This is a genomic window from uncultured Paraglaciecola sp. (assembly GCF_963977085.1).
GTDB lineage: Bacteria > Pseudomonadota > Gammaproteobacteria > Enterobacterales > Alteromonadaceae > Paraglaciecola.
The window spans coordinates 1-57,671 of sequence record NZ_CAXBNC010000026.1 but is presented as its reverse complement, the minus strand read 5'-3'; the positions used below and the strand labels follow the sequence as shown (position 1 = coordinate 57,671).

The 57,671-nt window shown below is 40.2% G+C and carries 45 protein-coding genes (1 of these 45 running past the window's edge); 29 read left to right on the top strand and 16 right to left on the bottom strand.

The genetic code is table 11. From position 1 onward, the window contains the following. A protein-coding gene (locus AAC000_RS20945) for a TetR/AcrR family transcriptional regulator (RefSeq protein WP_339725596.1) crosses the window boundary here: on the bottom strand, positions 1-423 show its 5' portion. It extends 165 nt beyond the left edge of the window; 423 of the gene's 588 nt are visible here — the first part of the coding sequence; its start codon is at positions 421-423; its stop codon lies beyond the left edge, outside the window. Positions 424-502: 79 nt separating this feature from the next. Between AAC000_RS20945 and AAC000_RS20940 the strand changes: the two genes are divergently transcribed. Together AAC000_RS20940 and AAC000_RS20935 are read left to right on the top strand one after the other, a co-directional pair. Further along, on the top strand, positions 503-943 hold the full coding sequence (locus AAC000_RS20940; RefSeq protein ID WP_339725595.1) for a cupin domain-containing protein: 441 nt from the start codon (positions 503-505) through the stop codon (positions 941-943). Between the two features lie 194 nt (positions 944-1,137). Further along, positions 1,138-2,442 (top strand): hypothetical protein, encoded by a 1,305-nt coding sequence (locus tag AAC000_RS20935; RefSeq protein WP_339725594.1) that lies wholly within the window; start codon positions 1,138-1,140, stop codon positions 2,440-2,442. 181 nt (positions 2,443-2,623) lie between these two features. On the opposite strand, the gene AAC000_RS20930 is transcribed toward AAC000_RS20935, so the two are convergent. Further along, positions 2,624-3,082 (bottom strand): CopD family protein, encoded by a 459-nt coding sequence (locus tag AAC000_RS20930; RefSeq protein ID WP_339725593.1) that lies wholly within the window; start codon positions 3,080-3,082, stop codon positions 2,624-2,626. Positions 3,083-3,356: 274 nt separating this feature from the next. Between AAC000_RS20930 and AAC000_RS20925 the strand changes: the two genes are divergently transcribed. After that, positions 3,357-3,755: a LytTR family DNA-binding domain-containing protein gene (locus tag AAC000_RS20925; protein WP_339725592.1), complete on the top strand. Its 399-nt coding sequence runs from the start codon at positions 3,357-3,359 to the stop codon at positions 3,753-3,755. A 125-nt stretch (positions 3,756-3,880) separates the two neighbouring features. On the opposite strand, the gene AAC000_RS20920 is transcribed toward AAC000_RS20925, so the two are convergent. Both AAC000_RS20920 and AAC000_RS20915 read right to left on the bottom strand, forming a co-directional pair. Then, a complete protein-coding gene (locus AAC000_RS20920) occupies positions 3,881-4,981 on the bottom strand; it encodes a hypothetical protein (protein ID WP_339725590.1) in 1,101 nt (366 codons plus the stop codon). Between the two features lie 364 nt (positions 4,982-5,345). Beyond that, entirely contained in the window at positions 5,346-6,908 is a 1,563-nt protein-coding gene (locus AAC000_RS20915; protein WP_339725589.1) for an esterase-like activity of phytase family protein, read from the bottom strand. A 217-nt stretch (positions 6,909-7,125) separates the two neighbouring features. On the opposite strand from AAC000_RS20915, the gene AAC000_RS20910 reads away from it, so the two are divergent. The 3 genes from AAC000_RS20910 to AAC000_RS20900 all read left to right on the top strand — a co-directional run bounded on the left by AAC000_RS20910 (position 7,126) and on the right by AAC000_RS20900 (position 9,492). Beyond that, a complete protein-coding gene (locus tag AAC000_RS20910; protein WP_339725587.1) occupies positions 7,126-7,602 on the top strand; it encodes a hypothetical protein in 477 nt (158 codons plus the stop codon). 135 nt (positions 7,603-7,737) lie between these two features. After that, positions 7,738-8,730 carry a D-cysteine desulfhydrase gene (locus AAC000_RS20905; protein ID WP_339725586.1) on the top strand — a complete coding sequence of 331 codons (993 nt, stop codon included), beginning with the start codon at positions 7,738-7,740 and terminating at the stop codon, positions 8,728-8,730. A 159-nt stretch (positions 8,731-8,889) separates the two neighbouring features. Continuing rightward, the gene (locus AAC000_RS20900; RefSeq protein WP_339725584.1) at positions 8,890-9,492 is read left to right on the top strand and encodes an HD domain-containing phosphohydrolase; all 603 of its coding nucleotides are present in this window, start codon (positions 8,890-8,892) and stop codon (positions 9,490-9,492) included. A 47-nt stretch (positions 9,493-9,539) separates the two neighbouring features. Here the strand turns inward: AAC000_RS20900 and AAC000_RS20895 are convergent, their stop codons facing one another. Continuing rightward, the gene (locus tag AAC000_RS20895; RefSeq protein WP_339725582.1) at positions 9,540-10,313 is read right to left on the bottom strand and encodes a transporter substrate-binding domain-containing protein; all 774 of its coding nucleotides are present in this window, start codon (positions 10,311-10,313) and stop codon (positions 9,540-9,542) included. Positions 10,314-10,681: 368 nt separating this feature from the next. Further along, positions 10,682-11,914, bottom strand: coding sequence for a DEAD/DEAH box helicase (locus AAC000_RS20890; protein ID WP_339725580.1), 1,233 nt, complete (start codon positions 11,912-11,914; stop codon positions 10,682-10,684). Between the two features lie 436 nt (positions 11,915-12,350). Between AAC000_RS20890 and katG the strand changes: the two genes are divergently transcribed. The 5 genes from katG to AAC000_RS20865 all read left to right on the top strand — a co-directional run bounded on the left by katG (position 12,351) and on the right by AAC000_RS20865 (position 20,892). After that, complete coding sequence (katG, locus tag AAC000_RS20885; protein ID WP_339725579.1) at positions 12,351-14,534, top strand: catalase/peroxidase HPI; 2,184 nt, start codon at positions 12,351-12,353, stop codon at positions 14,532-14,534. Between the two features lie 403 nt (positions 14,535-14,937). Next, complete coding sequence (locus AAC000_RS20880) at positions 14,938-15,426, top strand: DUF6491 family protein (protein ID WP_339725577.1); 489 nt, start codon at positions 14,938-14,940, stop codon at positions 15,424-15,426. 56 nt (positions 15,427-15,482) lie between these two features. Then, positions 15,483-17,252 (top strand): DUF6174 domain-containing protein, encoded by a 1,770-nt coding sequence (locus AAC000_RS20875; protein ID WP_339725575.1) that lies wholly within the window; start codon positions 15,483-15,485, stop codon positions 17,250-17,252. Positions 17,253-17,662: 410 nt separating this feature from the next. Continuing rightward, positions 17,663-19,303, top strand: a complete 1,641-nt coding sequence (locus AAC000_RS20870; RefSeq protein WP_339725573.1) for a sensor domain-containing diguanylate cyclase — start codon at positions 17,663-17,665, stop codon at positions 19,301-19,303. 488 nt (positions 19,304-19,791) lie between these two features. Beyond that, positions 19,792-20,892 carry a Gfo/Idh/MocA family oxidoreductase gene (locus AAC000_RS20865; protein WP_339725571.1) on the top strand — a complete coding sequence of 367 codons (1,101 nt, stop codon included), beginning with the start codon at positions 19,792-19,794 and terminating at the stop codon, positions 20,890-20,892. Between the two features lie 292 nt (positions 20,893-21,184). Here AAC000_RS20865 and AAC000_RS20860 read toward each other — a convergent pair whose 3' ends face one another. Beyond that, on the bottom strand, positions 21,185-23,485 hold the full coding sequence (locus AAC000_RS20860) for a TonB-dependent receptor (RefSeq protein WP_339725569.1): 2,301 nt from the start codon (positions 23,483-23,485) through the stop codon (positions 21,185-21,187). A gap of 382 nt (positions 23,486-23,867) precedes the next feature. Here AAC000_RS20860 and AAC000_RS20855 point away from each other — a divergent pair, with 382 nt between their 5' ends. Continuing rightward, positions 23,868-24,287, top strand: coding sequence for a DUF1801 domain-containing protein (locus AAC000_RS20855; protein ID WP_339725567.1), 420 nt, complete (start codon positions 23,868-23,870; stop codon positions 24,285-24,287). Positions 24,288-24,326: 39 nt separating this feature from the next. Here the strand turns inward: AAC000_RS20855 and AAC000_RS20850 are convergent, their stop codons facing one another. Next, positions 24,327-25,241 carry a LysR family transcriptional regulator gene (locus tag AAC000_RS20850; RefSeq protein WP_339725565.1) on the bottom strand — a complete coding sequence of 305 codons (915 nt, stop codon included), beginning with the start codon at positions 25,239-25,241 and terminating at the stop codon, positions 24,327-24,329. Between the two features lie 103 nt (positions 25,242-25,344). On the opposite strand from AAC000_RS20850, the gene AAC000_RS20845 reads away from it, so the two are divergent. Then, positions 25,345-26,082 carry a CPBP family intramembrane glutamic endopeptidase gene (locus tag AAC000_RS20845; RefSeq protein WP_339725563.1) on the top strand — a complete coding sequence of 246 codons (738 nt, stop codon included), beginning with the start codon at positions 25,345-25,347 and terminating at the stop codon, positions 26,080-26,082. Between the two features lie 87 nt (positions 26,083-26,169). Here AAC000_RS20845 and AAC000_RS20840 read toward each other — a convergent pair whose 3' ends face one another. Then, positions 26,170-26,688, bottom strand: a complete 519-nt coding sequence (locus AAC000_RS20840) for a DUF2062 domain-containing protein (protein WP_339725601.1) — start codon at positions 26,686-26,688, stop codon at positions 26,170-26,172. A 52-nt stretch (positions 26,689-26,740) separates the two neighbouring features. Between AAC000_RS20840 and AAC000_RS20835 the strand changes: the two genes are divergently transcribed. The 8 genes from AAC000_RS20835 to AAC000_RS20800 all read left to right on the top strand — a co-directional run bounded on the left by AAC000_RS20835 (position 26,741) and on the right by AAC000_RS20800 (position 37,966). Next, entirely contained in the window at positions 26,741-29,002 is a 2,262-nt protein-coding gene (locus tag AAC000_RS20835) for a DNA internalization-related competence protein ComEC/Rec2 (RefSeq protein WP_339725561.1), read from the top strand. Between the two features lie 101 nt (positions 29,003-29,103). Continuing rightward, entirely contained in the window at positions 29,104-30,876 is a 1,773-nt protein-coding gene (msbA, locus tag AAC000_RS20830; protein ID WP_339725559.1) for a lipid A export permease/ATP-binding protein MsbA, read from the top strand. Continuing rightward, the gene (lpxK, locus tag AAC000_RS20825; RefSeq protein ID WP_339725557.1) at positions 30,873-31,883 is read left to right on the top strand and encodes a tetraacyldisaccharide 4'-kinase; all 1,011 of its coding nucleotides are present in this window, start codon (positions 30,873-30,875) and stop codon (positions 31,881-31,883) included. The genes msbA and lpxK overlap by 4 nt, the downstream gene beginning before the upstream one ends. Next, the gene (locus tag AAC000_RS20820) at positions 31,883-32,086 is read left to right on the top strand and encodes a Trm112 family protein (protein WP_339725556.1); all 204 of its coding nucleotides are present in this window, start codon (positions 31,883-31,885) and stop codon (positions 32,084-32,086) included. The genes lpxK and AAC000_RS20820 overlap by 1 nt, the downstream gene beginning before the upstream one ends. A gap of 85 nt (positions 32,087-32,171) precedes the next feature. Next, on the top strand, positions 32,172-32,927 hold the full coding sequence (gene kdsB, locus AAC000_RS20815; RefSeq protein WP_339725555.1) for a 3-deoxy-manno-octulosonate cytidylyltransferase: 756 nt from the start codon (positions 32,172-32,174) through the stop codon (positions 32,925-32,927). Between the two features lie 9 nt (positions 32,928-32,936). Beyond that, on the top strand, positions 32,937-33,599 hold the full coding sequence (locus AAC000_RS20810) for an SDR family oxidoreductase (RefSeq protein ID WP_339725553.1): 663 nt from the start codon (positions 32,937-32,939) through the stop codon (positions 33,597-33,599). After that, entirely contained in the window at positions 33,577-34,815 is a 1,239-nt protein-coding gene (locus AAC000_RS20805) for a crosslink repair DNA glycosylase YcaQ family protein (RefSeq protein ID WP_339725551.1), read from the top strand. The genes AAC000_RS20810 and AAC000_RS20805 overlap by 23 nt, the downstream gene beginning before the upstream one ends. A gap of 259 nt (positions 34,816-35,074) precedes the next feature. Then, positions 35,075-37,966, top strand: a complete 2,892-nt coding sequence (locus AAC000_RS20800) for an insulinase family protein (RefSeq protein ID WP_339725549.1) — start codon at positions 35,075-35,077, stop codon at positions 37,964-37,966. A gap of 42 nt (positions 37,967-38,008) precedes the next feature. Here AAC000_RS20800 and AAC000_RS20795 read toward each other — a convergent pair whose 3' ends face one another. Then, entirely contained in the window at positions 38,009-38,380 is a 372-nt protein-coding gene (locus AAC000_RS20795) for a glutathione S-transferase N-terminal domain-containing protein (protein ID WP_339725547.1), read from the bottom strand. Positions 38,381-38,563: 183 nt separating this feature from the next. Between AAC000_RS20795 and AAC000_RS20790 the strand changes: the two genes are divergently transcribed. Next, on the top strand, positions 38,564-38,794 hold the full coding sequence (locus AAC000_RS20790; protein WP_339725545.1) for an RNA-binding S4 domain-containing protein: 231 nt from the start codon (positions 38,564-38,566) through the stop codon (positions 38,792-38,794). Positions 38,795-38,906: 112 nt separating this feature from the next. Beyond that, positions 38,907-39,065 carry a YqaE/Pmp3 family membrane protein gene (locus AAC000_RS20785; protein WP_339725543.1) on the top strand — a complete coding sequence of 53 codons (159 nt, stop codon included), beginning with the start codon at positions 38,907-38,909 and terminating at the stop codon, positions 39,063-39,065. Between the two features lie 50 nt (positions 39,066-39,115). On the opposite strand, the gene AAC000_RS20780 is transcribed toward AAC000_RS20785, so the two are convergent. From AAC000_RS20780 to ppk2, 4 genes are all read right to left on the bottom strand, one after another. Continuing rightward, complete coding sequence (locus AAC000_RS20780) at positions 39,116-39,922, bottom strand: sulfite exporter TauE/SafE family protein (RefSeq protein WP_339725541.1); 807 nt, start codon at positions 39,920-39,922, stop codon at positions 39,116-39,118. Positions 39,923-39,947: 25 nt separating this feature from the next. After that, positions 39,948-40,610 (bottom strand): energy-coupling factor ABC transporter permease, encoded by a 663-nt coding sequence (locus AAC000_RS20775; RefSeq protein WP_339725539.1) that lies wholly within the window; start codon positions 40,608-40,610, stop codon positions 39,948-39,950. A 17-nt stretch (positions 40,611-40,627) separates the two neighbouring features. After that, positions 40,628-41,434 (bottom strand): exodeoxyribonuclease III, encoded by an 807-nt coding sequence (gene xthA, locus AAC000_RS20770; protein WP_339725537.1) that lies wholly within the window; start codon positions 41,432-41,434, stop codon positions 40,628-40,630. Positions 41,435-41,530: 96 nt separating this feature from the next. Beyond that, entirely contained in the window at positions 41,531-42,301 is a 771-nt protein-coding gene (gene ppk2, locus AAC000_RS20765) for a polyphosphate kinase 2 (protein WP_339725536.1), read from the bottom strand. Between the two features lie 86 nt (positions 42,302-42,387). Between ppk2 and recC the strand changes: the two genes are divergently transcribed. From recC to AAC000_RS20745, 4 genes are read left to right on the top strand one after another with little or no spacing between them, the layout of a single operon-like run. Continuing rightward, positions 42,388-45,798 carry an exodeoxyribonuclease V subunit gamma gene (gene recC / locus AAC000_RS20760; protein WP_339725535.1) on the top strand — a complete coding sequence of 1,137 codons (3,411 nt, stop codon included), beginning with the start codon at positions 42,388-42,390 and terminating at the stop codon, positions 45,796-45,798. Continuing rightward, positions 45,795-49,562 (top strand): exodeoxyribonuclease V subunit beta, encoded by a 3,768-nt coding sequence (gene recB / locus AAC000_RS20755; protein ID WP_339725533.1) that lies wholly within the window; start codon positions 45,795-45,797, stop codon positions 49,560-49,562. The genes recC and recB overlap by 4 nt, the downstream gene beginning before the upstream one ends. Positions 49,563-49,569: 7 nt before the next feature. Next, positions 49,570-51,543 carry an exodeoxyribonuclease V subunit alpha gene (gene recD / locus AAC000_RS20750; RefSeq protein WP_339725531.1) on the top strand — a complete coding sequence of 658 codons (1,974 nt, stop codon included), beginning with the start codon at positions 49,570-49,572 and terminating at the stop codon, positions 51,541-51,543. 46 nt (positions 51,544-51,589) lie between these two features. Beyond that, positions 51,590-51,829 (top strand): hypothetical protein, encoded by a 240-nt coding sequence (locus AAC000_RS20745; RefSeq protein ID WP_339725529.1) that lies wholly within the window; start codon positions 51,590-51,592, stop codon positions 51,827-51,829. 138 nt (positions 51,830-51,967) lie between these two features. On the opposite strand, the gene AAC000_RS20740 is transcribed toward AAC000_RS20745, so the two are convergent. Both AAC000_RS20740 and AAC000_RS20735 read right to left on the bottom strand, forming a co-directional pair. Next, positions 51,968-52,381 carry a CBS domain-containing protein gene (locus tag AAC000_RS20740; protein WP_339725527.1) on the bottom strand — a complete coding sequence of 138 codons (414 nt, stop codon included), beginning with the start codon at positions 52,379-52,381 and terminating at the stop codon, positions 51,968-51,970. Positions 52,382-52,662: 281 nt separating this feature from the next. Then, entirely contained in the window at positions 52,663-53,445 is a 783-nt protein-coding gene (locus tag AAC000_RS20735) for an SDR family oxidoreductase (protein WP_339725525.1), read from the bottom strand. A 360-nt stretch (positions 53,446-53,805) separates the two neighbouring features. On the opposite strand from AAC000_RS20735, the gene AAC000_RS20730 reads away from it, so the two are divergent. After that, positions 53,806-55,410: a methyl-accepting chemotaxis protein gene (locus AAC000_RS20730; RefSeq protein WP_339725523.1), complete on the top strand. Its 1,605-nt coding sequence runs from the start codon at positions 53,806-53,808 to the stop codon at positions 55,408-55,410. A 284-nt stretch (positions 55,411-55,694) separates the two neighbouring features. Next, positions 55,695-57,635, top strand: coding sequence for a methyl-accepting chemotaxis protein (locus AAC000_RS20725; RefSeq protein WP_339725521.1), 1,941 nt, complete (start codon positions 55,695-55,697; stop codon positions 57,633-57,635). Positions 57,636-57,671: the final 36 nt, after the last annotated feature.

The window sequence follows — 57,671 nt, the reverse complement described above, 5'->3', positions numbered from 1 at the left end:
TGGAGCACAAGATGGAAAAGCCTCTGTGAATAGACGTTCCATGGTTTCAAAACGCGCTTTCGCTGCGGTGCTTATTACTCGAGGTAACAAATCAGCGCTCAGTAATACAGCTACTCGACGTGGTTGTTCTTCAAATTTTTGATACACCTGCGCGACATAGCTTGAGAGCTTATCTATGCAGTCTGGAATTTCAGGCAAATCGAGTTCGTTGTATTCCCGAGTAGTAAACGTATCTAGAAATTCCTCACGGGTATTAAAATGGCGGAACATAGTGCGCTGGGAAATGCCTGCATGATCTGAAACCAGTTTAAAACTGATATCACACACTTCTGTTGTTTCTGATAGTTCGCGAGCAGCCTCTAGTAGCAGGTTTTTGGTAAAGGAGGCTTTTTTGTCGTTCAGTGTTTCCATTCTAAATGTCATATGTTATGTCACCTTGACTTATTGTATGTCACTGCTAGTATTCTATCCAGTACTAGATGAAAAAAACAGGATAAACACCATGACTAGTAACGCTATTGTAAAACTTAAGCATCAAGGTGAATGGTTAAATGTATTAGGCATGCAGATCAAATACCTCTGCACCAGCGAAGATACCCAAGGTAAATATTCGAGCATGCTGAATACTGTACCAAAGGGATGTGGCGCACCGCCTCATAGTCATCCTTGGGATGAAGCGTTTTATGTGCTTAAGGGGCATATCGAATTACGCCTTGACGATGAAACTCATCAGCTGGGAGTGGGTGACTATGTATTAGTGCCAGCTAATCATGTGCACGCATTTAACGGCTTAAGTGATGAAGAAGGTTTGATGTTTGCCTTTGAATCACCAGCAAATGCCCATGGATTTTTCAAAGAGATCAACGACAGGGTGTGCAACATACCTGAGGATTTGGCAAAAATGCCTGATATTGGAAAGCGACATAAAGTGAGTTTTGTGTAGTTAAGTATCAATACAATACTGCAGCGAGTAAGGAAAATCACTGTTAACCATTCGGTTAGTCGTCGGTGAATTCAACTTAGTTAATTATCCAAGCCTTAGCAAATTATATTGCCATGGCTAATCAACATCTGTCAGTGGCATTAAATAGTCAAAATGGCTCCTGACTTTTAACGAAAAGATAAGGAATAAGGATTATGAATATCGAGACTAATCAACAGCTTATTACCACAGCCGATTTTACTAAAAAACTGATTTTGACATTATTAACGGCCATGTTAATACCCTGTTCAATCAAGGCAGGTCCGATAATTGTATCAGAGCATACTTCACTAGTGACTGTCACCCTAGAAAACCTAAACATGGATATTGACGATTTAAATCTTGCTATAGGCGCAGTGTCGAACGAGGGCGCAGTGCTTGGTTACAACAGTCAATCAGTAAATGACCATCAAATAGTACAAGACTCATATATACGCTATGAAGACCAATTTGGCGCTAATGTTGGCTCTTACGCAGCTATTATAGATCAAAGTGGTAATAGTGATGGGTTTAGTTATGCTTCGAATATTACGTCTGTGAATGCCGCAGGCCAGCGCAGTCCTCTAGTAGGAATGGTTTCAGAAGTAAATACTACTTTTCACGTCACCGAAGACACCAAAGCAAGGGTCAATGTTGCATTGCAAGGTAATACTTTTGCTGGACGTAATTTTGTAGGCTTGCAGATAGACGGGGACGGCGAAAACGGCGAGTTTGAACGTTTGTATTATGCCCCATCACGGTTTGGCTTAGCAGATGGTGTGTCAGGAACAGATAGCTTAGAGGTCACACTTAAACAAGGCTTTACCTATCAGCTTGCGGGGCAGTCTATGGCTACAACTTTATTTAGCTCCCCGCACGATGGTCAAGCGCCACCCTCTAGTTTGGCTTATAGTTTGTTGACCACTCAATCGCTGCAAGGTAACTCACAAGAAAATAGCCTTAAGCCGGCTGCGAGTAATTATAGTGGGGTATTTGGAACAAGCTTTGGTCATCAGTTTTTATTGGATAGTGATGAAGTATTAGAATGGGGAGATAGTGCTATCTGGTTAGATCCTGAAGTGGCCGTTGGTTACGATTATTTGGTGGACGGCGCAGGTTTAATAGGTATAGATCTACCGGAGTTTAGTTTGTTTAATAATCTCACTTATCAGTTATTTGATTTATCAGGTAACTTTTTAGCCGATCTGCTGGCAGGCGACTCTTTTGACTTTTCTAGCATTGTAAGCGGATTTCGTTTGCTGGGTATTGACCCAAATCTTGGCTTAGATCCGTTTTCCCCTGGGTTTACCTTAGGTCTTCGTTTTGGCACGCCAGACAAAAGTACTGTATTAATTTCTCAGCTACCCATAACAACTAACGTCACCGTTAACTCTGTACCAGTTGCAAAGGTGTTTTGGATATTTTTATCAACTGTGGCAATGATGTTATGGATGCGAAGTTGCAGGAGTAGGTGTAGTTAACGGGGCAGAGAAGCTAAATATAAATGGAATTAAAGAGTAATTAGCTAGTAAGTGATTGAATAAAACGAAAGAACCTGCCCCGCAGGTTCTACCACTTATTAAGGCTAATCCAAGCCAGTGAACTAAGAAAACCATCGTCAATAGTGTCAAATCTCATTAATAACTTTATCTTAAATGTTGCTTATAGCGCGATGTAACGCCCAGCTGATGCTATGAATACTGTTAGCAAACCAAGCACTAAATTCAGCAATACCATCTTTCTAATTAGGTTCAGATTGTTTGCTGCATTTGGCCAATCTTCTAGGGCGACTGCGGCTTTTAAACGTTTAAACGGGGCGAAATAAATATGCATAAATATTGCGCTCATGATGTAACCCAAGAGCATCATAAAATGAATGTGTTTACCCACGTTAGTTAATCCATCGAATTGAGCAATCATAAAATGCCCAGTGCCAATTAATAGAATAATGGCTAACCAGACCCAATTAAAAAACTTTTCGAATACCTTAACCCAAAGGGTTAACCTTTGTGGCGGCTCTAATACATCAGCTGCGACTGGCCTTAAAAAGGAATAGGCAAAAAACATTCCTCCCACCCAAACAGTGGCCGCTAAAATATGCAGGCTAATGGCAATAAACATAAAAAACCTTAAATATAATAAAAATGCTCAGCGAATCTAACATCCCTAACTGGTTACGCCAATCTATCTTCACTTGCTTTCATGTTGAAGCGCGTTAATTGAAATAAGAAAATATAAGGGCAGCTCCGTTTGTTTTCTCAAAGTTAATGATATTTATGTTATGAATACCTTCGCACTTGCAACTCAAAGTGCTCAACTAACCCCACAAGTGATCATCATCAGCGCCTATTAATAATATGCCATTGAAGGTTTAGAACTGGACGTAACCGACTACTTGTTAAAAACCGTAAGTGCCTCTCGATTAACCCAAGCCCTAGACAAAGTGCGACGACGTTTAAATACAACAGCGCCCAGTAATACAGACTGCCCAAACTATATCGTACTCAAAGTCGACCGAGAAAAACGCAAGTTTGTTTTGGTCGATATTAGCTGTCTCGAAACCTATGGTAATTACGTTAGGGTATGGCAGGGTGATCAGGTTATTTTGGTGAGTAATACCCTAAAACAGTGTTTGCAACAGTTACCCCAGCATCAATTTGTGCAAGTGCATAAGTCCTTTGTGGTGAATAAACAGCAGGTAATGGCAGTCGATAATAAAGTTATTCGTTTAAATGGGGATAGGTTCATCAAGGTGGGTAAATCCTTTAAGGACCACTTGTTGGATTTATTGTAAAGCTAGGTTCGGCTAGTGCGTTGTTGTGAGAAGGTGTGGCTGTGATCTTCAATAAGGGGATTACTGCAAAATCAATCGATGTTATTTTAACTTCCTTGCCAAATGCAGCAAGGAAGTGTCATCTTTTAACAACTTGGTTTAGCTGGCGCGGTCAACGACCTTGTTGGCCTAAATGCAGCACCGCGAGTAATGGCAACTCGTTTTGCGGCTGTGGCTGATTGACCTTGAGTTAGGCGAACTTGACCGCCTAATTTGTGTGGTCCATCTGTCTCTGTCACAATAAAATTTTCCCAATAAAACAACAGGCACCAATTGGTACAACAATAATCCCAATCAACATAACATTGGGGTTGAAATGAACGTGTTGATCCGGTTATTGGTTCTGCCGAAATATTGGTGACTGTGGCACCGACTAAGTTATCACCCTTAGTGCATTCATCATTACAAGGTGGCCCACCTGCATTGGTTGCTAAATAGGGTTGCGAAGCGAGCCATAATAAAAATATAGCTAAGGCGAGAATGAGGTCTTTTAGTGTTTCAAGATCAATTTCTAATTCAGATATATAATCACCAAGGTTTTCCCCTGCTGCGCCGAGCCGAGTATGAATGCCTTTTTCAGTACATAGATTTTGAAGTGCCAACTTAGGTTTTTGGTTATCTGCTGCTATACAGCATGGGCAATGTGATGACGAGCTGTGCTGTTGTGCAGCAACTTCTGGTTCAAGTCCTGTAAAATAACGCATACCAAATGTTGTCGCTGCAATATTATTGGATAAATTTGTAAACTGTTGCTGAATTACATGAGTTTTATCCATAAGTTCTTGTGTTTCTTTAGGATCTTTAGACAAAGCACAGCCACTACTTAAACTCAATGCGCCTAGTGACAGGTTGTGTCCTAAATTTTCCATTGACTGAATAAGTGTATCCACCATATCCAATCGTAAAATGCTTAAATCCAAATTTTGCTTGGTAAATGCATCCAACATATTTGAAGCAATACAGGCATTAATCGATATTTCGTCTAACCAGCTTGCCGTTGCTGTCTGGTCAAGTTCCGTCAATTTATCTTGGTTGTTTTCAAAATGTAGGCTCAATTGTGATAATTGGTTACTGAGGGATTTTTCTTTGGCCATTGCCGCGGCAGTGCGTTTTAACAATGTCCCCATATTATGGAATACATATTCCCTTGGTGATGTAGTTGCAGGTTTATTGCTTGCTTTGCCCATGATAGTTTCCTCTTTGTTGTATGGACGTATGCAAACTAAACGTCAGCCATTAAAGACTACACAGGCCATTAGCTTGACATGCTAAGTGCTTCACAATTATAGCTGTTATGGGGTGTTACGCCTGTTTGAATAGGCAAGGAATTAAAAGGGAAGCGTTTTGACAATCGCCACATAATAGGCTCAGATGTGTGCCTTTCATTTATGGCGGGGTAAAATATTGAGTACTACTGAAGTAGTATGTTGGTTGTTTTCTGACACTTGATTTGCAGAGAACTCACACCATGTTTTGCACTAATAAACATTAAAACGAAGCCTAGCTGGCCAGCCAGCTAGGCTTCGCGATAGTTTGCTTTTACGCTTCTAATTAAAGATCTAGGTTTTCAAGGATGTACAAGGTATTCCCATCGATCACAGTTTGGCCTGCATCTAAATATTTCTGTTCTAACACACCACCTGAAGCCCAAGTTGCAAAGTCGTCGTCGTTTATGACGCCAATAGTAGATTCGTTAATCAGCCACATACCTTCTAGTTTGTCATGAGGGTATTGCACTTCTGCTACTAAATCAGCCACAAAGGTTTTGGTTACTGGTGTAATGTTGGTTAAACCGCTCCAACCTTCGTTAAGTACCACTTCTTCTAAGGTTTGACCGTCTTTCGTCAAGCCAAGGGTCGCGTCTTGAGTCCAAGGGCCAGAATCAGCGATGCTCTCAAGATCGGTGGCAGCGCTAATATCAATTTTATACAAGTGTTTCATCGCATCGGGATTAGAGGCTAAAAATGCTCCATCTCGTTCAATCACTACAAACTCAGTGGCACTGAGTGCAAAAATACCAGACTGGGAGTTTTGTGCTATTTCTTGCTGGTATAGGTATTGAGAAACACTGCCTGTTTCTGTGTTGACTGTGACGATGCGCACTACATCTAGTGCTTTTACAGCACTGCTTGGGTTGTACATAGTGGATTGCATAATACCTACTAGGGTTTTTTCATCAGGCGTGACTGTTAACCCTTCCATACCGCGATTAGCACGGCGATTGGCAAATTCTGCGGGAAGAGTAAAAGTTACCCTGGCATCATTAGCAAAGGCGTTAATACGTCCAATTTCAGTTCCGTCTATGTCAAAATGCACCATGTGTGGACCATATTCATCACTGACCCAGAAGGTACCATCAGAAAGAGCCACAAGGCCTTCGCCATCTAACCCGTAGTCGTCTAGTAAAATAGGGTTGTTAGTTGCATCGTATGCTTGGCTCATGTCTTCGCGAAGTACTTCAACTGTGCCATCCTCTAAAACTGAATAAGGTGTTTCGCCAGTGCCACCTAAAGCAGAGCTATTAGGTAAACCTGTAATAAAGCTACCATCTGGACGTTTTAGCAAAATTTCTTCGATTATCTTCACATCGCCGTTGTCTTGAATTTCGAATAGGCCGATGCGAGGTATGTAGTCTGCAACTGGAAATACCTTACCCGTGCCGAGTTCGCCAGTATACGCAGCATTCGGTCCACGGTCGGTTAACGCATAAAATTGATTGGCATGAGTGGGGTGTTTGACCATGTCTGAGCCGTAACCACCGTTGCGCACTTCAAATAAAGAGCCAGGTTTTGCGCCATCTTCAATATCATTACGTAAAACTGAGTAGGGCAATCGTGAACCTGCTGTCCCTACGGTGTTTACCTCACAATCAAAAGTGGTGTTTGTTACTTCGCTGTCTGCTAACACATCATCTGCGTCAGCATCTAAACCAGATGTGATTTTAATGCCACCAAAAGAACAATTCGTGTCGCCGAACGCTAGCGTTTCATGACTAACTAGGCTGTTTAAGCCGTTGCTGCCGTCTGCGCCATTTGTGCCATCTTTACCATCATCGCCTGAGCAAGCCGTCAAAAAGGCCAATACGCTTAACGAAATTATTCTTTTGTTATACATGTTTTTTTCCTGTGTGTGTTTAAACCACAAGATCTTAGTGAGGCTTTGTAACAATTTTATTAAGCATTTATGACGGTTGTGATATGCCAAAGGTTGGGGGGCACTGCATTAGTTTAGCTTTAGGGGAGGCGTTCAGGTTTTTGATTAGTTTTTTTGAAAGGATTGTTGCTTTAAAGCTATCTAATCAATATAGAAAATAATTTAAGTTAAACATTTAATGAAAAATACCCTTATTACAGCTTGTATCGTTGGCCTTGTTGCTAGCATTGCATTTATTTTAGTGCAGCCGCTTTTTGGCTTGGCGACCCTAACCTCAAGACACGCCGCCGCCTATATCAACCTTGGAGGTTACAGTGACATAGCAGCACTTTTGCTATCATGGTTTGTACATATTAGCGTTTCAATTTTTTATGCCCTGCTTGCGACAGGCATTTTCACTATTAATCATTCGATGATCGTGAGTGTTGCTCAGGTTATTATTTTAGGTTGGTTTACAACACTTATCGCCACACCCGCGAATGAATGGGTGGTAAAACTCGTCACTACTCAACAATTTCCTGATCTCTCATCCTTGGCGGCATTAAATACGCAAATTGGCCCGAAACTGTGGCTGCACATTTTGTTTTTTGCCTTTGTGCTGGGTGGGTTATTTATTATCAAAAGGCTAAGGGCTGCACAAGAGTCCAAAAGTTAATGTCGACGGTGACATGTCTACCCTTAGGATAGTTTGTAATCTAAGTTGGCTTCTTAAGCATTGCACAAACACAACTAACAATATTTGTTAGGGTGTTGTAAGTTGTCAATTTACCCGCAGAATTCTGGACCAGCTATGCACTATTTAAATCACTTTCCTCGAGTTTCTTTAAGTCACTCTCCAACGCCCTTGGAGAAGTTGCCTCGCTTATCCGATTATCTAAATGTCAACATTTGGGTAAAACGAGATGATTGTACTGGGCTGGCGGGAGGTGGCAACAAAACCCGAAAATTGGAATTTTTAATGGCTGACGCCATTAGAAAAGGCGCAGATACAGTAATTACAGTGGGTGGTTTACAGTCAAATCATGCCAGACAGACTGCAGCTGCAGCGGCTAAATTAGGGTTAGCTTGTGAATTGGTGTTAGAAGATGTCGCAGGTGTTCCACGTCAGGATTATTATCGAAATGGCAATCTGTTGTTAGATCAACTCTGTGGCGCCAAAATTCATCGTCTCGAAACACATCAAAGTAGCGAGCTGGTGGTAGCACAAGTTATGTCAGATATAGAGGCGCAAGGTAAAAAGCCTTATTTAATCCCTTTAGGTGGCTCGAATGCCTTAGGGAGTTTGGGTTATGTAGCGTGTGCCGCAGAAATAGTGAGTCAGAGTCATGCCTTGCACCTTTCATTTGATCAAATAGTTGTTGCCAGTGGCAGTGCCGGGACTCAAGCGGGCGTTTTAGCTGGATTAATTGCTTTACAACAAGATATCCCTGTTTTGGGGATGTGTGTCAGTCGTAGTGGTGTCGCGCAACAAACATTAGTAGAGGATTTACTCAAACAAACCCTTACTTTGATGGAAATCGATGACACTCAAGTAGCTGGTAAAGTTAAGGCTAACGGAGATTACTACGGTGAGGGTTATGGTATCAGCACCGATGAGATGACTCGGGCAGTGCAACTAGTGGCAACATTAGAAGGCTTGTTATTGGACCCTGTGTATACCGGTAAAGCCATGGCAGGATTGATTGACCTTTGCCAGCAAGGTTTCTTTACACCTGAGCAAAATATATTGTTTATACATACGGGCGGGAGTCAGGGGTTATTTGCGTACTCTGACGTGTTCTAACTATCGCTTTTTAGATGTGAAAACAAACAACCATCATAAATTATTGAACAGATTTTACTAGGGTGATTAAACATAGATTGTGTTGTGAGCCATTGTATTTTAAGCTCTTTTGAATCATTTTATGGGCGGCACAAAAAAAAACAAATTATGGAAAATAGTATGAAAAGTCATGTTTTTTTGTACCAATTAATTAATAGTATTTCGTCAATCTTGGCAGTCAATGATGACTATACCGCTCACCATCAAAATAATGTGGCTGTTATTTCACGTATGATCGCCCAAGAATTAGGTTTGAGTGCTTTTGAGGTTGAGGGGATCCGAATTGCTGCGCAAATTCATGACATTGGCAAGTCAGCCATACCTAATGAATTATTGACTAAGAGTGGCAAGCTTAATACCGAAGAATTTGCATTAATAAAAACCCATGCGAGTCGGGCGGAGGAGGTATTAGTTGGCATCGATTTTCCTTGGCCAGTGCTTGATATGGTGCTTCAGCATCATGAAAGAATGGATGGAAGTGGTTACCCCAAAGGGCTAGTAGGAGAACAAATTTGTTTAGGTGCGCGAATTTTGGCTGTTGCTGATTTAGCGGATTCGATGATTAATCCACGTCCTTATAGAGGGGCGCTTGGGTTACAGGCTGTGCTTGAAGAACTTAACACTTATTCGCAACTTTACGACACAGAAGTTTGTAACACATTTAGAAAAATAGTGTCAGATGGAGGCAGTCGCTTATTTGCTGCTATTGAAATTGTGTCTTAGTCTGACTCAATGATGAAAGTCCAGATACGCTTGGTTTATTGGTAAAGTTACTGCAGCGGCTCTTTTTTGGGGCTGTCATTGAAAAATTGCGAGGGTATTTCTAAGCCATGTTTCTTAAAGTATTTGTCTATATTGTTATTTTTTCGGTATTTCAGCATTAAACTGGCTACGTCATCATATTGCTTCATTGCTGCAGAGCTTTTTGGGATGCTAATGTACAGAGGGTTATAAAAGGTATCAGAAAAAGAACTTTCCTCGAATCGGTTTTCAAACAATTCCCTGTTATGCGATGCTGACGAAACCGCTATATCAATTCGATTTAATTCAAGCATAGAGACGAGTTGCTCGGTTTTTTCCACGAAGATCATTCTTCTCGTGTCTAGCTTTGCAAATTTTGGTGAATAAAAAACACCTCGAATCGCCCCCACAACCACTTTTTCTAAATCTTCATATGAATTGATTTCTGATGTTAGAGCGGGTGATTTGAAAAATGAGAGTTTTCTCATTCGATCGGCATATTTAATTGGACGAAGAATCAATTCTCGTTCTGGTGTCATCGAGTGACGAATAAGTAGATCAACCCGACCTTCTTTAGCATCTTTTAATGAACGTAACCAAGAAGCATTTACCCAAATAATGTTGTGGCCAAGCTCGGTAAAAATGTCATTAACCAACTCAGGAACTGCACCTACACATTTGTTATCTTTAAAATATAATTCAGGTGGGTAATCTCGACAGTGAGCGATAAAGTCTTTAGCCAAGAGGTAGTTGGGAAACATCGCGGTGATACAAATCATTAATATCAATGATATTATTTTCATTTAAGCCGCCATTGTTTAATATTGAGTTGAACATTAAATTTTATTTGCTAACCAACAATTAATAAATTAAATAGCATGATCTATATGAACAATTATTGACTTGAAGCAATAAATAGATGAAGTTTTTCACCTAATCTCAACGAGAATTAAAAGACACTAGCAAGTTGCCATTGCGTTGTAAACATTGCACCGTAGATTACTAATCACACACTAATTCATGTTTTTTGGATCTTTTTAGGCTAGGAACTTTTTTCAATTTTACAGTTGTAGCAGCACAATTGAAGACTATTATCCTGTGCTGCCAAACCTATTCTATTAACCTTATGGCGATCAATATCTGAGCTTTGTTTGACCTCAGATTGCAACAATTACTTAGATTTTTTTGTTGTTTTGATGCCTAGGGCTTTCTTTCTGGCATGTTGTTTTTGTTTGCCTTTACTGGGCCTTTTGGCTGCTTGATAGTGTTTAGTTAAGTCGGGTTCATAACCGGGGAACCATTGTTGCAATAATACACTATCGAGCACTTTTTCAACTGCTTCGAGTAACCATTCTTCCTTTGGACTCATCAGGGAGATCGCCAGCCCAGTATTTCCGGCTCGACCTGTTCTGCCAATACGGTGTATGTAGTCTTCTGCCACGTAGGGTAATTCGTAATTGATCACATACTTTAGATCTATGATGTCAATTCCTCTTGCTGCAACGTCAGTAGCCACTAAGGCTCTGGTTTTGCCTTGTTTAAATTCCGCGAGTATTCTTTCTCTGGCGCCTTGTGATTTATCGCTGTGAATAGATTGAGATTGAATGCCGTCTTTACACATCTCTTTTGCTAATTCATCTGCAGTTTGTTTAGTGCGGGTAAAAATTAAAACTTGATGCCAATTTTTAGACCCTATCAGAAATGAAGTGAGTTCTCGTTTACGATCGCTATCGACTATATATACCACTTGTTCGACTTGTGACGCTGCAGTATTACGTTCACTCACTTCGATTAATACAGGATCATCAAGTAGGTGTTTACTCAACTTAAAAATAGCAGCGTCAAATGTTGCCGAAAACAATAAGGTTTGCCTTTTTTTGGGGGCTTGAAGCAAAATTCGGTCAATTTCATCTTTAAATCCCATGTCTAACATACGATCCGCTTCATCAAAAACAAGAGTTTGTAACTGACTTATATCGACACTTCCTTTAGCGATAAGATCTAATAATCGTCCAGGTGTAGCGATTAAAATAGTTATGCCTGCCGCAATTGTAGTTATTTGCTGGTTAATGCTGACACCACCGTAGGCAACTGCCACCTTCAACGGTGTATTTTCGGCATAACGCAGAAAACTTTTATACACTTGTTGTGCTAGCTCTCGAGTAGGGGTTAACACTAATGCACGGATTGGCCCTAGCATAAGCCTATGGCTAAGCAGTTGTTGCAAGATTGGTAAGGCAAAAGCGGCAGTTTTACCCGTACCTGTTTGTGCACCTGCCATCACATCTTTCCCGGCAAGAATCGCTGGGATGGCCTGTAGTTGAATTGGTGTTGGGGTCTCGTAACCTAATTTCTTTACGGCATCAGTTAGGCATTGATTTAGTGCTAACGAAGAAAAACTCATATATGACTATCGCTTTTTTATTACTGGTTATTTTTAGGTCATTCTCCCTCGAAGCATTAATGTCGAAGGGGGTAAGCATTTAGAATAATGCTATTGCCATTGTACTGCTATTTTCAGTGGGCGTAGAGCAACTAATTTTTTTTCATTGTAAAATTTAAACTAAATTTAGCTGTGTTTGCAGTAAAGCAAAATTCAACATAGTGATTTTTGTTGGGTTTTTAGTCTAGAACAAGTGTTCCTCATAAATTGAATCAAAGTGCCAATATTCGCACTATTATTGACTGAACTGAGAAGCTAAGTTCTTTAATAGGACTTTACTATTAGTGCAATCAATATCCTTCATTGGAGCAAAGATAAGTATTAGTGCTACCTTTGTTAGGACTTAAGTTGGTATGCCAACTTAACTAGGCGCATACAACACTAGGAAATAAATAATATGAGTGATATCGAAAAATGCCCTGTAATGGGCAGTGGCGGTAAAAAGAAGTCAGTCACTTCTAAAAATGAGTATTGGTGGCCCAATCAGGTTAACCTAAAAGTGCTTCATCAGAATACCAGTGAATCAGACCCTATGGGCAACGATTTTAACTATGCTGAAGAATTTAAAACACTAGATTTAGACGCGGTAATACATGACTTAAATGGGTTAATGACGGACTCACAAGATTGGTGGCCTGCGGATTATGGCCATTACGGACCATTTTTTATTCGTATGGCATGGCACAGTGCAGGTACCTACCGCACAGGTGATGGTCGTGGTGGTGCTGGTACTGGCAATCAACGTTTTGCTCCTATCAATAGCTGGCCAGATAACGTTAACTTAGATAAAGCCCGTCGATTACTTTGGCCTATCAAACAAAAATATGGGCGCAAAATCTCTTGGGCTGATTTGATTATTTTGACTGGAAATGTTGCTTTAGAATCTATGGGATTTAAAACCTTTGGGTTTGCAGGGGGCCGTGCCGATATATGGGAGCCTGAAGAAGATATTTATTGGGGCCCAGAAGGAGAGTGGTTAAATGATGAACGATACAAAGGCGACCGTGAACTAGAAGGTAACCTTGCTGCGGTTCAGATGGGATTAATTTATGTTAACCCTGAAGGGCCAAATGGAGAACCAAGTGTTTTAGCATCGGCTCGAGATATTCGTGAAACATTTGCACGTATGGCAATGAACGACGAGGAAACGGTTGCGTTAATAGCAGGAGGGCATACTTTTGGAAAAGCCCATGGAGCTGGTGATGCCGCCAATGTAGGCGCAGAGCCAGAAGGGGCCAGTCTTGAAGAGCAGGGATTAGGTTGGAGTAGTGCTTACAAAAGTGGCAAAGGTGGCGACACTATATCGAGTGGCTTAGAAGGGGCTTGGACTAACACTCCGACGCAATGGGACAACAGTTATTTTGATATTTTATTTGGTTATGATTGGGACATGGTAAGAAGCCCAGCTGGCGCAATACAGTGGGTACCAACAGATCCATCCGCAGCCAATGTGCCAGATGCACACGATAGCAGTAAAAAGCATTTACCTATTATGTTTACCAGTGATCTGGCATTACGTATGGATCCTGAATATGCCAAAATTTCTCGTCGCTTTCATAAAAATCCACAAGAATTTGCCGATGCATTTGCTCTCGCTTGGTACAAATTAACCCATAGAGATATGGGGCCGTTCTCTCGCAGTCTTGGTAAATTAGTACCTGCAGAAGCGCTTATTTGGCAAGACCCTGTGCCCGCGGTTGATCACGACTTAATTGACGAAGCAGATGTAGCACGCCTTAAAACTGATATTTTAGCGACTGGCTTGTCTGTCCATCAGTTAGTGAATACTGCATGGTCATCCGCTGCAACGTTTCGTGGCAGTGATATGCGTGGTGGTGCCAATGGTGCGCGTATTGCCCTAGCTCCTCAAAAAGACTGGGCTGTCAACAATCCACCGCAGCTTGCTACAGTACTGGCAGCACTAAAAAGTGTTCAAAGTAACTTTAATGCCACTTCTGGTAGTAAAAAAGTGTCACTGGCCGACTTGATTGTACTGGCGGGTGCAGCTGCAATTGAAAAAGCCGCTAAAGAGGCAGGAAGTGATATTAGTGTGCCATTTTCACCAGGACGTACTGATGCGCTACAAGAGCAAACTGATATTGAGTCTATAGCCGTACTCGAACCTATTGCCGATGGATTTCGTAATTATATTTCAAGTAACACACAATTTGAACCAGGGGATTTGTTAGTTGATCGCGCTCAGTTGCTTAACCTAACCGCGCCTGAAATGACGGTACTAATTGGTGGGCTGCGTGTATTAAACGCTAATACTAACGGAATAAGCAACGGTGTGTTTACAGATAAGCCTGAAACCTTGACGAATGACTTTTTCGTTAATCTTTTAGACATTAATACTAAGTGGAACAAAACCGGTAAAAATGCCTATCAGGGCAATGATCGTAATACAGGGGCAGCGAAGTGGAATGCGACTGATGTTGACTTACTCTTCGGCTCTAATTCAATTCTACGGGCTATTTCTGAAGTGTATGCTTGTGCTGATTCATCAGAAAAATTTGTTGCGGATTTTGTGAATGCTTGGAATAAAGTCATGAACGCAGACCGTTTTGATTTAGTTGAATAAGTGTTTAATCTCTAGAATATAAAATAGAAAGTAATAAACAACAGGCGCTTCAATAGAAGCGCCTTTTTCGTTATTTAAGATTATGACGGTGATTTTCATAATCGTTTTTGCGCCGTGATTGCTGAGAAATTTCGCATGGCGTCTGTGGCATAGCTATGATTCACCATTAGTATCAGTGGTGAATAGGTAGAAAGAGATTAGGCCCGCAAAAAAACTAATTCAAATAGTGTAGGTGGGCAAGGTTGTAAATTCTTTGATTATTGCATCCGTAATAATCTTAGCTACTTTGGGCTGTTCAACTCAACCTTCTGATTAAGTCTTGAGAAAACTAAAAAAAGTCATGTTTAAGAGGTATAGTTAATTTTTGATTGGCCATTGAGATAAAGCGTTCAAGGAGAAAGGAATGACTTTTTTTAAATATTGTTTCACCCTAGTTATCTTTTTTAGTTTGAATTCTTGTACAAATTTGGATGTTAATCTTCCCAGTTATGACGAGTTGTTGAGAGCTGAAACCGGGCAAAACGGCAGAGCCTGTGTTCGTCAAAATACTATTCGCGGTTATGGCATGCTTGAAGACGACGTTGTTAGTATTAATGCAACTGGTAAAAATCGTTATTATTTAGTCACTACCTTGTTTCAGTGCCAGTCATTGCAAACAACTTTTGCTGCGGGATTTAAAGGCGACTTCTTTGAATTATGTGGTGGTAGTCGCGACAAAATCCTGACCTCAGAAGAGTCTTGCCCCATTAAAAGTATTTTTGAATTTGAGTCCCGAGAAGCAGCGTTTTCTGCCTTTGACAACGTAAAAAAAGTTCGACAAGACTTAAGAACAGAAGCGAAAGAAAAAGCCAAACAGCTTAAAGATAATAACAATGATAATCCGGCTAAATAAAAGGTATGTATCCTAGGTCATTAGGTTTATTTTCTGTTTTAACCTAAGGATTACAAATGATTACAGAAATCCAAGTTTTCCTAAGCTATATTATTTACCAACTTAGAATCAATCTTGTTATTCCTATGACTTATTTAGTTAATATGGCAAAAAAAATCAATGTGAAATTTTCACAGAACACTATCTGTTCAATAAGAAAAGTCATTGTATTTCCTGTGATATTAAGCATTTTTGTTAGCGTATCAGGGTGTAATGGCACAAATGACAAAGTGGAAGTTGCTGGGGTAGCAGTGAATAATTCTGCTACTGAGCTTGCTTTGTTGCAAAGCGCTAAAACCAAATGGGAAAGCCAGTCAGGGCAATTCTATACCATTCAAAGTCAGCGTTTTTGTGAATGTGTTGACGAGTTGTCTGCACAAATGGAAATTAGTGTCTCAGACAATTTAATCTTATCCGCATTTGATATTGATTCTCAGCAAGCCATTTCAAAAGAAGTACAGCAAGAAATTAAGACCGTTGATAGTTTGTTTGAATTGATCGAAATAGCGATTGCAGACGAAGTCTCTATAGAAGTCACCTACAATGAAGAATACGGTTACCCTGAAACCGCAAAAATTGATCTTGAACAACTTGCTTCTGATGGTGGCCTGTCTATCACCTTGTCAAATCTTGAGATAAAGGACTCGCTATTGGCACTGGATAACGTCACTTGGATGTTAGAAGCTTTTGATAGTATTGCTGGCCCACAACCCGTTATAGATGGGTCAACTGTATCCTTATCCATTGATATGGATTCTATGCAAATTAGTGGTAAAGGTGGGTGTAATAGCTACAGTGCCGACTTAGTGCTAGATGAAAAGAATAACAACATTTCAATTTCTAGTGTTGTAAGTACTGAAATGGCTTGTTCTGAACCAGAAAATATCATGCAGCAAGAGATGAGTTATTTCGCTACTTTAGCTCAAGTGCAGTTTTATTCTTTTGAACTAGCCACGTTGAATATGGTTGTTGGTGGTGATTCGGGTTTGCATTTTGTTGCCAAACAACACGCAGTAGCAGCGCCAATAGTTGAAAACCCATCAAATGAGGCGAGTGCATTGCAGGCCGCTAAAAAAAAGTGGGCCAGCAATTCGGGGCAATATTATACGATTCAAAGTCACCGATTTTGTGAGTGTGAAGACGAAGTATCGGCGCAAATGGAATTGAGTGTATTAGGTGATTTAGTTATATCTGCAGTTGATATTGCTTCAGGCGACGAAATATCCAAAGAAATACAGCAAGAAATTAATACTGTTGATGGCCTGTTTGCTTTAATTGAAAAAGCGCTAGCAGACAATATTTCTATCGAAGTGATTTATAATGACGATTATGGTTATCCTGAAACCTTAAAAATTGATCTAGAGCAAATTCCAGTTGATGGTGGGCTGTACATTATTTTGTCGAATTTGGTCATTAATGACACCTTATCTGCATTGGATGACGTAACGTGGGAACTAGAGGCCTTCGATAGTATTGCAGGTCCCCAACCTATAATAGACAACACTAGTGTTTCCTTGTTCTTTGATATGTTGAATATGCAATTAAGTGGCTCGGGAGGTTGTAACAGCTATAGCGCAGATTTTGTTATCGATGAAAAGAATAACGACCTCACCATTTCCAACGTTATCAGTACTGACATGGCCTGTACTGAACCTGAAAACGTCATGCAACAAGAGCAAGATTTTTTCGCAACATTAGCGAATATACGCTTCTTTACGCTTAATCAGGCATCGCTGAGCTTATCTGTAGGCGGTGATTCAGGTTTACATTTTGTCGCGGTAGACTAGTCCCTAGGGATTTTATTCCTAGATTTGTTAGAGCCTTGATCCAATCCCTATTATTAAACAGCCCAACAAATTGGGCTATATCATTCTAATTAAAGCCATAATTTGGGCTTTTTCTGCGTTTTCGATTAAATTTTTTACATTCAGATAATTTATCCTCTACTTGTTCGACCTTAATTAGCACAGTCAAATAAAGCCGTCTAACCCGCGATAAATAACGTTTACACCAGTTTCCTGAGCGCAATTCTTTAAGCGCTTGGATATAAATAGTGTTTTTTAACAGTTACAAATTTTATTCAACGTTATATATTAAATTTTCATAATCCTAATACATTGAGTATTTTATGATTTTTTATAGCGTATTTTAAAAAACGCGTTAACTGTAGTGTCTAAAAGTAAAGGTTAAAGGGTAAATGAAAGGCGAGCATCATCATTTAGAAATTGAACATAAATATTTGAAAATTGTGAGTCAATTTACGATGGATATCCTATCTGCAAATACTGACCAGGATATAATCGCGCTTTTATCAGACACGCTACTTAAAGAACTCCATGTTGATGATCTTGAACTCTATTCTTTCGATCCACAAAGTAAGATGCTATCTCTCAAAGAGGCATTTGTTGATAAACAGTCGATTCTGAATGATGTGTTGGTAAATCCGAAAATTCCTTTAGGGGAGGGGATTATTGGCAGTGTTGCCGAATCAATTGGGATGGAGTACATCAAAGATTTGCGCCAGCATAGCCATTTTGTGCCCAACACCTCAGGGCATTTATCGGCTCTAATTGTGCCTATTTATGCTGATGAAAAATTGCTTGGTGTGATCTATTGCGCAAGCAAAAATGTTGCCGATTTTGGTACTCAAATACAAGCATCGTTACATGTGATTGCATCTATTACCGCTATCAAATTGGAAAAAAATCGAGCAATAAAGCAACTGCAACATTCTATTGAAAAACTCGAATACAGTGGGAAAATTCAGGATACTTTGTTTGAGATTGCTGAGTTGATCTTTGAAACATCCAATATGCAGGAATTTTATCAACGATTGCATCATTGCATAGGTAACTTGATGTTTGCTGCAAATTTCTTTGTGGCTTTGGTAATAGACGATGGTAAGGCTATTACTTTGCCCTATGCAGTAGACGAAGTAGATGAAGTGCCACCTGATGAAATTATTCCAATTGATAAGGATAAGCCAAGTATCACAGGTTATGTACTCAATACTAATACGCCATTATTGGCAAGCAAACAAAAAATGCAATCCATGATAGATTCCAATAAAGTGTATATCAAAGGATCTTTACCTAATGCGTGGTTAGGTGTGCCATTTGGTGAAGCACCTTTACATGGCGTAGTAGTGGTACAAAGTTATGATGACAAAATTACCTTCACAGAAAAAGACGTACAATTATTAAGTTTTGTGGCGCGGCATATCCGCAATGCAATAGAGCGGATGCAAGCGCGGGCAGATTTGCAGTTTTTAGCACAGCACGACACACTCACTAAGTTGTCGAATCGTTCCTTGTTTAACGATAAGGCCGATCATGCGCTAAACAAATGTAGACGGCAAAGTAATAAAAATATGGCGTTGTTATTTTTAGATTTAGATAAATTTAAACACATCAACGACACTTACGGTCACCATATTGGCGATCTTCTGTTAGTTGAAGTCGCAAACCTAATTAAAACTTGTATTCGAGAAACGGATACCTTAAGTCGGTTGGGGGGGGATGAATTTGCGGTTTTGCTTGAAGATATTATTTCTGTTGAATGTGCCAAAAAAATAGCGAACAAGATAATCAAAGCCATTCAAGTACCGTTTATCTTGGATGATATTCAAATTAATACCTCAATCAGTATTGGTATCGCATTTCAGAATCACCCTGAAAACACTGTTGAATCTCTGATGATTAGTGCAGATAAAGCCATGTATCAAGCAAAACAACAAGGCCGTAACAGAGCGGTTATACACCAAAGTGAACTTCACTCAAAGAAGGCTGCAACCCACCTTATTAAGCGGGATGTGCTTAAAGCAGCATTGAAACCTTAGTTTGAATTTACAACTCTTAACTTGCATGTAGTGAGATTGTTTCTACAACAACGTTGATAGTCTCATGCCATGTGGAGTGGGAGACTACCCACAAGCTTTACTGACACGGCAGCAAGTTTAAGTATCCTTGCGAAACTTATTTAACAACTCAGACTAGTCATAGTTTATTTTTATAAGCGGCTTATTTTTTGATGACTAAAGTTTGTTTATTGATTAATTAATCAATGTCTTTGCGCACGAAAATGCGCCAATTGACTGGTTTGCGGCCAGCTATTAAGTGCAAATTAACCCCCTTTTTGCCCTAAAAGTTAAGGCAAATTTCAGTCAATGATGAGCCGAGTTCATTAGCTGCAATAGATCCTCATGACACTGCATACGTTTGCATATTACCTAATTAGTTAAAACCTATTACTCTACTCACAAGCGTTTCAAACTATCGTCTTCAACGAATTTATTCTGGTTAATTAATTTAAATACGGGTGTCTAATATGAAAAAAGCTGCACTTCTACTTCTAATTATTGGGGTTATCTTACCAGTTCAAAGCGCTGAAAAAGCGCTACCCATAGCGGTAGTTGGGCTGACACATGTACACCTAGCTTGGGTGTTTGAGAGTGAAAAAAGGGGGGAAATAGAGATTGTGGGTCTAGTGGAGTCTAATTCAGCACTTGCTTTGCGATTATCTAAACAATTTGGTTTTGCAATGAGCAAAGTTTACTCTGATATCCCAACCATGATGAAACATGTTACGCCTACTGCCGCGGTAGCCTTTGGTAGTATTTATGAGCATTTGGAAGTGGTTGAAAATATGGCGCCTTTAGGTGTGCATGTCATGGTTGAAAAACCTCTGGCAGTTAATAGCGAGCATGCCCAAAAAATGTATAAACTGGCAAAAAAGCACCAAATTCAGTTGCTGACCAATTATGAGACGTCTTGGTATCCAAGTAATTATAAAGCCTATGACATTATCAAAAGTGGCGAGCTTGGTGATATTAGAAAAGTGATTGTGCGTGATGGGCACAAAGGGCCGGGTAAATTAGGTTTACATGACGAATTTTTAGAATGGCTATTTGACCCAGTACAAAATGGAGGTGGGGTGGTAATTGATTTTGGCTGTTACGGAGCCAATCTTTCTACTTGGTTAATGGAGGGGCAAAAACCGTTGTCAGTGACAGCTGTCACTCAGCAATTTCAGCCTGAGTTTAATCCCAAGGTTGAAGATGAGGCAACTATCGTACTGACGTATGCACAGTCTCAAACTATTATTCAAGCGTCTTGGAATTGGCCTATGGGTCGCAAAGATATGGAAATTTATGGATTAACAGGTGCTGTGTACGCTGACAATAGCCAAGAGTTAAGAGTACGTTTAGCCAAAGATTATGATGGTTATGATGAAACAATTGAAAAACTACCAAAGTTAACAACTCCCTATAATAGCCCTTTCAGCTACTTGAAAGCGGTAATTGAAGGCAAAGTAACAGTAAAGCCCACCGACTTATCTTCCCTTGAAAACAATATGACTGTTGTTGAGATTCTAGACGCCGCCAGAGAAAGCGCTGATAAAGGTCAAACTGTCTACTTGCGTCAATAAAAACTTGTTATGAAATATTGTTGGCTACCGGAAAACGAGAGGCTAGTGGCGGTGAACATCTTTAATTGTACGCAAGGTTAAGTGGCTAAACATTGAATAGCTAGGTGCTTAAACTACGACGCTTTGTCTTGTCCTAGCAACTGACGCTGAAGCAGATTTTATCGAACTATAGTTTTGAAGCCATTCCCAATTTAGTCGATCCAAATACGCACGTGGTAACGTTTTAACGGTATTCATAAAAAAGGCGTCCAAGAACGCCTTTGTTTAAATACCTGTGATTACCAAGTAGGCATTAATAAAAACGTACTTTTGCTTCAATTCCAAAAATTCGTGGTTGATTTACAATACCAGTTAAGTTATTGAAATCTATTGCACCTTTTAGGTTTTCTTCGTCTGTAATATTACGTCCGAATAGGGCTATGCTGTAATCATCGGCAAAATTTTCGTAGGCAATTCTTAAACCGCCTTCGAAGTTGTCATTGGTTTTGAATTCAAGTGAGCTATACAAAAACAAATTGGTTTTACCTTGAAATGCCCAATCTGTGTAGATAGAGAGCTCTGCATCATCGCCAATAGGAAATGCGTAGCGTGCAGTAAAGTTGAAGATAGTCTCTGGAGCTTGAGGAAACGGATTGCCATCAATTGATACCCTATAACCATCAACACTTGGATCAATCACAGTGCAATTGCCTGTGAAGTTAAAACTAGGATTTGCACCACAAGGTAAAACAGTTAATGAATCATCCTTAATTTCAGTATGATTAAAACTGTATCCAGCCGTTAAGGTGAGATTGTCGGTAACAAGATACTGTGCATCTATTTCAAAACCATATCCTGTGCCTTTATCTGCATTGATCAGTGCCGTGTTATTGGCGCCACCGCCTATGGCCGAAAATTGGATATCATCAATTTCGTAATAAAAAGCAGCCATATTTAGACGCAAGGTATCATCCAATAAGTCTGTTTTAGTGCCAATTTCATAGGAATGGATGGTTTCAGAATCTGCCACTGAAGGCGCACCTTCAAATGCTACATCACGCCCCTGAATAGTTTGTGCTCGGAAACCGTTGGCAACTCGGCTAAATAACGAAGTGTTTTGGTCAATTTTGTAGTTGGCACTTAGCTCCCAACTGACTTGGCCGTCATCTACATTAATATCTTCATAATCTTGAACAGATGCAGCACCAATAACTAAAGCAAAACCGTCGACATTTTGTTCACCTACAACCAGTGATTTTTTATCTTTGGTGTAACGTACGCCACCAGTCACGTTTAATTTTTCATTCACATCATAAGAGGTTTGCCCAAATACAGCCCAAGTGGTGTTGTCATGAAATACAGTGGTGGCGCCAAAGAAGCCATCTATACTGGTCACATTAAAAGAGGACTCATAATAAAATGCACCTACTTGCCAATTGAGTGCTTCGGTAGTGTCACTCGCGAGGCGAAATTCTTGTGTAAATTGTTCAAGGTCGTCCAAGTTATCTTGCGTCACGGCACTAAAAGCAATGTTGCCAGGATAAGTTAACTCAGTTGTGCCGTCGCCATTAATATCAGCCGCTTCGGATAGGGTAACACCACCATCTATGTCTCCTAAACTCGAACCTTCTGCATTTTCAAGGGCAGTGATACTAGTGAAATTCATTTCTTCTAGGCCAAATTCTAGCTTTAAAGAAGCGCCGTAGTTTTCATATGTTTGTGGATTATTGTCAGCTCCGTTACCGTCAATGTCTCCGTCGTAATAGACTACATCACGGTCGAAATTCTGGTTTAGATCATTGCTTCCTTTAGTCAGTATGTTGGCGCGAAACACCGATGCAGTGCCATCAAGCTCGCGGCCATGGACACTTAACAATGCAGAAAAATCATCAGATGGTTCAAAGGCTATTTGTCCGCGCCAAGCCTTTTCATCAAAGCCACCAATCACATCTTTTTGACCTGTAAAAGCATTGTCAATCCAATCATCTCTGTCTTGTGATAAGACTGAGAAACGTCCGGCTAGATCCTCGCCAAGGCTACCGCCAACAGCTCCTTCAAGATTAATAGTACCTAGATTGCCTACACCGAGTTTTACGTAGGCATCAAAGTCATCACTTGGTTTGACTGAATCGAATTTGATAATGCCCGCAGTAGTATTACGTCCAAATAAGGTGCCTTGGGGCCCACGTATAACTTCTACTTGTTCAATATCAAACAAAGGAAAACTTTTTAATATCACGTTTTCTTTAACTATATCGTCCATCACGATAGAAACGGGTTGCGATGCGGCTAAGTCAAAATCGGTATTGCCCAATCCACGTATATAAAAGCGCGGAGCCACGCGACCGTTTGATGTTTCAGCATATAATCCTGGTACTCGGACGGCTAAGGCTATAATGTCTTCGCCCCCTGAAAATATGCTCTCAAATTGTTCACCGTTTAAGGTAGCGATTGAAATAGGTACTTCTTGTATGCTTTGGGTACGTTTTGTTGCGGTTACAGTAATGGATTCCAAAGCACGTTCACTTGTTTCAGTTGCTTGTGCAAAAGTGAATTGGCTAACAAGTGCAGCATGGATACCTAGTACTAAGGCGCTTTTTCTTAATGTTTTCATGAGTGTCCAGTAGTCGTAGTTTAAATTGAAGAATGTGTTTTATTTTTGTTGGTAATATTATTTTACTTTCAATGTCTATTGCACCAATTGCGCGCAAGCATAACAGAAATGTTATAAGTGTTAAATTTGTGTTTCATTGTGGCGCATTTGCCACCTAACATTGTGCTTTATGCTGTGTTGCATAAGTCAGTTTAGTTGAAATTTATTGTTTTATTTCAAAGGTATCGATATTTTTATAGGGGGCTGAATAGCAGGTTAGAACTCTTGCACCAAATTAGCCTAAAACAGTATTTAGTTGACATTGCTTACGGCCCACTTAATCTGTATTCACCAAAATTAAGCGTAATATGCTTGGCAAAGTCACTCAGTATTAGGAGATGGTATGGCTGACAATAAGACACTACCCACAGCATGCAAGGTTTTAGACTTTGTGCAGTCTATTGATAATAAACAAAAGCAAGTTGACGCCTTAGGCTTACTGGATATTTTTGCTAAAGTAACTAAGCAGGACGCTGTGATGTGGGGCAGTAGCATAATTGGGTATGGCACATACAGTTACCAAACGGCAGATAAAAAAACGCATCAATTTATGCGTACGGGTTTTTCTCCACGTAAGAATAACTTGGCATTGTATATTATGGTGGGATTTTCTGATTTTGAAGAGAAATTACAACAACTGGGTAAATTCAAGACGGGTAAGTCTTGTTTATACATCAATAGATTAAGTGATGTAAATGAGCGGGTGTTAGAGGAACTCATTGAATTGTCTTTAGTAGAAATGGCGCGCCGTTACCCAGTTTGATGTTTAGTTTAAGTCATATTTTGTAGTCAAAAGTAAGGGTTACCAATATTTTCTTTTTGAGAGGAAAAAATCAATAAAAGCACGCACTTTAGGTTGCTCAAGTTTTACTTGATGATAATAAATATAAATCTCAGCGGATGAATACCAATATTTCTGTAAAACCGGTACCAATTGATGCGTGGCCAGATAGTCTTTAATATCATCATTGTCTACTAACGCATTGATTAATCCTAAACCTTGCACCGCAAATTTAGATTGACCTGCAACTGTCTTCATTGGTGCGTCTAAAATGACAAAGTCCATCTCACGTTGTTGGCTATTGGCGACCTTATTGACTATAAGCGCATTGCTAGGATCACTGTGTGGATGACTTATCATCTGGTGATCTTTTAACTCATCAGGTGTCTTGGGCGTTCCAAATTTAGCTAGGTAGTCGGGAGAAGCAAAAATCCCCAATTGTGCTTTCCATAAGGAGCGACGTTTTAGCGCAGGATGTTGCATTCCTAAATATTCTTCAATTCCCCAATAAATATCATAGGGGTTGTTATTTATATCGATAATGTTTTCTTGTACTTCAAAAATCAGTTCTATGTTTGGGTAACACTGATGGAATTCGGCTAACCAAGGGAAAACCGTTTCATCAAAGGTTTGGGTTGACTGAGTGACAAGGCTCAGCGTGCCAGAGAATTCTCCTTGTCGTGATTCCAGCCAATGTTCGATGGCATCATGTTGTTCCAGTATTTTATGTACTCGAATCAAAAACTCTGCGCCAAACTGAGTCAGTCTGATCTTTCGGGTACTGCGTTCAAATAGGGGTTCTGCCAGTCGTTTTTCTAGTTGTGAAACCTGTTTGCTCATTGCCATAGGCGTTTGCCCTTGAGCATTGGCTGCTAATGTAAAACTACGATGTTTTGCAACTAGTGCAAAGGCAATTAGCGTTTCGGTTTTAAACATAATGACACGATTTTAATCTTTTAGTTTACTAACTGTAAAATACTATACCATTAATTTGTTTTAGTTTTGCCTCTACACTCATTTGAGTGACTAAAGAAACAAAGTGAGAAACAAAATGGAGTATCTAGAATATTTACTGTGGGGCTATTTTATCCTCAATCCCCTGTATATTTATTTGAGTTATGAACAAGAAAAACAAAGTGTAATTGCAAATCCTGACATGCGCGTTGTTATGTATCGCACTTGGATGTTACATCTTTGGTTACCTGTGATGTTATTAATGGTGATCATCAATCAAACTGCAATTTCATTAAATGATATTGGCTTACATTGGCATTGGGATCTGGCTAATCAACTCGGTGTTGGTGGATTGATAGTGATCTGTGGGTATTTTTTATTTTCACTCAAACAACTGAATAAAAACACCCATGAACACCCAACAATTAGAAAACAGATTGCCTATGTTCAATGGATGACTCCGTCCAACTGCAAAGAAGCGCGTTATTTTATTTTGGGGTTGTCTGTAAGCGCGGGTATTTGTGAAGAAATCTTGTTTCGGGGCTATTTAATGCAGGTGTTAGGGGATTATTTTCCCACTTATGGGGTTGTTATCATTTCGAGTCTAATGTTTGGTTTACCACATATTTACCAAGGTCCAATTCATATATTACGAACCGCCATAGTAGGAGCCACTATGGCTTTACTCTACCTTTACACAGATTCACTGGTTATTCCCATCATTTTGCACGCTATGTTTGATATGTATGGCGGCGCAATGGCCTATATTGTTTTTTCAAAAGAGCCGCAGCAGTTGCTTGAAGACACCCCTGAAACCACTTAGTGGTGTCTACTAATCGATGCGCTATTTTTTTGATGGGGTATTTTATTAGGCGTATCTCAATGATCAGTGATACTCCCTCGTTGGCCTTTAGGGGAAACGTTTATGGATACGTTGTTTCCATGCCTTCTTGACGGATAAGCGCCAAAGATAATTTAAGCTAAAATAGCCCACTGCACTAAACACTACAGAGCAAATAAAACAACCGACTAAAAATGCTGGGCCTATTGTTTCTATGCTTTGTACTACCCAGTCCCAATTTAACTCAAAGCTAAAGTCTCTTTTTGGAGAGCCCAGCACAGTGGTGCCAACTAAATAGGCGCCATAAAAAATGGGTGGCATAGTAAAGGGATTAGTGATCCAGACAGTGGCTACTGATAACGGCAAGTTAACGCGAAGTGGTATCGCCATAGCGGCAGCTAACCACATTTGAAAAGGGATTGGCCAAAACGCAAAAAATAAACCCACAGCAAAAGCTCCAGAGGCAGAGCGTCGATTCAAATGCCAGAGATTAGGATCGTGTAATAAAGTACCAAACACAGAGAGAACTTTGTGGTCTTTGACTTTTTGGGGGCTGGGCAGAAAGCGCTTAATAAACTTTTTCAGAATAGTTCTCTATACTTTAATTTCATGCAGCAACGGATCGCATATACCAGTAACAATGGACAGTAAACTTCTCAGTTTTATCGCCGCTTCTTTCACAAGTTTAGTGTGGACTAGCTTGCCTTCCATCGTTATCACTATTTTACTATTTATTTGTACTTGCCTAATAATTCGGAAATATCAACACTTAGGCTGTTTTCTGCTTGGCATAGTCTGGATGGCGAGTGTAGGGCATTGGCAATACACTTTGCAACTATCTTCAGAACAAACTAGTCAACCAGTACAAATATTAGGCAAAGTGAGTAGTTTAGTCATAGCTGAGCGAAATATTCGTTTCAATCTTAAGGTTACACATCTTGACCAGCAACCTTTGTTTTTCGCTAAAACCTTTCGTCTGAGTTGGCGAGACCCAGATTGGCAAATACAACAGGGCCAACAGGTTAAACTTATGGTGAAAGTTAAACCTCCTCATGGATTAGCGAATGAAGCTGGCTTTAATTATCAACAATGGTTGTTTAGTGAAGGGATCATTGCCACCGGTTATGTCAAACCACATGGTGATAATCAACTAATTGGCGATGTTAAGAGCATTAGACAAACCTTGCTCAATCGCATGTTAGCTTTTGATTTGCCCCATAGTCGTTGGTTGGCCGCACTCACTTTCGGTTATCGAGGAATGTTGCAACCCTTTGATTGGTTGTTAGTACAGAACACTGGAGTGGCCCACCTTATTGCAATATCTGGCTTACATTTGGCTTTGGTCGCCAGTATCAGTTACGTGTTGATAGGGTGGGTAGCAGGTGCATTGATTAGCAGGTTTGACACTTTGCATTATATCAACTTACATAACTTCGCTATGTTGTTGACACTTTTCAGTACCTTGAGTTATTCCGCCTTAGCCGGATTTGGTTTGCCAACTCTAAGGGCATGGCTGATGTTGTTTCTATTTAGTTTGATTTTTTTGTGTAATAAAAACCTTGGGGCTAAACGTTTAATTTTGTTGGCGCTAAGCGTTTTTATTTTGCTATTTCCTTTGAGTATATTTGCTCTGAGCTTTTGGTTAAGTTTTACTGCGGTGATCATTATTTGTTTTGTTTTTTGGCGCTGGCCAGTCAAGAAAACCGACTTTTCTTTGAGAACGTTATTCACAGGTATGCTCAAAGTGCAACTCTGTTTAAGTGTTTTGATGTTGCCGTTGGTGGCGTGGCAGTTTTCCTATATCTCGACGGTATCGCCTGTTGTAAATTTAATTGCAGTGCCTATTGTGACTATGATTTTGGTGCCAATTTGCATCATGGCGGTGGTTTGTTTAGCAATCAATCCTGAATGGGCTTTTGCGTTATTTGCAATTGCCGACTTTATAGTGGGTTATGGTGTTGAGTTTCTCAATTTTGCATTAAAACTCAATGGTGCCTACTTTAACCTACCTGTGTTTTCGCCTTGGGTGTGGTGTTATGTTTTCCTCTTTGTATTATGTGTTTGTTTGCCTGCTTTCTGGTTAAATAAAAAATACCTGTGTCTGTTTTTGCTGCCCCTCGCGAGTTATTGTTTTACCCCAAAAACCACTACATGGCGGGTTGATATTTTGGATGTTGGGCAAGGAGTGGCGGTGTTAATCACTAAAAATAACCGAGTCATTATTTACGATGTTGGAGCGAGTTATCCATCTGGCTTTAATATGGCAGACAGCGTGTTGTTACCCATTTTACAGGCGAGGGGATTGTCTAATAAAGTCGATTTAGTATTGCTTAGCCATGGAGATAATGATCATGCTGGAAGTTTGCCGCAATTGTTAGAAGGTATACAGCAACCTCAGGTATTAACTAATCAAGATAAGTGCCGGCAAGGGTTTGATAGGGTTTGGCAGGGGTTACGCGTTACTGCTTTGTGGCCAGACGACCCCCTTAAATACAATGACAACAATGGTTCCTGTGTGATTAAAGTAGCAGATGATTATCACAGTGTTTTGTTACCAGGAGACATTGATAAAAGTATTGAAAAGCAGCTAATAGAGACAGAGTCAGAGGCAATACAAGCGGATATTTTAGTGGCACCACACCATGGCAGCAATACCTCTTCATCCAGTGAGTTTATTCGAACCGTAGCGGCTAAATACGTAATTTTTAGTCAGGGTTTTATGAATCGTTGGGATTTTCCTAGACAAGAAGTAATAGATAGATATCAAAAATTCAATACTGCAACCTTGTTTGCAACCTCTGATTCAGGTCAAGTATCCTTTTTTATTGAGTATAATTCCACGGCAGCAGCAAAGGTAAAAACCGTCAGAAAGGATATGTATCCCTATTGGTATGCAAATTAAGGATAGCGGATCTCATAAATTATCTCATTGATAGTTGGGGATTTTCGCCCTAACAGTTACACTAGCTTGGTATTTTAATTTCATCAGATAATAGTCATTTAATGAGCAAACAGAGCAATTTAGACACAAAAGTGCCAAATAACATTTTTAAACGTTTTCGCGTTTACCTTAAAAACTTCAAATTCGCGTTTTTAATTGCTGTGATTGGCATGATTGGTTATTCAGTGATTGATGTATTGGTGGTGGCTCAACTCAAGCCAATAGTGGATGACAGTTTAGGCAAAGGTAACTATGAGTACCTTAGGTTAGCCGCTTATTTTATCGTGCCGATTTTTATTTTGCGGGGCATTCTTAACTTTCTGGGTACCTATACGGTGGCTTGGATAGGTAATCATGTTGTGATGCAAATGCGCCAGCAGTTGTTTAATCAATATATTCATTTACCTGTGGCTTTCCATGATACTCATGGTACCGGAAAATTAATATCCAAGGTTATCTACGATACTGAACAGGTTTCAAACGCAGCCGGTAAAGCCTTGTTAACCTTAGTAAGAGACGGTGCTTTTGTAATAGGTTTGCTGATTGCAATGTTTTACTATTCTTGGCAATTGTCGTTGATCTTTATTCTGATCGGCCCTTTAGTGGCGGTTATTGTGTCTGTCGTGAGTAAACGTTTTCGAGTGGTCAGTCGGCGTATTCAAGATGCCATGGGCAATTTGACCGCTGGTGTCGAACAAGTGATTAAAGGCCACAAAGTGGTGTTGATGTTTGGCGGGCAAAGCCTTGAAGATAAACGTTTTACAGATAAAAATAATCATAATCGCCAGCAAAATATGAAGTTGGTAGTGGCCAGAATTTTGAGTGTGTCTTCGATACAAGTGATTGCCTCTATTGCCTTAGCTGTTGTGCTCTATGTTGCAAGTTTCCCAGATTTAGTTGAGTCTTTGACGCCTGGTGTATTTGTCAGTGTGGTGGTTTTTATGACGATGTTACTAAAGCCATTAAAACAACTTACTACTGTTAATAGTGAATTCCAAAGAGGCATGGCTGCTTGTTTAAGTATTTTTGAAGTTTTAGATCAACATATTGAACAAGACACAGGAACTCAGACTATTGATAGAGTTAAGGGCCAAATTGACTTTAAAAATGTGACTTTCCATTACCCAAGTAAAGAAGCCGCGGCACTAAAAAATATCTCGTTTTCAGTCAAACCAGGGCAAACCTTTGCTTTGGTCGGCCGCTCTGGAAGCGGTAAGTCGACCATTTCTAGTTTGTTAACACGTTTCTACGACAATCAATCCGGTGAAATACGCCTGGATGATAATTTGTTGACAGATATTCCTTTGAAAGACTTACGGCGACAGTTTGCGTTAGTCTCGCAACATGTCGTGTTATTTAATGACACTATTGCCAACAACATAGCCTATGGCTCAGAGGGGAAAGTGAGCCGCGAGCAAATATTAGCTGCGGCCAAAACCGCCCATGTTATGGAATTTTTAGAGCAACTACCTGATGGTTTAGAGACGGTAGTGGGTGAAAACGGCTTTATGTTATCTGGAGGTCAGCGCCAACGTTTAGCCATTGCCCGTGCCTTGTTGTTAGATGCGCCAATCCTGATTTTGGACGAAGCCACATCAGCCTTAGATACCGAATCTGAACGACTGATCCAAGATGCCCTTGATCAATTGCAACACAACCGCACCAGTATAGTGGTAGCCCACAGGTTATCGACCATCGAAAACGCCGATGCAATTTTAGTCATTGAGGCAGGTGAAATTATTGAGCAAGGTAATCATCAAAGTTTATTGGCGCAAAATGGCGCGTATTCTCAATTGTATAATATGCAGTTTGGAGAGGAGCCAGTCGTCAAGTGAGTTGGATAGATAATATGTGGTACTCACCAAGTTGGTACCATTGGCCAGTTATCCTACTGTTATTGCCTCTTACTGCGTTATTTTGGGCTTTGTCTTGGTTACGAAGAACCTTATTTCGACTTAATATCAAAGCGTCTGTTGATATTCCTGTGCCAGTCATTGTGGTGGGAAATATCAGTGTTGGCGGCAATGGTAAAACACCACTAGTGGTTTATCTGGCTAAACGTTTACGGCAAGAAGGTTATCACCCAGGGGTATTAAGTCGCGGTTACGGCGGAAAAAATGCCAGTTATCCTATGTCAGTTGAACCAAGCAGTCTGGTTGATTTGGCTGGGGATGAAGCAATATTGATGCGTCGCCATATTAACTGCCCTTTGGTGGTGGATCCGCAGCGCCCAAGAGGTGCGTTGCATCTAATAGATAAACATAAATGTAATGTGATTATTTGTGATGACGGGTTGCAGCATTATGCGTTAAATAGAGATATTGAAATTGTCGTAATGGATGGTCAAAGACGCTGTGGTAACAATATATTATTACCAGCAGGCCCGTTGCGAGAGGGAACGTGGCGATTAAAAACTGCGGATCTATTGGTATTAAACGGTGGTTTAGTCACAAATGGCGAACATTTAATGTCACTGGAAGCAGGGCAACTCATAAATATTAAAAACCCAACTAAAAGTTTATCCCTGAGCAGATTAACCGTGCCTGTTACTGCGCTCGCCGCAATAGGTAACCCGCAACGCTTTTTTTCTTTGTTGCAAAAAAAGCAAGTTAAGATAAAAAAACAGCTCAGTTTTGTGGATCATCATGCTTTTACAGAAGATGATATTCCCGATGGACTTGTAATAATGACAGAAAAAGATGCTGTAAAATGTACCCATATAGCACATGATGATTGTTGGTATTTACCTGTCAGTGCCAGTTTAACCCGTCAATTTGAATCGCAACTCTTGCAAAAATTAAAGCATGTGGCTGCGGATAAAAAACCAAGTAAGAGAAAATAATGGCCTTTGATAAAAAATTGTTAGATATATTAGCCTGCCCAGTTTGTAAGGGTAAGTTATTGCACCATAATAAGCAGGCGCAACTTATCTGTAAATTTGATCGTTTAGTGTATCCTATTCGAGAAAATATTCCGGTATTGTTGGAATCAGAAGCTGAACACCTGTCTAGTGATGACATGGAACAACTGTTAAAAACCGTCTAACATCTTAGCTGGCCTTATATTCATAACACCTCAAAATTCGCATCTTGGGTTGTTACTAGTATAAATATTTTGAAGAGATTTAAGTATGCAATTTAATGTCATTATCCCTGCACGTTACGCGTCAAGCCGCTTTCCTGGTAAACCTTTAGTAGAAATACAAGGTAAACCTATGGTGCAACACGTATATGAGCGCGCTCAAGAATCAGGGGCCAGTAATATTTTAGTGGCCACAGACGATCTGAGAATTGCCAAAGTGGTGAGTGACTTTGGTGGTAAATATTGTATGACGGGTGCCCACCACGAATCAGGTACAGAGCGTTTGGCAGAAGTAGTCGATTTACAAAATATGTTGTCTCATGAGTTGGTGGTGAATGTGCAAGGTGATGAGCCTTTTATCCCTGCTGAGAATATCCTACAAGTGGCTGAAAATTTACATAATCACCAACAAGCTGAAATGGCGACACTAGCAGTTAGGATCACCGATGTTGAAGACGCGTTTAACCCTAACACTGTTAAAGTGGTCATGGATAAGCAAGGGTATGCTATGTATTTTTCTCGTTCGACTATTCCCTACGACAGAGCGCGCTTTCTTGATTCAGATAGCATTGATGAGATAGGTGAGTTCTACTTTAGACACATTGGTATTTATGCGTACCGCGCCGGATTTATTAAACAATATGTGAATATGTCACCTTCAGGAATTGAACAAATTGAATCCCTAGAACAACTGCGAGTTTTGTGGCATGGTGAAAAAATACATGTTGAAGAAGCCAGAGTTTCACCACCCATTGGTATTGATACCCCAGAAGATTTAGCTCGATTAATCGCTACTCAAAAATAAGGAAGTTTTATGGCTACTGTCGTTATTACCGGCGCCAATCGTGGCATAGGTTTAGAGTTTGTAAAACAGTATTTAGCTAAGGGTGACAAAGTTTTTGCTTTGTGCCGCAATACGAGTGACGAACTTAGTCAAACAAATGCCAAAGTGATCGATAAGGTCGATGTGGGGAGTCCTGAATGTTTAGAAAAAACATTGCGTACATTCAATGATTTGAAAATTGATCTGTTGATCAATAACGCTGGCGTATTGGCAAACGAAACCTTAGAACATATGTCACCTACAACCCTCGAATATCAATTTAGAGTGAATGCAATGGGACCTTTATTGGTCACTCAAATGCTGAGAAAACAACTGGTTAAAGGTGCCAAAGTTGCGCTGATTAGCAGCAGAATGGGGTCAGCAACAGACAACACTTCTGGTGGTCGTTATGGCTATCGTATGTCCAAGGCCGCGTTGAATATAGCGGGCGTGTCTTTAGCCCATGATCTTAAAGAGTATGAAGTGGCCGTTGCTTTATTACACCCTGGATATGTGCAAACCGAAATGGTCAATAATAGTGGCGATATTTCTGCTGCTGTAGCAGTTGAGCGGTTAATGCAGCGCATTGAGGAATTAAACTTAAGCAATTCAGGTACGTTTTGGCATTCAAATGGCGAAGTCTTGCCGTGGTAATAGTGTTATTTTACCGCCACTTGAGTTAACTCAAAAACAAGCCTGTAAACTAGCCCTTGTCTGCCAAGGGCTACACAAAAACTTTGCCTTTGGACAAGGTATAAAAGGTGTCAATGCCGCTGTTAAACACCTAAGCTATATTCAAATAGACTCCATCTCTGTTATTCAACGCGCCCATCATCATTGTTTGTGGAGTCGCGTAAAAAATTATCAGCCTGATTTTATTGAGCAACTTATTGCCCAAAAACAAATATTTGAATACTGGTCCCATGCCGCCGCATATTTACCTATACAAGATTACCGTTTTTCACTACCTAAAAAACACGCTATTGCGGCAGGTGAAAAACACTGGCGGGAGAAAAACCCCATTGCTGAAAAACGTGTGTTAAAAAGAATTCAGCAAGAAGGCCCATTAAGGGCAAAAGACTTTGAACATGATCACACCAAAAAGAGCAACGGGTGGTGGGATTGGAAACCAGACAAAATTGCCTTAGAACAACTCTTTATTGAAGGGGAGTTGATGGTTGTAGAAAGGCAAGGTTTTCACAAAGTCTATGATCTCACTGAGCGAGTGTTGCCTGCTGGCATAGATACAACTGTTCCCAGCGCCATTGAATTCGAACGTCATTTAATTAGCCGTTATCTATGTGCTCATGGTTTTGCATCCGCTCCACAAATCAGCTACTTACGTAAGGGATTAAAAAGTCAAATCACGCAAACTTGTGAACAAATGCTTGAAAATAGTGAGTTGCAGCCAGTCACAGTTGCTGGTCAAGGTTATTATGCGTTGCCCAATGTCACTGATTTACTCAAACAGTCGGTTAATCGCAATCAAGTACAGATATTGTCTCCCTTCGATAATGCAGTGATCCAGCGTAAAAGACTCTCTGAGATCTTTAGTTTTGATTATCAAATTGAATGTTATGTGCCACCCGCCAAACGACAATACGGTTATTTTAGTTTGCCATTGTTATGGGGAGCTGAGTTTGTAGGGCGAATGGATGCCAAGATAGATCGTAAAACCCAACTATTACATATCCAAAATCTGCATTTAGAAACCTCCAAGGTAGATGACTTTATTAAGGTGTTGCAGCCATCACTCAAAGCCTTTATGCAGTTTAACGGCGGCAATGATATGCAAGTTCATAAAGTGACTAGCAATCAAGGATTAGCGGCAAACCATCAAGCAGACATTAAGAAACGTCTGCAAATGTGATAGTTTATCTGTTATCCCAGTTGGCAATAGTTGATGGGCTTTTTACTGACAATCCTGAGGTTATTTGTTCTTTGTTGTAGATAAGCGCTATTTTAAATGGCAGCTTTCAATCAAGGTAACTAGGGGAATGTATCTTAGCCATTATTTTTAAATACCTTGTTAACTCCAGTCCGATCGTTTTACTATTAACGAGTTACTCCCACCTGTTTTATCAATTGATGTATTAGCTATTAACCACACATCAACTAAGGAAGTTCAATTGAAAAAGTCATTGTTATATCTAGCCACTGTATTATCGGTAAGTTTAGTTGTTTTTGCTTGTAACAGTAACACTCATCAAAGCTCGTCAGTTTCAGTTGCGCAAAATCAACAAAAATCTCACGTTGTAGACAATCCTTTTTCCGGACAAGTACCTCTATCTCCTAGAGTTATAAAAGGGAAATTAGCCAATGGTGTGCAGTATATTATTCGTCAAAACGATAAACCCCAGAAACGAGCCGAAATTCGTCTGGTGATTAACGCCGGTTCGGTGTTAGAAGATGAAAGTCAATTGGGTTTTGCGCATTTTGCTGAGCATATGGCCTTTAATGGCACTGAAGATTTTAAAAAACAAGAAATTATAGAGTATGTCGAATCTATTGGTATGCAGTTTGGCGCCCATTTGAATGCGCATACCTCTTTTGATGAAACAGTATACAAGTTACAAGTGCCTACAGATAACAAAGCCACACTAGAGAAGGGCATTCATATATTAGAAAATTGGGCGCACAAAATTAGCTTTGAGCCTGAAGAAATTGAAAAAGAGCGTGGTGTAGTGATTGAAGAAATGCGCACTAGATTAGGTGCAAACACACGTATTATGTACAAACAGCTCCCGGTTATATTTAAAGGTTCACAATATGCTAAGCGTATTCCTATTGGTAAAAAAGACATTCTGGCCAAAGGTAAACAGGAGGATTTAATTCGTTTTTATAAGGACTGGTACAGACCGGATTTGATGTCTTTGATTGCGGTTGGAGATTTTGAACCAAAACAGGTAAAAGCCCTTTTTGAAAAGTATTTCTCGAATATAGGCGCTGCAACAGCTGAACAAAAACCACGTAAACAGTATTTGATTCCAGATAATAAAACCCCCTTAATTAGTATTGAAACCGATCCGGAACTGATTAGAACCTTAGTGAATGTTCAAATAAAACGTCCTTTATTTGAGCCGCAAACTTATGCCGACTTTAGGGAGGCATTAACCCATCAATTATTTATTGGAATGTTGAATAGTCGTTATCTTGAAAATGTACTTAACCCTGATTCACCCATAATTGGAGGTGGAGCGAGATTTAGCCGTTCCTTTGGTGACAAAAGTATCTTTTCTGTAGGAGCCGCAGTGAAGCCGGGGAAAACCAAAGAAGCCCTTGGATTTTTATTGACGGAGGTTAATCGCACTATTCAACACGGTTTTAACGAAGCAGAGTTGGCACGACAAAAAGCCAGCATCAAGAATGTAAACGAAAAAAAGGCGAAGGAAGCCAATAATTTCGAGTCTCGTAGTTTGGCTAGTGAATACGTTCGTTATTTTGTAAATAATGAGAATAATCCTGGTGCCATACATGAGAATGAAATAGTGCAACACTTCCTAGAAAACATTAGCTTAGAAGAAGTTAACAAGGTTGGTAAGAATTGGGTAACGGATGAAAATCGTCTGATTTCAATATCAGCTCCAGATACCGAGAAAACCAGTTTGCCTTCCGAGAATGAGGTGTTAGCTATATGGCAACAGGTTGATTCCTTAGCACTTTCGCCTTACGTAGAAATAGCCATTGGGGATAAGCTGATAAATATAGCGCCTAAAAAAGGCAATATTGTAGAGAAACACTATAACGCATCACTCGATACACATACATGGGTGCTAAGTAACGGCGCTAAAGTGTGGTTGAAAAAAACAAATTTTAAAGAAGATTCCATTTTATTCTCGGCTCGCAGTGAGGGAGGGTATTCATTAGTTTCGGCTGACTTATATAAGCAGACATTCTTTGCCAGTTATATCGCTAAAATGATGGGGGTGGGTGAATTTAATATAAATGATTTGAATAAGTTTATGAAAGGTAAATCATTTAATCTTGCCAGTGAGATTCACGATAAATATCAGAAATTGCAGGGAACAAGTTCAGTCAAAGACATTGAACACTTTCTACAATTGCTTAATCTTCAATTTTACCCTCCAAGGAAAGATATAGAGGCTTTTGACACAGTCATAGCGGGCGCTGCACCTTATTATGAAAATAGGCTTATCAGTCCGCAAAGTGTGTTTAATGAGGCAATTCGTCAGACGCTATATGCTAATGATCCCCGCTCATTCCAAATCGATGCTGCTGCAGTGAGAGGCATTGAACTTGAAAAGTCTCTACAGCTTTATCATGAGAGGTTTTCAAACGCTGCTAACTTTAACTTTATTTTTGTGGGCAACCTTGATTTGACGCAAATGGAAAACCTAGTTACTACTTATATTGCAGGTTTACCGGCCTCTGAAAATAAAGAAAGATGGACACGACGTCCCGAGCTACGTAACAAAGGCAAGCTATCACTTACAGTTAAAAAAGGCCTAGAGCCAAAATCAAATGTTGTATTTAAGCTATTTGGTGAAACTCTATGGTCTCACCTTGAGGAGCGCAAATTTAAGACCCTTCAAGCTGTGTTAAAAACCGTATTAAGGGAAAGACTCCGTGAAGATAAAAGCGGTGTTTATGGGGTGCGTGTAAATGGTCATTTCTCAAAAGATGATAATAGGTACTCTCTCAATATTTCGTTTAGTTGTGATCCAACACGTACAGACGAATTAACTGCTGCAATACAAACAATATTTGAAGAGTTAAAAGCGGACCTCATGGCAGACAAATATGTCAATAACTACATTACTCAAGAACTCAAATCCCTAGAAGTAAATAAGAAACATAATTGGTTTTGGGTGAATTATTTGACTGGTATTGCAGATCCTCAAGAATCAGTATTATCTTTCGCAGAATATGATGCGTTGTTGAAAAAGATGACGCCGTCTGCAGTAAAAGAAGCCGCTAATAGGTTTTTAAATATGGATGACAGCCTACTTGCGGTGTTACTACCCCAAGAGGAAGAAGCGAAAAAGTCGTCGCAACCATAATGAAAAAAAGGGCTAAATTTTATTCAGCCCTTTACTATGCTGCTAAGCAAATCTGTTTTTAAGATAACTAATGATCTCAGATGAATCATACAACCATTCAACACCACCTTCTTTCTCAATACGTAAACAAGGGGTTTGAATTTTTCCACCACCTTGCAGTAACTCTTCTCTAAAAGGTGAGCCCTGTGAGGCGTTACGTTTAACTATAGGTAGGTTCATTTTATACATAGCGCGGCGGGTTTTGATGCAAAATGGGCAAGCAAAAAATTGATACAAGGACAGTTTTTCTACCTCCCGTTCCACTTGTTGTTGCACTTCTGCGTTACGTTTTAGTTTTGAACCTCGGGTGACAAAGTCAATGGCAGCGATGATGCCGCCTAATAAGTTACGAATTAGGTTAATTAATAGTTTCATCTATAGAGCTCTGTGAATGAATTAGGGTGGGTGTTTGGCGCCGCCATGATAACAGCTACCCTGGGTGGTTTTAAAGCATCTTATCTTACGGTTAAAAGTTGTGGTGTTTTGGTGCATACTTATTATTGAATTGCGAAAGCAAAAGGGTTTAGAGATTGAATTTAAATAAGGTTGAAAAGACAAGTGACAATACTAGCCACAAAAGATATCGAAATTAACGCAGAACCCATAGCGCTGTATCAAATACTAAAATTTGAAGCTCTAGTATCCAGTGGCGGCGAAGCTAAATCTGTCATCGATGAGGGTAGGGTAATGGTAAATGGAGAAGTTGAAACCAGACGCCGTAAGAAGATAATGTCCGGTGATATAGTAGAATTTGCAGGTGAACGTTTTAGAGTTATCTTGCAGGAATAAATTTAATAGCGTAGACACTAAGGTGATGCAACATCTAGTTGTTGTGCATATTAGTAAAATCAAACAAACTAGACCTAGTTCAACAAGACGATAACGATAAAAGAGGAACATTATGAATAAACTTATACTGATTATTTTGGCTATATTTTTACCACCTATTGCGGTTTTTCTAAAAAGTGGAGTTGGAAAAGATCTGCTAATCAATATACTTTTGTGTCTGCTTTTTTATGTGCCAGGTATCATTCATGCGATATGGGTAAGTACAAAGTAGCGCTTTTAAAAATAAACGCAGCTGCGTAAATATCGTAAGCTGCCATTTTTTTACAACAAAACGTTCATCAACATCTTGATGCTTAAACCGACCAACAATACAGCAAAAATCTTTTTCAGTACCTTGACAGGAAGCTTAGTCGACAACTTCACCCCCACTGGCGCCATAATAACGCCACATATGGAAATAATTATCACGCTAGGTATATGTACAAAACCGACAATAGCCTGATTGTTAGCTAACTCTTCTACACTGATATGCCCGTTAATTGCGTAACCAATAGTGCCTGAAATAGCGATAGGAAAACCAATTGCCGCCGAACTTCCTATGGCACTTCTCATCTCTAGTCCTCTACTCATAAGGTATGGCACACTCAAAACCGCACCACCAATTGCCACTAAGGTTGAAACGCTTCCAATGCCTAAACCAGCCAGTTGTGGTGGTAGTTTGGTTCTTTTCGCTGTTACCTGTTGTTTGTTGAAAAATAGTTTTATAGAAATACTAAACATAAATAACGAAAAGAAGATTGCAAGAAAAGTGGTGTTTATGAAGGGAACTAAGAATGAAATGGAGATGGCTCCAACAATGATCAAAGGCACCATTGCTTTTACATAAGTCCAGTCAACATTATGGTTTTTATAATGACTAAAGGCGCTAGAAAGTGTGGTAGTAATTATGGAAGCCATAGAGGTGCCAAGAGCAAGATGCACGGCATGACTAGGCACAATATCTGCTGATAAAAACAGGGTAGTGAGCATAGGCACTAAAATACCGCCACCGCCCACTCCCAATAATCCCGCTGCAAAACCCACTACTATGCCTAGTAAACTCAATTGCAATATGAATTCTGTTGTCACTAATAATTCTCTCGAAGCTAAGGGGCTATTTTTTATCCAAATACAATTTATCGTAAAACGTATAGACCCACTCTGGTTTGTAGATAATCAGTAAGGTGATTGTCATGCCATTAAACATGGCTTCAGGGAATAACATTAGGGTGCTGAGTATTAAATAATTGTCTTCAATCACTTGCCAAGTGTATAAACCATCAAGGTAGAAGTAGCCACTTAACGCCAACATTTTTAAGCCTATAGTTAACGCACCGGGTATAAAGGCGCACAGGAATATATAGATAAAAATGTGTCTGGGTAATTTGTGAAAAGTCACACTATAGAAGCCATAGGTAAGGGCGATTGGGGCAAGTATTCCTAACAAAAAGTTTACCCCTAACATTTGGATACTCTCTTGCCCGAATAGGGTGACTCCTAACAAAGCCAGTGTGGCACTAAAAATTGCCCAGCGAAAACCTAATAATAAAGGTAACGCGGAGAGCCATAAAAAGTGCACAGATAGCCCATCGTATATGCCTGTGCGAAACATCCACAAAATAAACATACATGCGGCACTGCCAAATACTAAGTGTTGGCATTTTTTATCGGATATTAATCGAGAAAAAATAAGTTTCTTTCCGACTAAATAAGCTATGCCTAAACTAATGAGCCCAGCTAATAATTGAAGATCGGTAAAATATGCGCTCTGTTCCACAGTGTTGTATCCCTGTGTTACTTAAATACAGACCAAATAGGCGCATGATCAGAGGGCTTTTCAAGGCCCCTAAGTTCATAATCGACATCGGCTTCTTTTAACATAGCGTGCAGTTTTGCAGTGGCCAAAATCAAATCGATACGTAAGCCGCGGTTGTCAGGAAAACCTTTTGAACGGTAATCAAACCAACTGTACTTTTCAGATTCTTCTGGATGCATATCGCGGAATCCATCAGTAAAACCCCAGCCAATTAAGGTATTTAACCATTCACGTTCTTCTGGCAAAAAACTGCATTTTTTGGTTTGTAACCAACGTTTACGATTAGGCTCACCAATGCCTATATCCAAATCGGTATGGGAAATATTGACGTCACCCATCACAATCACGTTTTCATCTGGGGTGTGATATTGGTTTAGATAAGTCATTAAATCTGAGTAATATTTCCGTTTGGCTGGGTATTTAGTTTCGTGATTCTGGTTTTCACCTTGGGGGAAATAACCATTTAACACACGCACAGTTTCGCCATTTTCCATGGGGTAGTTCACCATGATCATTCTGCGCTGTGCCTCTTCATCATCAGTTGGAAAGCCATATTGCACGTCAATGGCAGGTTTTTTACACATCATGGCCACACCATAGTGGCCCTTTTGCCCATGAAAATAAACGTGATAACCCATGGCCTCCACTTCGGCGACGGGGAATTGATCGTTATGCACTTTTATTTCCTGCAGCCCAATGATGTCTGGATGATGTTTGTTAATTAACGCTTGTAATTGATGAAGACGAGCACGTATACCATTGATATTAAAAGAAATGACTTTCATTGACGGGATCCAAAGGAAATAAATAAAAAGGCTCGGCAAGTTATATTGCCGCTGAGTAATATGGTACCAAGAACTCTGGCCAAGCTAAACCTGCATTTAGGCAAATTTTTGTGGAATATGTCTTTGCTGTTTATGTGGTGGACGTTGATAATGTTTTCTGTCAATTTCAGGTAAGGTTATTTGTGGATGTTCGATGGGATGATAATCGATTTGTGATAAAAGGTGATCAATACAATTAAGTCTGGCTGCTTTTTTGTCGTCAGCATCCACCACAAACCAAGGGCTTTGCTCGGTGTCGGTATGTTCAAACATGGCATCTTTAGCTTGTGAATATTCTACCCACTTACTTCGGGAAGCGAGGTCCATACTTGAAAACTTCCAACGTTTTAGAGGATCGGTCAATCGTTTCTTAAAACGTTTTTCCTGCTCTTCATCAGAAACTGAAAACCAATACTTAATCAGGGTGATACCAGATTTTATTAAGGTATCTTCAAACGCAGGGCAGGTGTTTAAAAACTCTTGGTATTCTTTGTCGGTACAGAATCCCATGACTTTTTCGACTCCTGCACGGTTGTACCAGCTTCGATCAAATAACACTATTTCACCTGCAGCGGGTAGGTGTGCCACATAACGCTGAAAATACCACTGGGTGGTTTCTCTGTCAGTTGGTTTACCCAAGGCAGCAATACGCACTATCCTAGGATTAAGCTTAGCTGTGATGGTTTTGATTGCCCCTCCTTTACCTGCTGCATCTCTGCCTTCAAAAAGCACCACGATTTTTTGGCCGGTTTGTTGCACCGATTCTTGTAAATGGGCGAGTTCAAGTTGTAATTTTGCTAGGTGTTTTTCATATTGGGGTTTTTTCATTGGTTCGTTAAATATCTATAATAAAAATGAAAGACTTTGATAGACTAAAACACTAAATCAATCGCTTCAAGAAGCCTACCTTATTTATGCTGTATCTGGTTCAATCAAACAAAATGGAATGTTTAGCTGAGAGTTTAATCAGTTGTTTGCAAGAAACGGCGGGAAAAGGGAGATCAGTATTTGAGTCAGATCAAATATTAGTGCAAAGCCCAGGTATGTCCCAGTGGCTAAAAATTCAAATAGCTGAAAAACTAGGTATTGCCGCAAATATCGATTTTCCTTTGCCTTCGAGTTTTATTTGGCAGTTGTATCAACAACATGTGGCAAACTTACCTGAACAATCAGCCTTCACTAAATCTAATATGACATGGAAACTCATGTCGATATTGCCCACTATGCTTGCTCAACCGGAATTTGCAGCCATTGAACAGTATTTGTCTGACTCACAACCCCTAAAGGTATATCAATTAGCGGGTAAAATTGCAGATGTGTATGATCAATATTTGGTATACCGGCCAGACTGGATCATACATTGGGAAGCTGGCCATAATGATTTGCCTAGTGAATTGTCGGATAAAAGTGCTAAAAGTATCTGTGACTCTCATCCTTGGCAACCCATTTTATGGCGCGCGTTGGTTGCCTATAGTGAGGTGTTAAACGAGTCACCTTTTCATCGTGCTAACTTACACCATACTTTGCTTAGTGCCCTACATAATGTGAACCATGACGAAGATGAAATACCCCCTGAAAAACCGCTGATGGTGTTTGGGATTTCGGCAATGCCAATGCAGCAGTTAGAAGTACTCAGCGCACTCTCTGAAACGCGAGATGTGTTGATCTTTTGGTTTAATCCAAGTCAGCATTATTGGGGGGATATTGTAGATAATAAAACCCAAGCCAAAGCCCAGCTCAAAGCCATAGACAACACAGCATTAAAGGGAGTCGAATTTTTAGAGATAGGTAATCCGCTGCTTGCTTCTTGGGGCAAGTTAGGCCGTGATTACCAAGATATGTTGCTAGGGTTAGAGTTACAGCAACAAGACTGTTTTGTGGATTTTCAGCCAGAATCTTTACTGCAACATATTCAGTGTGATGTGAACCATTTGCAGTTTAGAGGTACATCAAAAGAGTTAGATGCCGGTGAGTTATTATCTAATGGCAAGGAATATCCAAAGGTAGAAATCACTGCAACAGATCGCTCTTTGCAAGTGCATGCCTGTCATTCCAAAGTACGAGAGTTAGAAATTCTCCATGACCAGTTATTAAAACGTTTTAACGATAATCCTGATTGGCATCCTGGCGATGTGATAGTAATGATGCCCGATGTGGCTACTTATGCGCCTTTTATCGAGGGTGTGTTTGGTGCAGTAGATAACCAGTTGGCTATCCCCTATGCCATTTCTGACCGCAATCTTAGTCAAGTCTCACCTCTGTTAAGTAGCTTTATACAGTTAATGAAATTGCATCAAAGTCGTTTAACTTTGTCTGAGGTGTTGTCTTTGCTCGAAGTACCAGCAGTGCAACGCAAGTTTGCCATTGACCTACAGGAATTTGAATTATTACAACATTGGTTAACCGATGCGGGAGTGCGCTGGGGCTGGAATGAAGATGACAAACAACGCTGGGATCTTCCTCAAGAAAAACAAAATACTTGGGTGTTTGGTTTACAACGTTTGTTAGCTGGGTATGCCATGGCGAGTAACGAGTTGTATCAAGGTAACCACGAATTGATTTCAGCTTACGCTGATATCGAAGGCCAGCAAGCGGTGGCGTTAGGCAAATGTTACCAGTTTATCGCTGCGCTTTTAAAGGTACTGGCGTTCTGCCAACAGGCCCAAAGGATTCAGCTCAAAGTTGAGCAAGCCCTTGAATTGTTAGCTGAATTATACGACGCCGATGAAAGCGAAGAATCGGATATGCAGATCCTTCGAGAAACCCTCGAAAAAATGTTAGTCCATAGTCAACAATATTCGCAGCCCATTGATCAAGATGTGTTTGTCAGTGAGTTACAACAAAATATCCAGGAAAATGGAGTAGGTCAGCGATTCTTAGCGGGTTATGTGAATTTTTGTACCTTGATGCCAATGCGTAGCATCCCTTTTAAAATGGTGTGTTTGTTAGGCATGAATGACAGCGATTATCCTCGTCAAAGTGTGCCAATGGGGTTTGACTTAATGCGTTTGGCACCTGCAAAACGTGGTGACAGATCTCGCAGGTTAGACGACAGATACTTGTTTTTAGAAGCGTTATTGTCAGCCCGAGAACAGCTGTATTTTAGTTACCAAGGGTTTAGTCAAAAAGACAATAGCCCTATGTCGCCCTCAATTTTACTCAGTGAATTAATAGAATATTGCCAACAAGGTTATTGCTTGGCAGGGCAGTTGCAACTAGACGTTAAAGAAACCGAGCAAAATTTAGTTTCCCATTTAACCACTCAACATAAACTACAGCCCTTCAATCAGGTCTATTTCGACGTCAAAAATAGTCAGCCTTTTGCTAGTTTTAACTATAAACAGCACGCCATTGCTGAACAATTACAGCAACCTTCGCAAAGATTGCTGTTTAACAGTGCGCCTTTAACACAACAACTTGAGCTAGCTACCGAGCTTGAGCTTGATAGCCTTATTCAGTTTTTTCAGAACCCTGCTAAAGCATTTTTTATGCAGCGTTGGCAAACACGTTTTTATCCTTTAGGGCAACATAATAGTGATGACGAGCCTTTTGCATTTGATGGACTAGACAGGTATCAAGTCAATGAACGTTTGGTTCAGCAGGCGCTTACATTGCAACTTAACCCAAATACCGACATAGCCACTGAACAACTAACAGCCCAGCCCAGTATTGGTAGTGCTTTGTTACATGAATTACGAGCCGAAGGAAAACTACCCGCTGGGCAAATTGGGGAGTTGGCACTTAGACCTTTAACTCAACAGAGTGCTGAGCTTACAAAACAGATTATCCAGATGAGTGACTCGGATACTCCCATACAAAATGTGGATATTGAGATGCAGTTTGGTGACGTAACTTTATTAGGTCGAATAGGGAATATTTACGGAGCAAACTTAATACTATGGAGAAGTGGTAAACTCAGGGCTAAAGATCGCATCGCTTTGTACTTACAATGGTTATGTTTGTGCGCTCAATTACCTAAAAACGCCCTCAATCAGGCGCATTTTATTAGCACCGAAAAATTGTATTCACTGCCTGTTATTGATAAACCATCAGCCATGCAGCAACTAAACCTGTGGATTGAGCATTGGCAGCGTGGTGCTAATGAGGTTATGCATTTTTACCCAGAATCTGCATGGCAATGGGTAACCAGTCAAGATATCAACAAAACCTTGAATACTTTTATAGGAAATGACTTTGCGTCAGGTGAGGGTGATGAAGCTCATATTCAAAGAGTTTGCCCAAATTTAGACGAGCAATTTGAACACTTTAGTCAGTTAGCAGAAACCTTATTGTTACCTCTTGTTTTATTAGGTGAAGCCAAATGAGCCTCATTAATATGCAACCTCTAGATACATACACTTTTCCTTTGTCTGGTGCATCACTGATTGAAGCCAGTGCTGGCACAGGTAAAACCTACACTATAGTCAATTTGTATATTCGTTTGTTACTCGGCCATGGCTGCGCACCCTTGGGAGTGGAGCAAATATTGGTGGTCACTTTTACCAATGCCGCCACAGGGGAATTAAAGGAGCGTATCCGACTGCGTTTGCGCCAAGCCTATTTAGACTTTTTTGCTCAATCTAGCCAAGACCACTTCATTCAACAGCTTATCGAACAAAGCGACAACCTTGAACTTGATTGTCAGCGACTTGCACTAGCCAGTAAACAAATGGACGAAGCCGCTGTGTATACCATTCACGGCTTTTGCCACAAGGCGCTCACGGAACATGCGTTTGAAAGTGGTGCCATGTATGAGCAGAGTTTTATTCTCGATGAAAGTGAATGGCTAAAATTAGCGGCTGAAGATTACTGGCGCAAACATGTGGTGCCTTTGCCACAGCAAAGCTTACAGATATTACTCAAACATTGGGCTACACCCGATGCCATGCTTAAAGAAATTGGTGGCTTGCTGAGTCAGCATGCCAGGCCACATCAAACCTGTGATATTGATTCGGCCATCAAAAGTGTTGCTCTATATGCAGAGCAGGTTGCTAAACTTAAAAGTTGGTGGTTAACAAATGACGTCAGTCAACAACTGAGTAAGGCCAACTTAAATGGTCGCGCTAAATTGGGGAAATTGCCAACCCTTCAGGCTATGCAAGCATTTTGTAAAAGTGATGTATTACAAATCGATTTTGATAAAACTGGCTGGTTGTTGTTCTCACCAGAACAAATAGTTAAGGCGGCTAAAAAAGGCAGTGAGGATTTATCCCACTTAGATTTTAGCCAGTTTGAACTTCTACAAAGCATGTTACTGAGTTGCCAACAAAAGTTAACCTTGGCCTTTAGTGAACACGCTATGGCTGTGGTATCAGCGAATCTAAATGCCCACAAGCAGATGTTACATTTATTGTCGCCCGACGATCTATTACATGGATTGCAACGTGCTATCAGCCAACAAGCGGACTCTGATGATAAAACCAAAACTTTAGCCAATACACTTCGGCAAAAATACCCCGCAGCTTTGATAGATGAGTTTCAAGATACTGACCCAGTACAGTTTGAGGTGTTTCAAGGTATTTATGGCGATTCTGAAGAGGCAGAGTTTGGGGTTTGTTCTGATATTAGCTCAGAAACTTGTTCTAATAATAGCTCAGGGCTGTCAAAAGTTTGTTGGATCATGATTGGTGATCCAAAACAGGCTATTTATGCCTTTCGGGGTGCAGATATTTTTACCTATATAAAAGCCAAAGACTGGGTACATAGTCAGCGGCATTTTACCTTGGCAACTAATTGGCGCTCGGCACCTAAACTCGTTAAGGGCATCAACCAGTTATTTGCAAGCAGTCGCAAAGGCTTTTTGTTTGAACAAAAAATTCCTTTTTATCCCGTGTTAGCTGGACGCGATTTTGATGGATTAAGCATTAATGGTGAAGTGATTCAGAGTTTAGACTTTCAGCACTTACGCAGTGAAGCAAACTTGCCTATCTCTGCCAGTGATGCGACGAGTCAATTGGCCGTTTCGACTGCCAATCAAATAGCCCACTGGTTACACTTAGCGCAAACTGATCAAGCGATGTTGCAAAACCGTAGGATCACTGCTTCAGATTGCTGCGTATTAGTCCGTAATCGTAACGAAGCCCAAGTGATTAAAAATGCCTTGGCAGCAGTTAATGTGGCGAGTGTGTTTTTAGCACGCAAGAGTGTCTTTGCTACACAAACTGCGGTGGACCTATTCAGGTTACTGAAAGCCCTTAGTCAACCAACGGATGAACGCCTATTAAAAGCTGCTTTAATGAGTGAATTATTCACCTTTGATGGACAGCAATTAGATAGTTTATTTAATGACGAATCAAGTTGGCAAGGGGTGTTAGAACACAGTTTTTATTGGCATCAAACTTGGCAAAAACACGGTTTGATTCGGGCAATAAACCAAGTTTTACAACACTTTAATGTGGAGCAAGGTTTGATTGAGCATCAAACCGATGGTTTAAGACGGGTCACCGATTTACGCCATTTGACCGAATTGCTGCAACAACAAAGTATGCAACTCGTGGGCGAAGCCCAGCTTATTCACTGGTTTGAAAGCTGTTTAATAGAGCCTGATCACAATAGCGATAATCAACAAATGCGCTTAGAAAGTGATGCTAATTTAGTGCAAATTATTACACTTCATTCATCAAAAGGTTTAGAATTTCCACTGGTATTTATCCCCTTTGCCAGCAATTATAAATCAGCGCAACAAGCCTTGTACCATAACGATAAACAACAGCTTGAAGTCGACTTTTTAGTCAAAGAACAAAACTTAGAAAAAGCCGATTTTGAGCGTTTAGCTGAAGATATCCGTTTATTTTATGTGGCCGTTACCCGAGCTGTATATTATTGCTCTATTGGTGTGTGGAACATCAATTTAGGCAAAAGCAAAAAAGAATCTGGATTTGGTCAATCTGCCTTGGGCTGTTTATTGATGTCGTCTCAAGAACAGCCTGAAACAGATCCAGAGCTCACGATAACCGATCAGCACATAGCCGAAACAATTCAGGCTTTGGCGTCTAAGTGTGACATATCATATGGTCACTTTACACAAGTTCAATACGAAGTTCCTCAGGGGTTAGTATCACAAGCCAGTGATAAAAAATTGCCGCAACTTAGCGCCTTACAGTTGCAAAAGCCAGTAAGCAGGGCGTGGCGTTTAACCAGTTATTCGGCCATTAGTAGTCAGCAAGTACATCTAGATATGCCAGCACCAGGGCAAGATGAAGGCCAAGATCAAGTGTTAAACCTGATACAAGGTGAAGCACTCAACGAGTCATCAACACAAAATATAGAGTTGCAGCAAAGTCCCTTTAGTTTTGAGCGCGGAGCTAACGCTGGATCGTTTTTACATGGTGTCTTAGAAAATATTGATCTGCAAAAACCAGAGCAGTTGGCAGAGGTCATAACGCAGCAATCGACCTGGTTTGGTATTGGTGAACAATGGCACGACTGTTTGCAAACATGGTTAACAGATGTGTTGTTTGCACCTTTTAATGTTGCAGCAGACACAGAATATCAAAGCCCCAATATAACTTTGGCGGAGTTATCCTCTAATCAAGTAAAAGTAGAAATGGAGTTTCATATGCCCTTACATGAAGTGGAGGTACGGGACTTCAACCTCATAATCAATCAGTATTTAACACACCATGCTCGTGATTACCAATTCCAGCAACTTAACGGCATGATAAAAGGTTTTATCGACTTAATGTTCGAATATGGCGGCAAGTTTTATGTGGCAGATTATAAATCTAATCATCTAGGTGATAGTTATGAGCATTATCATTGTTCGGCCATGGAGCAAGCCATGTCAGGCCATGATTATCATTTACAAGCCATTTTATATACTTTGGCTTTACATCGCTGGCTCAAACATAAATTGCCTAATTATGATTATCAATCCCATATAGGTGGTGCTTATTACTTGTTCATACGTGGTATGAGTCAAGCCAAACCGGGTAATGGTGTGTATTTTGTTTTACCTGAACAATCGATGATCGAAGCATTGGATGAGCTGTTTTCTGGTAAAAAAAGTGCCAACCCGGATCAAAGCAGTGCTCTTCAACAGCCTGATGATAAAGCGCCGCAACAACAAGGACAGTTAGATTTATGGTGATCCAGTTATGTTGATGCAAGTTCAAAACACTCCAGATTTAAAAGGCAGCCTCGAGCAATTACTAAAGGTGTCAAAAATTCGTGCTATTGATTTGGCATTTGCTGATTTTGTTTATAGTGAAGAATCCGCTCTAGATAATACAACAAGGGAATGCCTAACTATGTTGGCTGCTTACGTGAGCGCCCAAACGGGTGAACAACATAGCTGTATTGACTTAGAAACCTTAGGCCAACCGTTTTTAGGCATATATCATTTTCCAGAACTAGAACTTCTGCTAACTTATATAGAAAATGCAGGTACTTTTGCAAACATGCGAGTAAATGCAGGTAACGTGAATGGGAAGACTGTAAAACCATTAGTTTTGCAAGGTGGTAAGCTCTATTTGCAGCGATATTGGCAGTATGAGTGGCAACTTGCGGCTATCATCAGAGAAAAAGCGTCTAAAGTGCTAGACTTAGATACAGTAACCGCACAAATTTTATTAAAGAGCCTGTTTCCCACTGAAGATTCGCAAGAACTAGATTGGCAGAAAATAGCGGTATGTATTGCTGCCAGCCAAACCTTGAGTTTTATTACTGGTGGGCCTGGTACAGGTAAAACCACAACAGTCACAAAATTGTTAGCTTTATTGCAAGGACTTGCCGCAAAGAAGGGCAAGGTCCTTAATATCCAGTTAGTCGCCCCAACAGGCAAAGCAGCGGCTAGATTGACAGAGTCCATCAGTAACGCAAAACAAAAACTCGCGACTGATTTACAAACAAATCTACCTGAACAGTGTCAAACTATTCATCGACTATTAGGTGCTAAGCCGCAAAGCCCTTATTTTAAAGCTAATGCCCGTCATCCATTACATTTAGATGTATTAGTACTTGATGAAGCATCAATGGTCGATTTACCTCTAATGGCCAAATTATTCGCAGCACTACCAACACATGCACAGGTTGTTTTGTTAGGTGATCAAGATCAACTCGCTTCAGTGGAAACCGGCTGTGTGTTATCAGATATATGTGCAGCTGGTTATATGCAAAGTGAACATTTGGATAATACTTTGACTGCTTATAGTGAAACCATGCAGTCGCAACTAGCCAAGTTGATCTCATTACCCAGTTTCATCAGTTCACAAACAAATTCTGCTGAAATGTCAGATAAAAGTGTTATTCGCGACAATGTGGTGAAACTCATTAAAAGTCATAGGTTTAATGACAAAAGTGGAATTGGGCAATTGGCCAAGCAGGTTAAAGCAGGGCAGGTCAATCAATGTTTAAGCCTATTAAATGATGAACATTTTACAGATATAAATTGGTATCAACCTAAGCAAACTAAGCAAATTTCGCCTCAAGCAGTAGCGAACGAAATACTAAAAACACTGATTACTAAGTTGTTACCCATTTATCAGCAATATATTCAAGCTATACAGCAAGGTGACTTGCGCCTAGGGTTTCAATATTTGCAGCAACAACAAGTATTATGTGCTCAAAAGAGCGGATATTGGGGCGTCACGCAGCTAAATGCTTTGATCGAGAACGAATTAAGCAAACAGGGGCTGATTGACAACAGTAAAGACTTCTACCTAGGTAGACCGGTATTGCTGTTGAAAAATGATCACCAGCTTAAGTTATTCAATGGTGATATTGGCATAGTGATGCCAGACCCACTCAATAAGGTGTTAACCAAAGTCTGGTTTGTGACACCTGAAGGCGAATTTAGAGGCTTACTTCCAAGTCGTCTACCTAGTCTAGAAACCTTATACGCCATGACTATTCATAAGAGTCAAGGCTCAGAATTTGAGGCGGTGTATTTATGTTTACCGCCTTTAACCTTGAATAATCCGAGCAAAGGTTTAAATCGAGAATTGATTTATACGGGCCTCACTCGCGCAAAATCTTACTTTATGTTGTTTGCAGAGACTAAGGCGTTGAGTCTGAGTTTGCGGCAACAGTGTGTACGAGGTAGCGGATTAGCTGCAAGGTTGTTGTCGTGAACCACTATTTTTCAGAGCTGAAATGAGTCTGCAACCAAGGAAATTTATGCGTACTGGATTGATATTAGTTAGTATTTTGGTGCTAGGACTGAGTGCATGTTCGCAATCAAGAGTGGTACCTGCTGACCCAACCGAGCTTCAAAAAAATGACGGCATACATGCTTTTGGAGAAAAATGTGAAGAAGCTAAATTTCAACATGATAAAGCGGTGGAAGAAGGACAAAAATCAAATTTGCGAGAACTAAAACGTAATATTGAATTGCATTGTGTGTGGCGCAGAAATTAATATTTTCAGCAGTTGATTAGATTAACAGCCAGTCATTCAGATAGCGCATTTTTAATGAATAATTCGAAATTAAACAAAAGCCCATGACGTGATACACAGGTTAGGGCTTCTTTTCTGCACTGTAACTGTGCATTTTGTTTAGAGTTGCAGCAGTTCTTTTAATTTTTCATCTAGCATCATAAGAATGTGCCTACGTGCCAATACACCCACCACTTTTCCCTCATCATCAAGTACTGGATAATTTTTAGGTTTCGCATTTAACATTTGTTGCGCTACTTGTAGTGGATCGCTGGTTAAGTTAACTGTTATCACATCCTGCTGCATCACATCTTGGACAATAGCGACACGGGTGTTGTGATATACCACCTGTAAGGTTGCCTGAAGACATTCTTGATCTGATATCCACCCCACTAATTTACCATTGTTGTCTATTACTGGGGCACCAAGTAGTGATTTTTTAATCAAATTAGCTGCCGCTTGGGCAACAGGCATATCCGGGTGAATGGTTGCGTAATCCGTTGTCATGTATTCGCGAATACTTGCAGAAATCATAGTGTACTCCATTGATTGCCCAATTTATGGGGAGGTCATATTTAAACTAATCAGCATTAACACAAGTGGCTATGCAAGTGGTTAGCCATAATTATGTGGTTTCTCTAGGGGAGTGGGAGCTAAGGGTAAATGGGCAAGTATCGCAGATAATATAAAAAGACAGGAAATGAGGCGTGCAACAGAGCCTGTCACTTTTTAACTCTTTCCCCATCGCATATGACCAAGTTTATTTAAATACATTAGGATGGGGGCTTTGTTCATTTTGTGGGTTCGCTAGTGCGTCAGTTAACCAATGTAGTGCCACCATCCACCGGAATAACTTGTCCAGTGATAAAAGCCCCTGCTTGACTGGCCAACATAATAGCCACCCCTGCAATATCGGTTGGCTCTCCCCATCGTTTCATAGGAATAGTTTGCAATTCTTCTTCAAACGCCGCTTGGTCGGTACTTAGAAATTCAGTCATTTTTGAGTAAAAACGCCCTGGTGCAATGGCATTGACTCGGATATGTGAGGCTGCCAACTCAGTGGCTAAAATTCTTGTTATCTGATGAACCGCTGATTTTGATACGGCGTAACTGAAGGTATCTAAAGCATTACCTAAGATCCCAGCAATCGAGCCAATATTAATCACGGTAGAGGTTTGTTGTGCACTGGCATTTTTAGCCAAAAGGGGCGTTAATGCTTGTGTTAAGAAAAATGGACTCTTTGTGTTGATGTCCATGACTTTGTCCCAACCCATTTCAGGAAATTCACCGAAGGGAGCGCCCCAGGCCGTCCCAGCATTGTTGACCAATACATCAATATGATCTTCACGATTGTTAATTTCTTGGACTAACTGGCTTAAGCCTTCACTTGTTGAGGCATCCCCAGGCAAAGCAATACATTCACCAAATTCGCTCAATTCTTGTGCCGCAGCTATACAGGCTTGCGCTTTCCGTCCAGTAATATAGACACGTTTTGCTCCAGCCTCGAGAAAGCCTTGAGCCATAAAGGCACCAAGACCTCGATAGCCCCCAGTAATTACGCAGATTTTATCTTGCATTGAGAATAGATTTTCAAACATGTAACACTCTCCTTAATATGTGAGAGCAATCTAGCAAAGAAATTAGGGTGAAGAATATTTTTTAGAATGATGATCAATTAATCGCAAATCTTTGGGGAAAATATAAATAGTCACTGAGTACTTGCGTTTATTCACTTGGTACATGAATAAAAATGTGAATTAAATTGAAATTTTAAGTCAGATTACACTTACTTGTTGTTTTTAATGATGACTTTATTCGAAGTAACTGATGATTTTTCATGGCAGTATTCTAAGATGACTAGAGCAGGGCCTTACTTTTAACTTTGTTTTTTCTGACATTAATGCCAAAGTCGGTAAACAAAGCGGCTTATTTATATACAGTACACAGGACATTATACTATGCCAACTATGTTTAGTTCGATTCGTATCAGGATAATGATTGGTTATGCCGCCATTTTACTGGTTACCTTAGTGGCAGCTGTCATTCTTACTAGCAGCAGCAAATTTGTACAAGATAGAGTGGCGAGTTTTGTGCAACAAACGTTACCCGCTTTAAATAATATTAATATCTTGCAAACGACCTCTAAAGAATTAGTACTCAAAGGTTATTCTCTATATGGCACTACTTTATCTAGCGAGCAATTTCAAACTGACAGGGAACAATTACTACAGCGCTTAGAGAGTGCAAATAAACTGCTCGCGAGTTCATTATCCAATAGCCAGCTTGATGCCAATATTGAAAAGGTTAAAGGTGCGTTGAACAGTTTGTACCAAGTGATGAATCAATCAAGTGTTGATTGGGACTTGGCTCGTGAGCTTTTAATGGATTTAGATTTGCAAGCTGCAGAATTAACTAAAGAATTGGATAAGCTACGAGATGCTATTGCAACAGAAACCGGCAATAGTGTCGATGAGATTGACATGCAGTTGGACACGGGTTTTATTATAGTGATAGTTTTGGTCTCTTTACTTGTTATGGTTGCTGTAGGGGCCTATCTGGTATCTCAAAAACAAATAGCTGAACCTATAGTGTCTTTGGCTAAACAACTGGATTTACTTTCTAGTCATAGAGACTTAACTAAAACACTACCAGCACATTCCACCCTAGAAGTCAGCAGTATGGCAAGCAGTTTAAATGGTTTACTTAGAATGTTTCAATCTGGTATGGCAGATGTAAACCAAGCTATTAGCAGCATTAATTCGTCAGTGAAACAATTGGGAAACAGTACCCAGCGATCTGGTACAACAGTCGCAAAGTTGCAAACCGACATACAAAGCTTAGTGCAAATAATGGCTAGATTAGAACAGGACATGCAACAAAGTTTAGAGTGTTCAGAATCTGCTGCGGATGAAGCCAAACAAGGAGCCGATAGCATGGCGCAAGGCCAACAAAAAGTTCAAGAAACCGCCACTAGTATAGGTGAGCTTGCTGAAGATATTGAAAACAGCGCCGAAAAACTACTGACCTTACAAACGGCCGGAAATCAAGTCTCCAACGTCGTTAAAACCATAGCCGAGATTGCTTCACAAACCAACTTATTGGCCTTAAATGCCGCAATCGAAGCTGCAAGGGCGGGGGAGACAGGTAGAGGTTTTGCGGTGGTGGCTGATGAAGTCAGAACCTTAGCGATTCGAACGCAACAATCCACAGATGAAATTAATACCATGTTAGTGAATATAGTGGGATCTATTCAAACTGCTGTGACCAACATGGACTCTAATCAAGACAAAGCCAAGAAATCTGTGGATTTGGCTAATGAATTGGTTGATACACTTCAGACTGGACGTAATAGCATATTATCACTGGTGAAGGTGAGTAATGAAGCAGCACACTTAGCAGCTAACTCTAAAGACATTTCAATTGCCGTCCGTGAACAAGTACAAGCGTTTAAACACCTAGGTGATGCGGTTTCCGAAGGTAATACCAGTAATACTGAAGCGTCAGGCTCTTTGCAAAAGTTAGCCGCGAGTTTAACTAAAACGCTGGCGCAGTTTAAACTTTAGCTCCACATGTCACAGCTTGGTGTATATTTAGTTCCTGGGGCAATCATTTAGTTATGTAAAGCCCTAGCTGTTTTATCTTGAAAGCGTTCATTTCTTATGTGTCAATTTGCAAGTGCACCTACTTGTTCTTAATTTTACTAAATAGTGTTATTTGTAATAAGCAGGTTCGCAAAGTGCATTACTGTCTTAACTATTAAAGTATAAAATATTATTTCCGATACTAAGGTTATAACCATATTCCACTCTATTGTGAGCGTATTATGGTCATTTAGAAGGCAAATCTCATGGAAATTAAAAAGAAACTCATACTTGCCTGTTCTACTTTGGCTATAGTGCCATTACTCGTCACTTCGGTTTTTCTCGGATATTTAGCCGTAAGCAAGTCCTCTGAGGCAATAGAAGAAGCGGCAAGTCGACAGCTAATTTCCCTAAGTAATATCAAAAAAGTCCAAATCGAGAGCTATTTTAATACCATTAAAAGTCAGGTGCAGAGTCTCTCATCAAGCACCATGGTTGTTGATGCTATGAGTGAGTTCAAAGAGAGCTACAAAAAAATAGGCCAAAATGCCAATGTTGACCAAATGCGTAGCGAATTGGCTAAGTATTACAGCGATCAATTTGCAGTTGAATATAGTAAGCAAAATAATGGAGCCTCAGCCGATCCACTGCAGCTATTAAGTCAAATGGATGATGAATCAATAACCCTTCAGTATTATTATATTCAAGACAACCCGCATCCATTGGGTAACAAACATAATTTGGATGCTGCTAGTGACGGCTCTACTTATAGTGAACTGCATGGTCGTTACCACCCCGCAATACGCGATTTCCTTAATAAATTTGGTTTCTACGATATTTTTTTAGTCGATAATGAGACGGGAGATATTATTTACTCTGTTTATAAGGAAATGGACTACACCACCTCATTGCTCGATGGGCCTTATGCCAATTCAGGCATCGGTGAAGCCTTCAGGGCTGTTTATAAGGCTGACAAAACTGATGCGCTAGCATTGACGGATTTTGCTTCTTATAAACCATCTTACGAAGCGCCAGCCTCATTTATTGCCACTCCTATTTTCAATAATAAGAAGAATATCGGCGTGCTAATTTTTCAAATGCCTATTGATGGAATTAATGCTGTGATGACCAGTAATGAAAAATGGCAAGAGGTAGGAATGGGCCTCTCTGGAGAAACCTACCTTGTTGGTGAAGATAAAACACTGCGTAGTCAAAGTCGCTTTCTTATTGAGGACAAACCCGCTTATCTAAGTGCTTTAAAAGCTGCTGGGGTGAATTCTACTGTGATTAATGCGATTGATAATAAAAACACTTCTATTGGTCTTCAAAAGGTGGATAACTCCTCTGTATCACAAGCTCTTAGTGGACTAAGTGGCTACCACATTATTCAGGATTATCGAGATGTTTCAGTATTATCAGCCTTTTCTCCCGTTAATATCCTAGGTAAAACCTGGGGAATAATTGCTGAAATTGATGAGCAGGAAGCTTTTAACGCTAAAAATGAATTGGCTAGCAGTATTCAGACAATCACTGTGATTATTAGCTTGATTATCGCAGTCATTGCATTAGTCCTCGGCAGGTATGTTGCGTTGAGTATTACTCGTCCAATAATTACTTTAAGTAGTGTAATGACCGATGTTGAAAAGAATAATAATCTAACATTACGTAGTACAAATCAGTCAAATGATGAAATTGGAAAAATGGCAACCGCATTCAATAGTATGTTAGAGAAATTTCAACTTTTGATTCAACAAGTGAATAATTCCTCAATTCAACTGGCCACAGCGTCCGAAGAAGTTTCTGCTGTAGCGAGTGATAGTAGCAGCAACATTAATAGGCAACGTGCAGAGACCGAACAAGTGGCTACTGCCATGAACGAAATGTCGGTTACTGTCCAAGAGGTTGCTGCTAATGCAAACTCTGCATCTGACGCAGCCCACAAAGCGAATGAAGAGACAAGTGCAGGTAAAAATTTAGTACAAATAGCTGCAAATACTATTCAAAAATTGGCTAATGATATAGATGGAGCAGCAGTGGCGGTACGTGAACTGGAATCACAAAGTGATAGTATAGGTAGTGTACTGGATGTGATTAAAAGTATTGCAGATCAAACTAACCTCTTGGCGCTAAATGCGGCAATAGAAGCGGCTCGCGCTGGCGAACAGGGTCGAGGGTTTGCTGTGGTAGCCGTAATACTGATCGTTTAAGAACTGATCACTTGAATCACTAGGTGTTATTTCTGT

What these genes read in the sequence shown, in the direction of transcription:
- AAC000_RS20820 (WP_339725556.1), top strand. Translation starts at nt 31,883, where the DNA reads ATGGCCTTTGATAAAAAATTGTTAGATATATTAGCCTGCCCAGTTTGT.
- AAC000_RS20810 (WP_339725553.1), top strand. Translation starts at nt 32,937, where the DNA reads ATGGCTACTGTCGTTATTACCGGCGCCAATCGTGGCATAGGTTTAGAG.
- AAC000_RS20865 (WP_339725571.1), top strand. Translation starts at nt 19,792, where the DNA reads ATGAAAAAAGCTGCACTTCTACTTCTAATTATTGGGGTTATCTTACCA.
- AAC000_RS20940 (WP_339725595.1), top strand. Translation starts at nt 503, where the DNA reads ATGACTAGTAACGCTATTGTAAAACTTAAGCATCAAGGTGAATGGTTA.
- AAC000_RS20915 (WP_339725589.1), bottom strand. Translation starts at nt 6,908, where the DNA reads ATGTATAACAAAAGAATAATTTCGTTAAGCGTATTGGCCTTTTTGACG.
- AAC000_RS20935 (WP_339725594.1), top strand. Translation starts at nt 1,138, where the DNA reads ATGAATATCGAGACTAATCAACAGCTTATTACCACAGCCGATTTTACT.
- recC (WP_339725535.1), top strand. Translation starts at nt 42,388, where the DNA reads ATGCTGTATCTGGTTCAATCAAACAAAATGGAATGTTTAGCTGAGAGT.
- AAC000_RS20875 (WP_339725575.1), top strand. Translation starts at nt 15,483, where the DNA reads ATGATTACAGAAATCCAAGTTTTCCTAAGCTATATTATTTACCAACTT.
- katG (WP_339725579.1), top strand. Translation starts at nt 12,351, where the DNA reads ATGAGTGATATCGAAAAATGCCCTGTAATGGGCAGTGGCGGTAAAAAG.
- AAC000_RS20730 (WP_339725523.1), top strand. Translation starts at nt 53,806, where the DNA reads ATGCCAACTATGTTTAGTTCGATTCGTATCAGGATAATGATTGGTTAT.
- recB (WP_339725533.1), top strand. Translation starts at nt 45,795, where the DNA reads ATGAGCCTCATTAATATGCAACCTCTAGATACATACACTTTTCCTTTG.
- ppk2 (WP_339725536.1), bottom strand. Translation starts at nt 42,301, where the DNA reads ATGAAAAAACCCCAATATGAAAAACACCTAGCAAAATTACAACTTGAA.
- xthA (WP_339725537.1), bottom strand. Translation starts at nt 41,434, where the DNA reads ATGAAAGTCATTTCTTTTAATATCAATGGTATACGTGCTCGTCTTCAT.
- AAC000_RS20895 (WP_339725582.1), bottom strand. Translation starts at nt 10,313, where the DNA reads ATGAAAATAATATCATTGATATTAATGATTTGTATCACCGCGATGTTT.
- AAC000_RS20860 (WP_339725569.1), bottom strand. Translation starts at nt 23,485, where the DNA reads ATGAAAACATTAAGAAAAAGCGCCTTAGTACTAGGTATCCATGCTGCA.
- kdsB (WP_339725555.1), top strand. Translation starts at nt 32,172, where the DNA reads ATGCAATTTAATGTCATTATCCCTGCACGTTACGCGTCAAGCCGCTTT.
- AAC000_RS20920 (WP_339725590.1), bottom strand. Translation starts at nt 4,981, where the DNA reads ATGGGCAAAGCAAGCAATAAACCTGCAACTACATCACCAAGGGAATAT.
- AAC000_RS20930 (WP_339725593.1), bottom strand. Translation starts at nt 3,082, where the DNA reads ATGTTTATTGCCATTAGCCTGCATATTTTAGCGGCCACTGTTTGGGTG.
- AAC000_RS20855 (WP_339725567.1), top strand. Translation starts at nt 23,868, where the DNA reads ATGGCTGACAATAAGACACTACCCACAGCATGCAAGGTTTTAGACTTT.
- AAC000_RS20735 (WP_339725525.1), bottom strand. Translation starts at nt 53,445, where the DNA reads ATGTTTGAAAATCTATTCTCAATGCAAGATAAAATCTGCGTAATTACT.
- AAC000_RS20910 (WP_339725587.1), top strand. Translation starts at nt 7,126, where the DNA reads ATGAAAAATACCCTTATTACAGCTTGTATCGTTGGCCTTGTTGCTAGC.
- AAC000_RS20900 (WP_339725584.1), top strand. Translation starts at nt 8,890, where the DNA reads ATGAAAAGTCATGTTTTTTTGTACCAATTAATTAATAGTATTTCGTCA.
- AAC000_RS20805 (WP_339725551.1), top strand. Translation starts at nt 33,577, where the DNA reads ATGGCGAAGTCTTGCCGTGGTAATAGTGTTATTTTACCGCCACTTGAG.
- AAC000_RS20835 (WP_339725561.1), top strand. Translation starts at nt 26,741, where the DNA reads ATGGACAGTAAACTTCTCAGTTTTATCGCCGCTTCTTTCACAAGTTTA.
- AAC000_RS20905 (WP_339725586.1), top strand. Translation starts at nt 7,738, where the DNA reads ATGCACTATTTAAATCACTTTCCTCGAGTTTCTTTAAGTCACTCTCCA.
- msbA (WP_339725559.1), top strand. Translation starts at nt 29,104, where the DNA reads ATGAGCAAACAGAGCAATTTAGACACAAAAGTGCCAAATAACATTTTT.
- AAC000_RS20725 (WP_339725521.1), top strand. Translation starts at nt 55,695, where the DNA reads ATGGAAATTAAAAAGAAACTCATACTTGCCTGTTCTACTTTGGCTATA.
- AAC000_RS20745 (WP_339725529.1), top strand. Translation starts at nt 51,590, where the DNA reads ATGCGTACTGGATTGATATTAGTTAGTATTTTGGTGCTAGGACTGAGT.
- AAC000_RS20740 (WP_339725527.1), bottom strand. Translation starts at nt 52,381, where the DNA reads ATGATTTCTGCAAGTATTCGCGAATACATGACAACGGATTACGCAACC.
- AAC000_RS20785 (WP_339725543.1), top strand. Translation starts at nt 38,907, where the DNA reads ATGAATAAACTTATACTGATTATTTTGGCTATATTTTTACCACCTATT.
- AAC000_RS20890 (WP_339725580.1), bottom strand. Translation starts at nt 11,914, where the DNA reads ATGAGTTTTTCTTCGTTAGCACTAAATCAATGCCTAACTGATGCCGTA.
- AAC000_RS20795 (WP_339725547.1), bottom strand. Translation starts at nt 38,380, where the DNA reads ATGAAACTATTAATTAACCTAATTCGTAACTTATTAGGCGGCATCATC.
- AAC000_RS20880 (WP_339725577.1), top strand. Translation starts at nt 14,938, where the DNA reads ATGACTTTTTTTAAATATTGTTTCACCCTAGTTATCTTTTTTAGTTTG.
- AAC000_RS20870 (WP_339725573.1), top strand. Translation starts at nt 17,663, where the DNA reads ATGAAAGGCGAGCATCATCATTTAGAAATTGAACATAAATATTTGAAA.
- recD (WP_339725531.1), top strand. Translation starts at nt 49,570, where the DNA reads ATGTTGATGCAAGTTCAAAACACTCCAGATTTAAAAGGCAGCCTCGAG.
- AAC000_RS20850 (WP_339725565.1), bottom strand. Translation starts at nt 25,241, where the DNA reads ATGTTTAAAACCGAAACGCTAATTGCCTTTGCACTAGTTGCAAAACAT.